Below are 57161 nucleotides of genomic sequence, written 5' to 3' on the forward strand. Positions count from 1 at the left end.
AACTGTTCGAGGCCGTGCCGCTGATGACCGGCATCGACGCGATCGAGGCCGGCGACGCGGCCGACATCGAAAAGCTCGCCAATGCGAAAGCCAAGATGGACAGCGCCGGCTTTGCCAACGTGATCCGTGATTTCTATCTGACCAACCCGATCGCCCGCGCCTCCAAGGTGATGGCCGAGTGTTCGGCGCTCGCGAAGACGCGGGCGGCAGAAGCAGCAGAATAAGGGGCAGGGGACCGAAATGGTTGAGTTCTTTACGACGACCTATCTGGGGCAATTCCTCCTGATGGCGCTGCAGAGCGTGGTCATGATGGTCGTGCTCCTGGTGATCGTCGCCTATATTCTCTATGCCGACCGCAAGATCTGGGCGGCCGTGCAGATCCGCCGCGGTCCGAACGTGGTCGGTCCCTGGGGTCTGCTGCAGAGTTTCGCCGACCTTTTGAAATTCGTGCTGAAAGAGCCGGTCATTCCGGCCGGGTCCAACAAGGTGCTGTTCCTGCTGGCGCCGCTGGTCTCCGTTCTGCTGGCCCTGGCGGCCTGGGCGGTTATCCCGGTCGCCGACGGCTGGGTGATCTCAAACATCAATATCGGCGTCCTGTTCGTCTTTGCGGTGTCGTCGCTCGAAGTCTACGGCGTCATCATCGGCGGCTGGGCCTCGAACTCGAAATACCCGTTCCTGTCGGCTCTGCGCTCCGCCGCGCAGATGGTCTCCTACGAGGTCTCCATCGGCTTTGTGATCGTGACCGTGCTGCTGTGTGCAGGCACGCTGAACCTTTCCGGCATCGTCTACGCCCAACAGACAGGGCTTGCCACCTGGCTCGGCGTGCCGTGGCTTTCGTTCCTGAACTGGTACTGGCTGCCGCTGTTCCCGATGTTCGTGGTGTTCTTTGTGTCCGCGCTGGCGGAAACCAACCGTCCGCCGTTCGATCTGGCGGAAGCGGAATCGGAACTGGTTGCCGGCTTCATGGTCGAATACGGTTCGACCCCGTACATGATGTTCATGCTCGGGGAATATGTCGCCATCTGCCTGATGTGCGCCCTGATGACGATCTTCTTCATGGGGGGATGGCTGCCGCCGTTCGACTTCGCGCCCTTCACCTGGGTACCGGGCATTGTCTGGTTCCTGCTGAAGTGTTTCCTGGGCTTCTTCATGTTCGCGATGGTGAAGGCCATGGTGCCGCGTTACCGCTATGACCAGCTGATGCGCCTGGGCTGGAAAGTGTTCCTGCCGCTGTCGCTGGGCATGGTCGTGGTTGTCGCCGCCGTCCTGATGATCATGGGCTGGGCACCGGGCGCGGCGTGAGCGTCTCGCTCGCCGGTGTGATCGGCGCCGCCGTCGGCCTCTATATGGGCTGGCTCGACTGGAAGATCCTGAAGGGCATGCTTCAGGCGGCGGAAACGAAGAACAGACAGGCTGGCGGTGACGGTGGCGCCGCGGCCAGGTACAGGGCGCTCTGGAGCGCACTGATTTTTGGAGTTCCGGTGATCGGCTTCCCGGTCATTGGCTATTTGGCCGGCAGCATGCTGGCCGGTTGAGGAAAGAGAGGCAAAAAGCGATGGGACTTAGTCAAGCCGTCAAATCGCTGTTCCTGCAGGAGTTCGTGTCCGCCTTCATTCTGGCGATGCGCTACTTCTTCAAGCCGAAGCCTACGGTCAACTATCCGTTTGAAAAAGGACCGGTGAGCCCGCGCTTCCGCGGCGAGCACGCTTTGCGCCGCTATCCGAACGGTGAAGAACGCTGCATCGCCTGCAAGCTGTGCGAGGCCATCTGCCCGGCGCAGGCGATCACCATCGAGGCCGGTCCGCGCCGCAATGACGGCACGCGCCGGACCACGCGGTACGACATCGACATGGTCAAATGCATCTATTGCGGCTTCTGCCAGGAAGCCTGTCCGGTGGACGCGATCGTCGAGGGACCGAATTTCGAATTCGCGACGGAAACCCGCGAGGAGCTTTACTACGACAAGGAAAAGCTGCTTGCGAACGGTGACCGCTGGGAACGCGAAATTGCCCGCAACATTGAAATGGACGCTCCTTACCGCTAGGAGCTAACCGCAATCTGGTTTGCCCGGCAATCCGGCCGGGCCCCGCACTTCCGGCCGCAAGGCCACACGACAGACAGGTCTTTGCAATGATCCTGAATGCTCTCTTCTTCTACCTGTTTGCCGGCGTCACATTGGCGTCTGCATTCATGGTGATCGCGTCCCGCAACCCGGTGACGTCGGTCCTGTTCCTGATCCTGGCGTTCGTGAATTCCGCGGGTCTGTTCATTCTGCTCGGGGCCGAATATCTGGCCCTGCTTCTGGTGGTCGTCTATGTCGGCGCCGTCGCGGTGCTGTTCCTGTTCGTGGTCATGATGCTGGACGTCGACTTCGTCGAGCTGCGGCAGGGCTTCCTGCAATATCTGCCGGTCGGCAGCCTGGTCGGCCTCATCTTGCTGGTCGAGCTGCTGATGGGTCTCGGGGCCTGGATCATCGCACCCGGCGTCCTGGGACACGGAGCTGAACCGACACCGGCGATTGCAGGGGTGCCGGGCGCCGAGGGGGTCACGAACATCCAGGCGATCGGCTCGATCCTCTACACCAAATACATCTATTTCTTCCAGGTCGCTGGCCTGGTTCTTCTGGTGGCCATGATCGGGGCGATTGTCCTGACCCTGCGCCACAAGCCGAATGTCAAACGTCAAAGCATTCCGGAACAGGTTGCGCGCAATCGCGAAACCGCCATTGAGGTCCGGAAAGTGGAGAGTGGCAAGGGTATCTGACGCGAAGGCGTCATTCGATAAAGTCCGGTCGCATGCACGCTCCTCCGTGCGGTGACCGGTTGGGGTAAACGAGGGGAGCACGGCGAGGCGCCCATGGAAATCGGTCTGTCGCACTATCTGTCGGTCGCGGCGATCCTGTTCACGATCGGGATCTTCGGGATCTTTCTGAACCGGAAAAACGTGATTGTCATTCTGATGTCGATCGAGCTGCTGCTGCTCTCGGTCAATATCAACTTTGTCGCCTTTTCGTCGTTCCTCGGCGACATGATGGGCCAGGTCTTCACCATGCTGGTGCTGACCGTGGCGGCGGCTGAAGCGGCCATCGGCCTCGCAATCCTGGTGGTGTTCCACCGGAACCGCGGCTCCATCGCCGTGGAAGACGTCAACGTGATGAAAGGGTAGGGACTGATGTATTCCGCAATTCTGTTCCTGCCGCTGATCGGCTTCCTGATTGCCGGCCTGTTTGGCCGCGCCATCGGTGCCAAGGCCTGTGAATATATCACCAGCGGGTTTCTCATCCTGGCGGCGCTGCTGTCCTGGATCGCCTTTTTCGGTTTCTGGCTCGGTGGATCGGAACTCCAGATCGTCGATCTGTTCCGCTGGATCGACGCCGGCGACCTGAAGGTCTCCTGGGCCATCCGCGTCGATACGCTGACCGCCGTGATGCTGATCGTGGTCACCACGGTTTCCGCGCTGGTGCATGTCTATTCCATCGGTTACATGCATCACGACCCGCACCGGCCGCGCTTCTTTGCCTATCTGTCGCTGTTCACCTTCGCCATGCTGTCGCTGGTAACGGCCGACAACCTGCTGCAGATGTTCTTCGGCTGGGAAGGCGTGGGTCTTGCGTCTTATCTTCTGATCGGTTTCTGGTATCAGAAGCCCTCCGCCAATGCGGCCGCGATCAAGGCCTTTGTCGTCAACCGTGTCGGTGACTTCGGCTTCGCGCTCGGCATCTTCGGCGTCTTCTTCCTGTTCGACAGCATCGAGTTCAACACCATCTTCAACGATGCGCCGTCCTTCATCCAGGGACATGAGGAGGTCATGACCTTCCTCGGCTACCATCTGGATCCGCATGCGGCGATGACGATTGTCTGCTTGTTGCTCTTCATGGGGGCCATGGGCAAGTCGGCGCAGTTCCTGCTGCACACCTGGCTGCCGGACGCAATGGAAGGCCCGACGCCGGTCTCCGCTCTGATCCACGCCGCAACCATGGTGACCGCGGGTGTCTTCATGGTGGCGCGTCTGTCGCCGCTGATGGAGCTGTCCCACACCGCGCTGACCGTGATCGTCTTCTTCGGCGCCACCACGGCCTTCTTCGCCGCGACCGTTGGTCTCGTGCAGAACGACATCAAGCGCGTGATCGCCTATTCGACCTGTTCCCAGCTCGGCTACATGTTCGTCGCGCTCGGGGTCGGGGCCTATTCGATTGGCATCTTCCACCTGTTCACGCACGCCTTCTTCAAGGCGCTCCTGTTCCTTTGCGCCGGCTCCGTCATTCACGCGGTTTCCGACGAGCAGGACATGCGCAAGATGGGCGGTCTTCGGAAACATATTCCGATCACCTACTGGACGATGATGATCGGCACGCTGGCTCTGACCGGTGTCGGCATTCCGTTCACCCATATCGGTTTTGCCGGCTTCATCTCCAAGGACGCCATCATCGAGGCGGCCTTCGGCGGCTCGATGGGCGAACACGCCAACCCGATGGCCCTATACGGCTTCTGGCTGACCGTGATCGCCGCCGCTCTGACCTCGTTCTATTCCTGGCGCCTGACCTTCATGACGTTCCACGGCAAGCCGCGCGCTTCGGTGGATGTCATGAAACATGTCCATGAATCGCCGCTGGTGATGACCGTGCCGCTGTTCGTGCTGTCGATCGGTGCCGTTCTCGCGGGCATGGTCTTCTACGGCTCGTTCTACGGCGAAGGCTACGACGCGTTCTGGAACACCGGGGTAACCGGCGCGATGCCGTCCATGGAAAACAGCCACGTTCTCCATGCCATGCACGAGGTGCCGGCCTGGGTGAAGGTCTCGCCGTTCGTCATGATGGTGCTCGGCTTCCTGGTGGCCTACCAGTTCTACATCCGCTCGCCGGAAATGCCGAAGCAGCTGGCGGAGCGCCATTCCGGCCTCTACCAGTTCCTGCTCAACAAATGGTATTTCGACGAGCTCTACGATTTCATCTTTGTCCGGCCTGCCCAGTGGCTCGGCCGCGCGCTCTGGAAGAAGGGCGACGGCACCGTGATTGACGGCTTCGGCCCGAACGGCGTTGCCGCGCGCGTCCAGAACGTCACGTCCTGGGTCGTCCGACTGCAGACCGGATATCTCTACCACTATGCATTTGCGATGCTGATCGGGGTGGCTCTCTTGATCACCTGGTCGATGTTCACCGGTGCGGGCACCGGCGGGGGTGCACACTAATGATTGACTGGCCAATTCTGTCACTCACAACCTTCTTGCCGCTGCTCGGGGTGCTGTTCATCCTGCTGGTTCCCGGCAATGACGAGGGCAGCAAGAAAAACATCCGCATGGTCGCCCTTGTGACCACGTCGGTGACCTTCCTGCTGTCGCTGTTCATCTGGGGCAATTTCGACTACGCCAATCCGGGCTTCCAGTTCCTGGAGGAAAAGGACTGGCTGCCGAGCGGCATCGCCGCGCATCTCGGCGTCGAGGACATCAAGTATCGCATGGGCGTTGACGGCATTTCCGTGCTGTTCGTGATCCTGACCACCTTCCTGATGCCTTTCTGTATCCTGGCCTCCTGGGAAAGCATCCAGAAGCGCGTCAAGGAATACATGATCGCCTTCCTGGTGCTGGAAACGCTGATGATCGGCGTCTTCTGCGCCCTCGACCTGGTGGTGTTCTACGTCTTCTTCGAGGCCGGCCTGATCCCGATGTTCCTGATCATCGGCGTCTGGGGCGGTGCCCGCAGGGTCTACGCTTCCTACAAGTTCTTCCTCTACACGCTGCTCGGCTCGGTGCTGATGCTGATCGCGATCATGGCGATGTACTGGACGGCCAAGACCTCCAATATTGCCGACCTTGTTGCCAGCAACGCGTTTCCGCCGGAAATGCAGACCTGGCTCTGGATCGCCTTCTTCGCCAGCTTCGCGGTGAAGATGCCGATGTGGCCGGTGCATACCTGGTTGCCGGATGCGCACGTGGAAGCGCCCACGGCGGGGTCCGTGATCCTGGCCGGCATTCTGCTGAAGCTCGGCGGCTATGGCTTCCTGCGCTTTTCGCTGCCGATGTTCCCGGTCGCGTCCGACATGTTCGCGCCGATGATCTACACGCTCTCCATTGTGGCGATCATCTACACCTCGCTGGTGGCGCTGGCGCAGGAGGACATCAAGAAACTGATCGCCTATTCGTCCGTGGCGCATATGGGCTATGTCACCATGGGCATCTTCACGATGACCGAGCAGGGCGTCCAGGGCGGCATCTTCCAGATGCTTTCGCACGGCATCGTGTCCGGCGCGCTGTTCCTGTGTGTCGGCGTGATCTACGACCGGATGCACACCCGAGAGATCGCCGCCTATGGCGGCCTGGTCAACCGGATGCCGAAATACGCGGTTGCGTTCCTGATCTTCACCATGGCCAATGTGGGCCTGCCGGGCACTTCAGGCTTCGTCGGTGAAATCCTGACGCTGATGGGCGCGTTCCAGGTCAACACCTGGGTGGCGTTCTTCGCGACCACCGGCGTGATCCTGTCGGCGGCCTATGCGCTCTACCTTTATCGCCGCGTCGTCTTCGGCGCGCTGGAGAAGGAAAGCCTGAAGTCGATGCTCGACCTGAATCTCCGGGAAAAGGCCATCCTGCTGCCAATGGTGGTGCTGACGATCTTCTTCGGCTTCTACCCGATGGCGATCCTGGATGTGACCCAGGGCGCCGTCGACAATCTCATCACCCATTACACTGCGGCGCTTGACGCAGCCGGGGTCACCCAGCACGCCGCGACGGCCGCCGCCGCGGCCGCCCACTAAGGTTTCGAGGACGAGACAGAGCCATGTCAGACATGACCCAACTGCCAGATCTCATGCCGGTTCTGCCGGAGATCATCCTGGCCCTCGGAGCGATGGTGCTGCTGATGATCGGTGCCTTTGGGGGCAAGGGCGTCAGCTACGCGGTGTTCGGCGGTGCCATGGGGCTTCTCGGCGGCACCTTCCTGGTGCTGCTGTTTGTGCCGTCCTATGGCGAGACCTTTGGCGGATCCTTCGTTCTTGACGATTTCGCCTATCTCCTGAAACTCCTGGTGCTGGCGGGCTCGTTCTTTGCCATCGCCATGTCCTGGGCCTATGCCAAGAGCCAGTCCTTCGACCATTTCGAGTATCCGATCCTGATCGTGCTGGCGACGCTCGGCATGATGCTGATGCTGTCGGCCAACGACATGATCGCGCTGTATCTTGGCCTCGAGCTGCAGAGCCTGTCTCTCTATGTGGTCGCCGCGATCAACCGGGACAGCGTGCGCTCGACGGAAGCGGGCCTGAAATACTTCGTCCTCGGCGCGCTGTCCTCCGGCATGCTGCTCTACGGCATGTCGCTGGTCTACGGCTTCTCCGGCCAGATCGCCTTTTCCGGCATTGCCGAGGCGCTCACCCACGAAGGCGCATCCATTGGTCTCGTGATCGGTCTGACCTTCATCCTGGCCGGTCTTGCTTTCAAGATCTCGGCCGTGCCGTTCCACATGTGGACGCCGGATGTCTATGAAGGCGCGCCGACCCCGGTCACCGCCTTCCTGGCCGCCGCGCCGAAAGTGGCCGCCATGGGCATGCTGGTGCGCATCGTGATCGAGGCGTTCCAGCCGGTCACCAGCGAGTGGCAGCAGATCGTCGTCTTTGTCTCGATTGCCTCCATGGCACTCGGCGCCTTTGCCGCGATCGGCCAGCGCAACCTGAAGCGGCTGATGGCCTATTCCTCGATCGGTCACATGGGTTATGCCCTGGTCGGTCTGGCGGCCGGAACGCAGACGGGTGTCGAAGGTGTGATCTTCTACATGATCGCCTATCTCGGCATGACCCTCGGCGTCTTCGCCTGCATCCTTTCCATGCGCCGCAAGGACGGCATGGTCGAGGAAATCAGCGATCTCGCGGGTCTCTCACAGACAAACCTGCCGATGGCGATCCTGCTGGGCCTCTTGATGTTCTCGCTTGCCGGCATTCCGCCGCTGGTCGGTTTCTTCGGCAAGTGGTACGTCTTTGTCGCCGCCGTCGAGGCCGGTCTTTATCCGCTCGCCGTGATCGGTGTGCTGATGTCGGTGGTCGGTGCCTATTATTACCTCCGGATCGTCAAGATCATGTTCTTCGACGAACCGGTCGAAGCCTTCGAGCGCATGCCGATGGAGCTGAAGGTCGTGCTCGGGCTGTCCAGCCTGTTCGTGATCTTCTTCTGGCTGGCGCCGGGACAGGTGGTGACTGCCGCCAGTGCGGCAGCGGCATCGCTGTTCTGACCAGCGGCATGACAGGTGGAAATCAGCAACGTCCGGCGCCCGGTGCGCCGGACTTTCGCTTTGAAGAGCATGTCAGCGTTGGCTCGACCAACACGCTGTGTTTCGAACGCGCCAACCACGGCGATGCCGGGCGGCTGTGGATCCGGGCGGACGAACAGACCGAAGGAAGGGGCAGGCGCGGCCGCGACTGGTCGTCTCCGGGTGGAAATCTTTTTACCAGCCTGCTTCTGATCGATCCCCAGCCTGCCGAGCGGATCGGCGAATTGCCCTTGGTGGCGGCTGTCGCCCTGGCCGAAGCCGTTGACAAAGCGGCCGGCACACTGCAACTGGTACAGTTGAAATGGCCAAACGACCTGCTGGTCGACGGCGCCAAGCTCTCCGGTATCCTCTTGGAGGCCGAAACGCTTGCCGACGGCAGGCGGGCGGTGGTCATCGGCTTCGGCGTGAATTGCGTATCTCATCCGGAGCTGACGCTTTATCAGGCAACGGACCTGAGAAGCCTTGGGTTTCAGGTGGGCGCGGACAGGTTGTTTGAGTGTCTTTCCGCGAGCCTTGCCGACAAACTGGCGCTGTGGGCGCAACCAGACGGTTTTGAGACCATCCGCAGGGGCTGGCTGAAACGCGCGGCCCATCTGGGCAGGCGGATCACGGTCAGGACAGCCCAGGAAGAATTGAACGGCATCTTTGCCGACTTGGATGCGCGCGGCCACCTGGTCTTGAAACAGGACGATGGCCGCACGCGCACCCTTTACGCGGGCGACGTGTTTTTACCCAGTGCATGACACTGCGGGGCGCATCGCCTGTGCGCATGCTTAAAGGAGCAATCTATGGCTTCGGCCAAAACAACTGACAAAGATATCGTCTTTCTGCCGCTCGGCGGTGTCGGCGAAATCGGCATGAATCTTGGCCTTTACGGCTATGGACCCGAAACCGACCGCACCTGGCTGATCGTCGATTGCGGCGTGAGTTTCGCAGGTCCCGACCTGCCGGGAATCGACGTGGTCGTCCCGGACATCAAGTTCCTGGAAGACGAGATCGACAACATTGCCGGCATGGTGATCACCCATGCCCATGAAGACCATTACGGCGCGATCCTGCATCTGTGGCCCTATCTGAAGGTTCCGGTCTATGCGACCGCCTTCACCGCCGGCTTGCTGGCCGCCAAGGCCGAAAGCGAACCGGGCGCCGAAGAGGTTCCCGTCACCGTCGTACGCCAGGGCGAGCGGCACAAGATCGGTCCGTTCGACGTCGAATTCGTCGCCATGGCCCATTCCATTCCCGAACCCTGTGCCCTGGCGATCCGAACGCCGGCGGGCATGGTGCTGCACACCGGTGACTGGAAGATCGATCCGACACCGGGTGTCGGCAAGCCCATCGACATGGACCGGCTGGCGGAGCTTGGCCGGGAAGGGGTGATGGCGCTGGTCTGCGACAGCACCAACGCGGTGCGCGACGGCGTCAGCCCGAGCGAAAAGGATGTGGCGGAAGAATTGAAGAAGGTGATGGCTGGCGCCAAGCACCGGATCGCCGTCACCACCTTTGCCTCGAACGTTGCCCGCATCCGGGCAATCGCGGAAGCTGCCGCCGCCAACGACCGGGACGTTGTAGTGGTCGGGCGCTCGATGCACCGGGTGATCGAGGTCGCCGGCGAACTGGAATATCTCGAGGGCTTGCCCCAGTTCCGCGACGAAGAGGCCTATGGCTACCTGCCGCGGGAAAAGACCGTGTTGCTGTGCACCGGCTCGCAAGGCGAAGCCCGTGCGGCGCTGGCTCGGATTGCTGCGGGCGACCATCGCAACATAGCCCTTTCCAAGGGCGACATGGTGATCTTCTCTTCGCGCACCATTCCGGGCAACGAGAAGGAAGTCGGCGCGGTCATGAACAACCTGGCCGACAAGGATGTCGAGATCATCACCGACCGGGACGCGCTGGTGCATGTGTCCGGCCACCCGCGCCGCGGCGAGCTGGAACAGCTCTACAAGCTGATCCAGCCGAAGGTCGTGCTGCCCGTGCATGGCGAACCGCTGCATCTGGGAGCGCATGCCGCATTCGCCAAGGCTCAGGGCGTTCCGGAAGTCGTACGCGGCAGGAACGGCGATATCATCCGCCTGACCGCCGGCAAGGCCGGCATCATCGATGAAGCCCCTTCCGGCATCATGGTGAAGGACGGCGACATCCTCGACGACCCGGAAGTGACCGGTGTCAAGGAACGGCGCAAATTGTCCTATGCCGGCGCTGCCGTCATTGCGCTGGTCGTCAACCGGGCAGGGGACCTGCTCACCGATCCCCTGATCACGTTGCTTGGCCTGCCCGACACAGACGATGACGGCGAGCCGATGGAGGACGTCGTCGCCAAGGCCGTGATCGGTGCGGTGACGAGCATCCCGAAGGCCCGGCGCAAGAACAAGGATCTTGTTGGCGAAGCCGCCCGGCGCGCCGCCCGCTCCGAGATCCTGGAGGTGTGGGGCAAAAAGACGCTCTGCAAGGTGATGGTGACCCAACTATAGTCCTTATAGGCCTCTACACAGCCAGGACCGGCTGCGGTAAAACCACGAAGGTTCATTCGGAGGCGGATCGTGAGGTCCGCCGCGAAGGATCGGCCGCCTGTTGCGGAATGCGTGCCGATCCTGCGAGACGGGCCTCTGGCCCTCCTCAGGATGACACAGAGTTTTGGTGCTTGTTGAAGACGGAATGACTTGTGGAGAGAAGTTCATGATCGGACGGCTTAATCACGTTGCCATCGCGGTGTCCGACATCGAGGCTGCGACCTCTGTCTACCGGGACACGCTCGGCGCGGACGTTTCGGCGAAGGAAGAACAGCCGGATCATGGCGTGAGCACGGTGTTCATCAACCTGCCCAACACCAAGATCGAGCTGCTTGAGCCGCTCGGCGAGAACTCGCCGATTGCCAAGTTTCTGGAAAAGAACCCGTCCGGCGGCATTCACCATGTCTGCTACGAGGTCGACGACATCATCGCCGCGCGTGACAAACTGGTTGCCGATGGCGCACGGGTTCTGGGCGATGGCGAGCCGAAGATCGGCGCCCATGGCAAGCCCGTCCTGTTCCTGCATCCGAAGGATTTTCTCGGAACGTTGACCGAACTCGAAGAGGCCTGAACCATGTCCGTCGCATTCGGAATGGCGATCTATTTCATGATCTGGTGGATCATCCTGTTTGCCATCCTGCCGTTCGGCATGCGCCGAACCCAGGAAGAGGCAGGAGAGGTGCTGCCGGGGTCGGAGCCGAGCGCTCCCGAACGGCCGCAGTTTCTGAAAGTCATCGTGATCACCACGATCGTCGCGACGATCGTCTTTGCCGGCTATGTGACTTTGCGCCAATCCGGTTACGGCCTGGACGATATCCCGTTTTTGAACCCGCCAGCCGGCGATTACGCCCATCCGAGCGACTGATCGTCGCTTCTATTGCTTTTCGAGAAAAGTCTGAGACGACTTTAGCTGCCTCTCGGCTCTGCCCCGAACGCAAAAGTCGGCAATGCTTGTTTCAAACAATTCTCGAAATGCTTTAGGTCGCTCCATCAGGGCAAAGAAAAAGGCAGAGCCGAAGCTCTGCCTTTGATAAGTTCCGCGTCTAAATTTGACCCCAAACCCATACCGGTCGATTGTTCAACCTGGCCGGGCGGCTGCGAACCGCGAAGGTGCGCCAGAGGGTCCTTCCTCCCAAGACTCAGACCGCGATGTCCTTGAGCTTCTTGGCATTTCTGCCGAGGCATCTTTTTCTTATGAGAACGGAACCTAGCGGATTGAATCAGGCTTGTCACCTATTTGTCGTGCACAGCTCATTTTTTTTGCTTGCTCATTTCCTCAGCGTCACTTTGTACTAAAGACTTAGTAATTGCGCGGGCGAAATATGAGGTGGCAAATTGTTGGAAATGTGCAGTTTTTCGGCCAATTTGACACGGCCAGCCGCAAAAGCCCGTTGCCGTTTCGCAAAGGACTTGTTTTTAAGCGCGGCATGCGCTTTGACTGCGCACAAATCAGGCGATGCCAAATCAGTGAGAACATAAATGCGTCTTTCCCGCTACTTCCTGCCCATCCTGAAAGAAACGCCCAAGGAAGCCGAGATCGTTTCCCACCGGCTGATGCTGCGCGCGGGCATGATTCGCCAGCAGTCGGCAGGGATCTATTCCTGGTTGCCGCTCGGCCTGAAGGTACTGCGCAAGATCGAACGGATCGTGGAAGAAGAGCAGGCGCGCGCCGGCGCCATCCAGCTGTTGATGCCGACCATCCAGTCTGCGGATCTGTGGCGGGAGAGTGGGCGCTACGATGCTTATGGCAAGGAAATGCTGCGCATCACCGACCGTCACGAACGCGACATGCTCTTCGGGCCGACCAACGAGGAGATGATCACCGACATCTTCCGCGGCTATGTGCGCTCCTACAAGGATCTGCCGCTCAATCTTTACCACATCCAGTGGAAGTTCCGCGACGAGGTCCGCCCGCGCTTTGGTGTGATGCGCGGACGCGAGTTCCTGATGAAGGATGCCTATTCCTTCGATCTGGATAAGGAAAGCGCGCGCCACGCCTATAACCGCATGTTCGTGGCTTACCTGCGCACCTTCGAGAGGATGGGCCTGAAAGCCATCCCGATGAAGGCCGACACCGGCCCGATCGGCGGCGACATGAGCCACGAGTTCATCATCCTGGCTGAAACCGGCGAGAGCGAAGTGTTCTGCGACAAGTCGCTTCTGGAAATGCCGACTCCGGCTGAGGACACGGATTTCTTCTCGGATCTGACACCGATCGTCACCGAGTGGACGACGCCTTATGCGGCCACAGACGAAATGCATGACGCCGATGCCTTCGCGGCGCTGCCCGAAGAGGCGCGTGTGTCGGCACGCGGCATCGAGGTCGGCCATATCTTCTATTTCGGCACCAAATATTCCGACGCCATGGGTGCCAAGGTGGCCACGGCGGAAGGCACCGAAGTGCCGGTGCATATGGGCTCCTACGGTGTCGGCGTGTCGCGCCTTCTTGGCGCCTTGATCGAAGCCAATCATGACAACAACGGAATCATCTGGCCGAAGTCGGTTGCACCGTTCCATGTGGGACTGGTCAACCTGAAGCCGGGTGACGAGCTGACGGATCAGGCCTCCGAGGATCTTTACGCCAAGCTGGAGGCAGCGAGCATCGAGGTGCTCTACGACGACACGGACACACGGGCGGGCGCGAAATTCGCGACCATGGACCTGATCGGTCTGCCGTTCCAGGTTGTCGCCGGACCGCGCGGTCTGAAAGACGGCGTTCTGGAGGTCAAGGATCGGGCAACTGGGGAAAAGGAAATGCTTTCCCCGGAAGCCACATTGAACAAGCTGACCGCGGCATTGACGGACTGACGCCGTCCGTCGATGCTTTCGGGCAGGGATTCGGCGTGTTGGCGCGCAACACGCCGCCGGGGCATTGCTGAGATGGATGGACAATGACAGCGGTTGATACGGCGGACGTTGACGACGGTCACAAACCTGCGGCCCCGACACGTCCCTTTTCCGCCTTCGAATGGATGATCGCCGGCCGGTACCTGAGGTCCCGCCGACGCGAGACCTTCATTTCGGTTATCGCCGGCTTCTCCTTCGCCGGCATCATGCTCGGCGTGGCGACGCTGATCATCGTCATGGCGGTGATGAACGGTTTCCGCACGGAGCTGCTCAGCAAGATCCTGGGCATCAACGGCCACATGCTGGTACAGCCCATTGACAGCCCGCTGACCGATTACGACATCGTTGCACCGAAACTGGAAACCGTGCCCGAGGTGGTCGCCGCGATTCCCTTTGTCGAGGGGCAAGCGCTGGTTTCGGGACCCGCCGGCAATCTCGGTGCTCTCGTGCGCGGTGTCCATGAGAGTGATCTGCGCCGAATTCCGCTGGTTGCCCAGAACATCCTTGAAGGCGGTTCGCTTGACGGCTTTTCGGAAGGCGACGGCGTGGCCATCGGCAGCCGCATGGCGCAACAGCTCGGCATCACGGTGGGAGACAACGTCACCATCATATCGCCGCGCGGCAGTGTCACGCCCATGGGAGTGACGCCGCGCCTCAAGGCCTATCCGGTCATTGCGATCTTCGAAATCGGCATGAGCGAATACGACGCCACCTTCGTGTTCATGCCGCTGGAGGAATCGCAGGCCTATTTCAATATGGACACCAAGGCGACCGGCATTGAGGTCTATGTGGTCGATCCGGACGATGTCGGGGTGATGAAACCGGCCGTTGAAGCCGCGGCCGAACGGCCGACATTCGTCACGGACTGGCGCCAGCGCAACGTAACCTTCTTTTCCGCCCTGGAGGTGGAGCGGAACGTGATGTTCATCATCCTGTTCCTGATCGTGCTGGTGGCCGCGCTCAACATTATCTCCGGCATGATCATGCTGGTGAAGGACAAGGGCAAGGACATCGCCATCTTAAGGACCATGGGCGCCTCGCGCGGCGCGGTCATGCGCATCTTCCTGATCACCGGGGCCAGCATCGGCTGTGTCGGCACCTTGGCCGGCTTTGTCCTCGGGCTGATTGTCTGCCTCAACATCGAGAGCATCCGCCAGTTCGTGTCCTGGATGACCACAACCGAACTGTTCTCGCCGGAGCTTTATTTCCTGTCGAAACTTCCGGCGGAGATCGACAGTGGCGAGACCATCACCGTTCTTGTCATGGCCCTTGTCCTGTCCCTTCTGGCAACCGTCTATCCGGCCTGGCGCGCGGCGCGGCTCGATCCGGTCGAAGCACTTAGGTATGAATAGGGAGACGGGAGATGGACATGGCCGTTGATCCGCAACGCGCGCCGGGCCTTCAACCCGCCGCCCTTGAACTGTCAGGGATTACCCGCAGCTTCGATGAGGGTGACCGCCAGCTGCGCATTCTGAAGGGGGCCAATCTCAGAATCGAGGCCGGCGAGATGGTCGCGCTTGTGGCGGCTTCCGGCACCGGCAAATCGACCCTGTTGCATATCGCGGGGCTGCTGGAGCGCCCGGACGAGGGCGATGTGTTCCTCGGGCCGGTCAATTGCTCAGACCTTTCCGATGTCGACCGCACGGCGATCCGCCGCAACGACATTGGCTTTGTCTATCAGTTCCATCACCTGCTGCCCGAATTCACCGCGCAGGAAAACATCATGATGCCGCAGATGATCCGCGGCCTGCCGAAAAAGGTTGCCGCTGAGCGGGCGGACGAGTTGCTCAGTTACATGCGGCTCGGCGAGCGCGGCAAGCATCGGCCGTCGGAGCTTTCCGGCGGCGAGCAGCAGCGTGTCGCCGTGGCGCGCGCCGTCGCCAATGCACCGCGCATCCTGCTATTGGACGAGCCGACCGGCAATCTCGACCCGAAAACCGCCGCCTATGTGTTCGACGCCTTGTCCGCCCTGGTCAGGGCCTCAGGGGTCGCGACCCTGTTTGCCACCCACAATATGGAACTCGCCGGCCGCATGGACCGGGCCATTACGCTCGCGGACGGGCAGGTAAAAGAACTTTAGCCGGGTCAGAAAACCTTGGTTTGCCCTTTTCTGAAGGATTTGCGGCTGGTTGACTAGCCGCAAATCCGAGGTCGGAAAGGCCGGGAACAAAGCAAAAACTCCAAGATTTCAGCAAATTTGATTTGCCTGCTTGCAAGGTGAACAAAAAGTGCTTGCAAAGAGAACAAAGTTGGAACATAGTCTCGTTACGCAATGAGCAACGGTTGGAGGGTGTGATGTTCCATATCGCTCGTGATTTTGCCGCTTTCGGTTCTCTGGTCTGTTTCTGCACCACGCTGGCTGTCTGGGGCGACGTGCTGTTTGCCGTCAACTGACGAAAGCATGATGGCCGGTTCGGTTGATTGGCCGCATTGGCTGCAGTGGACCGAGCACAGTGCCGGATGATGATCCCGGCCGGCTGATTGACGCGGCGCAGTGCGTTTTCCGCTCTAAGACTCAAAGAACAACGGGGACGAACCGGTCCGTGTCTCGACAGGCGTGACGGGACAGGCTTCACTTGGAAGCTTGATTCTCAGAACGAACTTGTGAGTGCCACCATGTCCGCGTCCGCCGACGACCGTTCCCAATCCGCTCATGCGGGTGTTGCTGGCCTTGAGGGGACCGCCGGACCGGGCTACGTGCATCTCCGGGTTCATTCGGCTCTGTCTCTTCTGGAAGGTGCTTTGCCGATCAAGAAGCTTCTGGATCTTGCAAAGGCCGATGACCAGCCGGCACTGGCGATTGCCGACACCAACAATCTGTTCGGCGCCCAGGAATTTTCCGGCAAGGCCTGGGGCACCGGCATTCAGCCGATCACCGCTTGCCAGTTGTCCATCTTTTTCGACGATGGTCTTGAAGGTGCTCGCAAGGGCGAGCCGGCGCTTGCCGACGTTGTCCTGATCGCGATGACGGAGACCGGCTACGGAAATCTGATGGAACTGAGTTCACGGGCCTTTCTCGACACCGAGACCGGCCTGCGCCCGCATGTCTCCGCAAACTATCTGCTGTCGAAATCCGAAGACGTGATCGTGCTTACCGGCGGGGTGGGCGGTCCGGTCGGCGCCGCGTTGCTTGCCGGGCGCAAGGATCTTGCCAAAAGCCGTCTTGTGGCATTGGCCGGGGGCTTCTCCGGACGCTGTTATGTGGAGCTGCAGCGCCACGGCATGGAGGCCGAACGCAAGACCGAAGACGCGTTTCTCGGCCTGGCCTATGATCTCGACCTGCCAATCGTGGCGACCAACGAGGCCTTTTTCCCCAAGCGCGAGGACTACGAGGCCCATGACGCGCTGATCTGCATTTCCGAGGGCCGGGTGCTGATCGAGGACGACCGGCGCCGGCTGACACCGGAACACTATTTCAAAAGCCGCGCAGAAATGTGCGCGCTCTTCGCCGATCTGCCCGAAGCGCTGGCCTCGACCGTGGAGATTGCACGGCGCTGCAGCTTCCGGCCGCTCAAGCGGGACCCGATCCTGCCGCGTTTCGCCGGTGCCGATGCCGATCCGGAGGAAGCGGAACGGGCCGAGGCGGAAGAACTGAAGCGGCAGGCCCGCGAGGGTCTACAGGCCCGGCTCGATGCTCACGGACTGGCGCCGGGGCTGGAAGAAAAGGATTACTGGGACCGGCTCGATTACGAGACCGGCATCATCGAGCGGATGAAGTTCCCGGGTTACTTCCTGATCGTTGCCGACTTTATCAAATGGGCCAAGAACCAGGACATTCCGGTCGGACCGGGCCGCGGTTCCGGTGCAGGCTCGCTGGTCGCATGGTCGCTGACAATCACCGACCTCGACCCGATGCGGTTCTCGCTGCTGTTCGAGCGCTTCCTCAATCCGGAACGTGTCTCCATGCCGGATTTCGACATCGACTTCTGCCAGAGCCGGCGTGAAGAGGTCATCCGCTACGTCCAGGAGAAATACGGCCGCCAGCAGGTGGCGCAGATCATCACCTTCGGATCGCTGCAGGCCCGTGCGGTGTTGCGCGATGTCGGCCGCGTGTTGCAGATGCCCTACGGCCAGGTCGACCGGCTGTGCAAGCTCGTGCCCGCCAACCCGGCCAATCCGGTTACGCTCGGTCAGGCGCTCGAGGACGAGCCGCGCCTACGCGAAGCGGCTCGGGAAGAGGAAATCGTCGAACGCCTGCTCGGCATGGCCCAGAAACTGGAAGGTTTGTATCGGCACGCCTCGACCCATGCCGCTGGCGTCGTCATCGGCGACCGGCCGCTGGAACAGCTGGTGCCGCTCTACCGGGACCCCCGCTCCGACATGCCGGTTGCCCAGTTCAACATGAAGATGGTCGAGGATGCCGGGCTGGTAAAGTTCGACTTTCTCGGTCTGAAAACGCTGACGGTGATCGACACGGCGGTGAAGCTGATCGAACGCCATGGCATCACTGTCGATGTCGCAGGCCTGCCGATTGACGATCTGAAAACCTATCAGCTGCTCGCCCGCGGCGAGACCTTCGGCGTGTTCCAGCTGGAAAGTCAGGGCATGCGCCGGGCGATCGCAGGCATGAAGCCGGACCGGTTTGAGGACATCATCGCCCTGGTGGCGCTCTATCGTCCCGGCCCGATGGAGAACATCCCGGTCTATAACGCCGTCAAGCACGGCGAACAGGATCCGGACTGTCTGCATCCGCTGCTCGAACCGATCCTGATGGAGACGAACGGCATCATCGTCTACCAGGAGCAGGTGATGCAGATCGCCCAGGTGCTCTCCGGCTACTCGCTCGGCGAAGCTGACCTTCTCCGGCGCGCGATGGGTAAGAAGATTGCCGCGGAAATGGAAGTCCAGCGGGCGCGCTTCGTCGACGGCGCGGTGGAACGCGGTATCAACAAGAACCAGGCCGGGACGATCTTCGACCTGGTGGCGAAATTCGCCAATTACGGCTTCAACAAATCCCACGCCGCCGCCTATGCGCTGGTCTCCTATCACACGGCCTGGCTGAAGGCGAACCACCCGGTGGAGTTCATGGCCGCGTCCATGACACTTGATATGGGCAACACCGAAAAGCTCGGCGATTTCAGGCAGGAAGCGCGACGCATGGGCATCGAGATCGTGCCGCCGTCGATCAACCGGTCGCAGGTCTATTTCGACGTCGCCGACGGCAAGATCCTCTATGCCATGGGCGCAATCAAGGGCGTTGGCGAGCAGGCCGTTGAACATATTGTCGAGGTGAGAGGAGACACGCCGTTCAAGAGCCTCGGCGATTTCGCACGGAGGATTTCCCCGAAAGCGCTCAACAAGCGCACCTTGGAAAACCTTGTCGCCGCCGGCGCTTTTGATGAACTGGAGCCCAGCCGGGCGCGTGTGTTCGAAGGTCTCGATCGCATCATGGGCCTGGCGCAGCGCACGGAGGAAAACCGGACGCTCGGCCAGGACGAACTCTTCGGCGGCAGCGACAGCGAGGAACCCTTGCAGCTCGACGAGGTCCATGGCTGGACAAACGAGGAAAAGCTGCAGCGCGAGCATTCCGCCATCGGCTTTTATCTCTCCGCCCATCCGATCGATGAATATGCGTCTGTCCTGACAAAGATGCGGGCGCAGCCCTGGAGCCAGTTTGCCGAGGCGGTCAAGCAAGGCGCTTCGCATGGACGTCTTGCCGGGACGGTGGTCTCCATGCAGGAGCGCAAGACCAAGTCGGGAACGCGCATGGGCATTGCCCGCCTGTCGGATGCCACCGGTCAGTACGAGGCGCTGCTCTTCCGGGAGAAGCTGGAACAGTTTCGGGATGTCTTGCAGGCCGGGCGTTCCGTCGTGGTCCTGGTTGGCGCCGACATGCGCGACGATGAGCCGTCGCTGCGGATCGAACAGGTTGATCCGATCGACCAGGTGGCCGCGCGGCTTCAAAAGAGCATGCGGGTCTTCGTGCGCGACGAACGCCCGATCCAGAGCCTTGCCAAGCACCTTCAGGTGCGCGGCGAAGGCGATGTTACGGTGATCGTGCTTCTGGAGAACGGGGCGCGCGAGGTCGAGGTCAAACTGCCCGGGCGGTTCCGCCTATCGCCTGAAATCGCTGGCGCGTTGAAAGCCGTTCCCGGCGTGACGGATGTCCAGATGGCTTGACGGTATGGGACCGCATTCCGACGCGAAGGTCGCGCCGGATCTTGTTCTTCCGCTGCGTTGGGTTATGCGCTAGAATTCGCCCGGTCCAGAATGACCGGCTGGAGGGCATTGCGACTTTCAAGGCGAGAGTAGATGGCCAGGAGTTTCAACGGGGCGGTGCTCGCCACCGCGCTTTCCCTCACATTCGCGGTGCTGCCGGCGGAACCCGGTCGCGCAAGTTCGCTCATGAGCGCCTGCAAGGTTGATGTCGACGCGCTGTGCAAGGGCGTTGAAGAAGGCCGGGGACGGGTCTCGGCCTGCCTATTCGCCCATGGCGGCAGGGTTTCGGGCTCCTGCAAGCCCGAACTGTCGAAGGTCACCAACAGCGGCACTTTCCGGAAGGTGGTTCCCGCCAGTCTCGGCAGTCTCAAGGGGACGGAGCGCGACGCGAAGTTCCGGCAGGTTTGCGCCGGCGACATCAAGAACCATTGCGGCGGTGTCGGTCAGGCAACCGACCGTGTCCTGGCCTGTCTCTATGCCTGGTCCAACCGCATCTCCAAAAACTGCCATGCGGAAGCAAAGGCGATCCTGACGGGGAACTGACCGGTTGGTTGCGGCTATTGGCCGGCCGGCCAGATGAGTTCCAGGCGGATGCCGCCCGGTTCGGCGAACATCATGTGCCTGCGCGGACCTTCGCCCAGAAGTTCGGGCTCGAATTCGATCGTGACGCCTGGCCAATCCCGTATCTTGGCGGCAAGTGCTTCGAGCTCGCCTTCTGAACCGACTTCCAGGGCAATGTGGTGCAGGCCGATATTGGTCTTGCGGTCGAAGTCGGTCACCGGCCGGTTAAGGTCCGCCTGCCAGAGCGTCAGGCGGGCAGTGCCGTCCGACACGGTCGTGCGCGGATAGGCGTCGTCCCGGGCCAGAAGTGTCCAGTCGAGAACATCGGTGAAAAAGGCCGTGGTCTGGTCGAGGTCCCGGACGGTGAGGCCGAGATGATTGATGCCTTTGGTGGTCACATTCTGTTCCTTGGTCTGTTGCAGATCCGAATCTATTGGTAGAAATGACATGAAATCGCGTCAAGCGGAGAGGCGACCGACTTGGCGACAATCCGGCAGTCGTCAATTCCAGGTGCAAGACCCGGTCGACAATCCGGTGTTGAGTGGAAGAAAACCGGTCCTTAGGCCTTGAAATAAAATTTCGACCCCACTATAAGGCGCGCATTCCACACGCAAGGGGCGGAACCTGAGTTTATCGGGGTCCATCCGGTGCCCGCGAGGAACATTTCCTCCGGTCCACATCCTCTTGCGGAGGTTAAACCGGAAAACTCAGGAGATAAGGGCCATGGCATTGCCCGATTTCACCATGCGCCAGCTGCTCGAAGCTGGTGTGCACTTTGGTCACCAGAAACACCGCTGGAACCCGCGCATGGGTCAGTTCATCTTTGGTGTGCGCAACGACGTTCACATCATGGATCTGTCCCAGACCGTTCCGCTTCTGCACCAGGCTCTCAAAGCGGTGTCCGACACGGTTGCCGGTGGTGGCCGCGTTCTGATCGTCGGCACCAAGCGCCAGGCTCAGGAAGCAGTTGCATCGTCCGCGCGCAACTCCGCGCAGTACTTTGTCAACGCCCGCTGGCTCGGTGGCATGCTGACCAACTGGAAGACCATCTCCCAGTCCATTCAGCGCCTGCGCAAGCTGGAAGAGACCCTTTCCTCCGACGCTGCCAACGCTCTGACCAAAAAAGAGCGTCTGTTCATGGACCGCGAGCGTGAAAAGCTCGAGCGGAACCTTGGCGGTATCAAGGACATGGGCGGTATCCCGGACCTGATCTTCGTGATCGACACCAACCGCGAAGCCATCGCCATCCAGGAAGCCCGCCGTCTGGGTATCCCGGTTGCAGCGATCCTCGATTCCAATTCCAATCCGGATGGCATCACCTATCCGGTGCCGGGCAACGACGATGCCGGCCGCGCAATCTCGCTCTACTGCGACCTGATTGCCCGCGCTGCCATCGATGGTATTTCCCGCGCCCAGGGTGCCGCCGGCATGGACATCGGCGAATCGGACGAAGCTCCGGTTGAAGAAGTTCTCGCCGCTGAAGGCGCAGAAGCACCGGCCGAAGCCGCTGAAGCTGCTCCGGCTGAAGAAGCTGCCGCCGCTCAGGCCTAATGAATATCTCTGCCGCGTCCCGCGCGGCAGATTTATGTTGAATTCGCAAGACGGACTGCACTTTGTTGCAGTCCCGTCATAAAGACGCGGATAGCAATCGGCTAAACCGTGTCTCATCTGAAACCCCCCATGCACGAGGCAATCGATGAGCATTACCGCTGCGATGGTAAAAGAGCTCCGCGAGAAATCCGGCGCTGGCATGATGGACTGCAAAACCGCCCTGAACGAATCTGGCGGTGACATGGAAGCAGCTGTCGACTGGCTGCGCACCAAGGGCCTGGCCAAGGCTGCCAAGAAGGCAGGCCGTGTTGCCGCTGAAGGTCTGGTTGGTGTGGCCGCCGAAGGCACCAAGGCTGCCGTTGTCGAGCTGAACTCCGAAACCGACTTCGTTGCCCGCAACGAAGGTTTCCAGGAATTGGTTTCCAAGGTGACCAAGATCGCCGTCGGCACCGACGGTTCGGTCGAGGCACTGGCCGCTGCCGATCTCGACGGCAAGCCGGTTTCCGAAGCCATCACCGATGCGATCGCCACCATCGGCGAAAACATGACCCTGCGCCGCTCGGCAGTGCTGAGCGTCAACGAAGGTGTCGTCTCCACCTATGTCCACGGCAAGGTTGTCGAGGGTCTGGGCAAAATCGGCGTGCTGGTCGCCCTGGAATCTTCCGGTGACGCAGCAAAGCTGGACGCACTTGGCCGCCAGATCGCCATGCATGTGGCTGCGACCAGCCCGCTGTCGCTGAACACCGAAGAACTCGACCCGGCTGTGGTCGAGCGTGAAAAGTCGGTGTTTTCCGAGCAGGCTCGCGAGTCCGGCAAGCCGGAAAACATCATTGAGAAAATGGTGGAAGGCCGTTTGCGCAAATTCTACGAGGAAGTTACCCTCGTGAAGCAGGCTTTTGTCATCAACCCGGATCAAACGGTTGAACAGGCCGTCGAGGCGCTCGCGAAAGAACTCGGCACCGATGTCAAACTCTCCGGCTTCGTCCGCTTCGCGCTCGGCGAGGGGATTGAGAAGGAAGAGCAAGATTTCGCTGCAGAGGTGGCAGCCGCCACCGGGCAGTAAGCTCCGAAGAAAAGCGCCGGCAAGTCCGGCGCTTTTTTTTAGGAAGACAATTTTAAAAAGGGTGCACCCATGACGAATTCTTTGCGTTGGAAACGGATCCTTCTGAAACTCTCCGGCGAAGCCCTGATGGGTTCCCAGGCTTTTGGAATTGACCCGGCCATTGTGCAAAGGATCGCCAAGGAAATTGCGGACGCCGTGGCGCTCGGTGCCCAGGTCGGAGTGGTTGTCGGCGGCGGCAACATCTTCCGCGGTGTCGCCGTGGCCGCCAAGGGCGGCAACCGCGTCACCGGCGACCACATGGGCATGCTGGCAACCATCATGAACAGCCTGACGCTCGCCGACGCCCTGCGCCGTCTCAAGGTCAATGCACGCGTGCTGTCAGCGGTGTCCGTGCCCTCCATCTGTGAAACCTTCTCCCAGCGTGTTGCTGACCGCTACATGGAAGACGGCGACGTGATCGTCTTCGCCGGCGGTACCGGCAACCCGTTCTTCACCACCGACAGCGGCGCGGCGCTGCGCGCGGCCGAGATGAAATGCGACGCATTCCTGAAGGGCACGCAGGTCGATGGTGTGTATTCGGAAGATCCGAAGCTCAATCCGGACGCCGAGCGCTACGAGACTCTTGGCTATGAGGAAGTCATCACCCGCAATCTGAAGGTCATGGACACCACGGCGATTGCACTGGCCCGCGACAATTCCATTCCGGTAATTGTGTTTTCGATCCATTCGCCCGGCGCGCTGGTCAGCGTGCTGCAGGAAACCGGTACCTACACAGTCGTGGGCGACTGAAAGTTTTAACTCCATTCAAGGCTCAAGCCCTTGTGTTTCGGCGCGTATATGCCATGTTGGCGCGCGCCGAGACTCTATCGGAGCGTCTTGCTTTGACTTTGGCCTTTCTGAAGCCTCCAAGTCAAAGCACGACGCTCTCAGCCAAGCACAAGAAAACAGTGAGGATAAAATGTCGGTAGAAGGTGTGGATCTGGACGATTTGAAGCGCCGCATGCAGGGCGCCTTGGCGGTGCTGAAGACCGAATTCGCGGGCCTTCGGACCGGTCGTGCCTCCGCTTCCATGATGGATCCGATCTCTGTCGATGCCTATGGCCAGTCCATGCCGATCAGCCAGGTTGCGACCGTTTCCGTTCCCGAGCCGCGTATGCTGGCCGTCCAGGTCTGGGACAAGAGCATGGTTGCCGCCGTCGAAAAGGCGATCCGCGAATCGAACCTGGGCCTGAACCCGGTCGTCGATGGCCAGCTGCTGCGTTTGCCGATCCCGGAACTGAACCAGGAACGCCGCCAGGAGCTGATCAAGGTCGCGCATAAATACGCCGAAAGCGCCAAGGTTGCGATCCGCCACGTTCGCCGGGATGGAATGGACGACGCCAAGAAGGCGGAAAAAGACGGTGAGATCTCCCAGGATGACAGCCGCGTCGCCTCCGACGAAGTGCAGAAACTGACCGACCAGATGATCGGTGAGGTCGATGCCATGCTGGAGAAAAAAGAACAGGAAATCTCTCAGGTCTGATCCTTCGGTTCTGAGCCTGTGAATTGGGAGAGACCATGAGCGTCAGCCCGGATCGTGACCTGCAAGCATCCGCGTCGGAGCGCTCCGGCGCGAAATTGCCGCGTCACGTTGCCTTCATCATGGACGGCAACGGCCGCTGGGCGACGTCACGCGGTTTGCCGAGGACGGAGGGGCACCGGCAGGGGCTGGAAGCCCTGCGCAACATGATCCGTCATGCCGGCAAGGTCGGCATCGAAGTGGTAACCATCTACAGCTTCTCCTCCGAGAACTGGAGCCGTCCCGAAACGGAAGTCTCGTTCCTGATGGGTCTGCTGCGCCGGTTTGTGCAGCGGGATCTGAGTGAGCTGCACGACGCCAATGTGCGCATTCGCATCATTGGCGGACGGAATGGTCTGGATGCCGGGATCCTGAAACTCCTTCAGGAGGCGGAGGAACTGACCAGCGGCAACACGGGCCTTGAGCTCGTGGTCGCGTTCAATTACGGCGCCCGGGACGAAATCATCCGGGCCGCGCAGGTTCTGGCACAAAAGGTGGCCGCTGGCGAAATGCGACCGGAGGAGCTGACCGAAGCCGCACTGACGGAGCAGCTTGATACCCGCGGCTTGCCCGATCCGGACCTGATCATCCGCACCAGCGGTGAAATGAGGCTGTCGAATTTTCTGCTCTGGCAGGCTGCCTATTCCGAATTCTATTTCTGTGATCTGCTCTGGCCCGATTTCGACGCTGCGGCGTTCGACAAGGCGCTCGACTGCTTCTGTGCCCGGGACCGAAGATATGGTGGCCTGAGCGCCAAGACGTACTGACGTCCGGCATCCACCATGGCACAGGCAGAACAACCACCCAAAAAAATGTCCGATCTCGGCGTCCGTTTGGCCTCTGCGCTTGTTCTGGGGCCGTCGGTGCTGGCGATCACCTATTTTGGCGGCATTGCCTTTGATGTGCTCATGCTGATCGTCGCCATGCTGTTCTTGTGGGAGTGGTTCTCCATGACGGGAACCAAAGCCGCATCAGCGCCATCTTTGGTGGGGCAGGGCGGTCTGGTTGCTCTGGGCGTATTGCACATGATCGGCCTGCCGGAAGCCGGGATCGGCGTCATGTTCCTGAGCGCTCTGGCCGTCTTTGCCGTCAGTGGTTTTTCCAAAACCGGGCGATGGGGCCTCGAAGGGGCTCTTTACAGTGGCTTGGCCCTTTACGCGCTTTTGGTGCTCAGAAGCGGAGCCGGGGGACTGATGGTGACCTTCTTCCTGCTCTTTGTCGTCTGGGCCACCGACATTTTCGCCTATTTTACAGGCCGGGCTCTCGGCGGACCGAAGCTCTGGCAGAGGGTGTCGCCGAAAAAGACCTGGTCGGGCGCGATCGGTGGGCTGATCTTCGCAACGGCGTTTGGGGCCGGCGTCGCCCATTGGGCCGGCGCGCATTCGATTTTCTATTGGGCCTTTCTGGCAGCGGGACTGTCGATCGTGTCCCAGGCGGGCGACCTTCTGGAATCGGCCATCAAGCGCCGGTTCGATGTCAAGGATTCCAGCAACCTCATTCCTGGCCACGGCGGCATCATGGACCGCATCGACGGGCTGGTCGCCGCCGCGATTTTTGCCGTGCTCCTCGGTCTGATTGCCGGTGGAACTCTGTCGGACCCGATCGCCGGGCTTGGCCTGACCTGAGATTGGAGACGTACCGATGGCGGTTGCTGCCGCACAACGAGACAGGACTGCAGCGGTCCGGATCACCGTCTTGGGCGCGACCGGATCGATCGGACAGAGCCTTGCCGACCTGATCGAACGCAATCCGGACCGGTTTGAGGTTGCTGCGCTGGTCGCCAACCGGAATGCCGGGCTTCTCGCGGATATGGCCGGCCGTCTGAATGCGGCCTTGGCCGTGTTGGCAGACGAAAGCCAGTTTCAGGATCTCCAGGATCGGTTGCAAGGAACCGGTATTTCCGTGTCAGCCGGTGAGAACGCCGTTCTGGAGGCCGTTGACCGGGACACGGATCTCGTCGTTGGGGCCATTGTCGGTTCTGCGGGCCTCATTCCGACGATGCGGGCGATCCGTCCGGGCCGTCGCATTGCGCTTGCCAACAAGGAGTGCCTCGTCTGCGCAGGCGACTTGTTCATGGGCAAGATCCGCGAAACCGGCGCGGAGCTTCTGCCCGTCGACAGCGAGCACAACGCGATCTACCAGGTGTTCGAAGCGGACAAGGCCGATCAGGTGGAAAGCGTCATTTTGACCGCGTCCGGCGGACCTTTCCGAACCTTTTCCAAGGCGGATATGAACAAGGTCACGCCGGCACAGGCTCTGAAACACCCAAACTGGGACATGGGAGCCAGGATCACGATCGACAGTGCGACCATGATGAACAAGGGTTTTGAAGTTATTGAGGCTTCACACCTTTTTCCGATCTCACATGATCAACTCGCCGTGCTTGTCCACCCCCAGTCCGTGGTGCATGGGCTGGTGCAATACAAGGATGGCTCGCTGCTGGCACAGCTCGGCAGTCCGGACATGCGCACACCGATCGCCCATTGCCTGGCCTATCCCGAAAGGATGGAGGTTCCTGTCAAGCGTCTCGACCTGGCCGAAATCGCGCAGCTGAATTTCGAAGCGCCGGATCTGGACCGGTTCCCGGCTTTGCGTCTTGCGCTGGAGGCCATGAAGGCAGGCCGCGGCGCACCGGCCGCGCTGAACGCCGCCGACGAGGTCGCGGTCGCGGCGTTCCTCTCCGGCCAGATCGGTTTCTTGGACATTCCGGCGGCGATCGAAGCCGTGCTGGAAGAACTGGAAAAAGCCGATGCGCTTGCCACGGCGGATTGTGTCGAGGCTATTCTGGAACTGGATGGAGCTGCCCGCGCAAAAACCTCGGAATGGATCAAATCCCGTTGTTTATGACGTTTACAGGTCTTCAAAAAAACACGGTCACCCTTAACTCGCCGTAATTTTCCTTTTAGTACGGTGCATCGGATCAACTCTGGCTGCCCCGGATCGGACACGCTACATGGACTTTATCACTTCCGCTTATGGCCTCGTTGCCGGCACGATCATCCCATTCCTGTTCGTGCTGACCATTGTCGTGTTCTTCCATGAGCTCGGCCATTTCGCTGTTGCGCGATGGTGCAATGTCAAGGTGGACGCTTTCTCCGTCGGTTTCGGCCGCGAGCTCTTTGGCCGCACCGACAGAAAAGGCACTCGTTGGAAGCTGTGCTGGATCCCGCTGGGCGGATACGTGAAATTTGCCGGCGACGAAAACGCCGCCAGCGTTCCCAGCCGTGAAATCATTGCGCAAATGAGCGAAGAGGAGCGGAAAACGGCCTTCATTGCCAAGCCGGTCTGGCAACGGGCTGCCGTGGTGGCGGCGGGACCGATCGCCAATTTCATCCTTGCCATCCTGATCTTCGCGGTGCTGTTCGTTTCCTTTGGCAAACAGGGTTTGCGGCCGGTCGTCGAAGAGGTCTTTTCCGGTGGCGCAGCACAGCGTGGCGGTATTGTTGCTGGTGATGTCATCAAGGAGATTGATGGCCGAAAGATCCAGACATTCAACGAGTTGCGTCAAGTTGTCCTGATGAATGCGAACACGCCGCTTGTGTTCGAGGTCGACCGGGACGGCAAGATGGTGTCGCTGACCGTGACCCCGGATGCCAAGGTCAAGGAAGTTTTCCTGGGCGAGAAGCAGATGGCGGGGGACATCGGGCTGCGTGGTTCCTCGGATCCGGAAAACATCATTCTCATCAAATACACGCCGCTTGAAGCGGTCGCTGAAGGTGGGCATGAAACCTGGCGGATCATTTCAGGAACTGTCAGCTATATTTGGGGCGTCGTTACTCAGCGCCAGTCCGCCGATCAGCTGGGCGGGCCGATCCGAGTCGCGCAGATTTCCGGTCAGGTGGCAGATCTTGGCTTCGTTCCGCTGATTTCCCTGGCTGCTGTCCTGTCGGTCAGCATCGGCCTGATCAATCTGGCGCCGGTTCCGATCCTGGACGGCGGTCACCTCGTCTACTTTGCCGCGGAAGCCCTCAGAGGCAAGCCGCTCAGCGAACGGGTTCAGGATGTCGGGTTCCGCATTGGACTGGGGCTCGTTTTGATGCTGATGGTCTTCGTGACATGGAAGGATATCATGCGGCTCGTGGGCACAGATTCATGATGGCCGTGACATTGACGCAACGTCTTCTGACTAAATCGCTTTCAGCCCGGAAGGGCGGTTGCGTTATCGGTAAAAACCTATAAAACACTCGTCGGTTCCGAGAATCTGCTGGGGTGAGTGCGGATTCCCGGGAGGGGTATTTAAAAACAAAGGCATAGCGCAATAATGCAGCGATTGCAGAAACTTACACGGGCCGTGCTGCTTGCAGCAGCCATTTTTTCGATCGGTTCGGCCGTGCCACAGGCCTTCGGGCCGGTGTCTCTGGTGTCCGAGGCTCATGCGGCTGTCGCACGGAGCATCCAGGTCAACGGCAACACCCGCGTCGAGGATGAAACCGTTATCAGCTACATGACCATCGTTCCGGGGCGCTCCTACAGCGCCTTCGATGTCGATGAGAGTCTGAAGGCCCTTTATGCGACGGGCCTGTTTGCCACCGTAGACATCACCCCGCGTGGCAGCACTGTTGTTGTTACGGTTACGGAAAATCCGATCATCAATCGGGTGTCTTTCGAGGGTAACCGCAAGATCAAGGACGACGCGCTGGAAACGGCTGTTCGCTCGCAGCCGCGGTCGATGCTGTCGCGCGCCAAGGTGCAGGCGGACGTTCAGAACATTCTCGAAGCCTATCGCCGCTCCGGACGCTATGGCGCGTCCGTCGAGCCGCAGATCATCGACCGGGGTCAGAACCGCGTCGATCTGGTTTTCGAAATCAACGAAGGCGCCAAGACCGGTGTCGAGCGGATCAGCTTTATCGGCAACAATGCCTTCAGCGACGGTCGCCTGCGCGACGTGATCCGGACCCGTGAAAGCGGCCTGCTCAGCTGGCTGCGTAGCACCGACACCTACGATCCCGACCGTCTGGCGGCGGACGAGGAGCTGCTGCGCCAGTACTACAACAAGAAGGGCTACGCCGATTTCCGGATCGTTTCGGTCAGTGCGGATCTCGATCGCGAGCAGAACATCTTCTATGTGACCTTCACGGTCGACGAGGGCGAGAAGTACGAAATCGGCGATGTCGAGATCGTTTCGACGATCCCGGATGTTGACCCCGAAGAACTTCGTCGTCTCGTCCGCACGAAGAGCGGCCGGACCTTCAACTCCCTGCGTGTCGAGCAGACGGTTGAAGACATCACGCTGCGCGTCTCCGAGGAAGGGTATGCCTTTGCCCGTGTCCGTCCGCGTGGCGCTCGCGATTACGACAACAACACCATTTCCCTGATATATTATATCGAGGAAGGTCCGCGGGCCTATGTTGAACGCATCAACATCATCGGCAACGACCGTACCCGCGAATATGTGATCCGTCGCGAGTTCGATCTTGCGGAGGGCGACGCCTTCAACCGGGCTCTGGTTGACAAGGCCGAGCGCCGCCTGCGCAATCTCGGCTTCTTCGAGAAGGTCTCCATCACCACACAGCAGGGCAGTGCCCCGGATCGCGTCATCGTCAACGTGCGCGTGGAAGAAAAGCCGACCGGTGAAATCTCCTTCGGTGTGGGCTACTCCACCGTCGATGGGGTCATCGGCGATATTTCACTGACGGAAAAGAACTTCCTGGGCCGCGGTCAGTTCGTGAAAGTCGCTGTCGGCGGCGGTACGGACACCCAGTCCTACGAGTTCCGGTTCGTTGAGCCGTTCTTCATGGGGCGCCGTGTTGCTCTGGATCTCGATGCCTACCGCAAGGTCGACGATGCCAATGACTATCGGTCCTTCGATCAGAAGAAGACCGGTGGCGGCTTCGGCTTCACCTTGCCTCTCCGCGAGGAAGAGCTGACCGTGCGTCTGTTCTACAACATCTTCCAGGAGAAGAACTCCGACCCGAACAACAACTCGACCAACATCGGCAACTGTAACACGGCTCAGCTTTCGCTCGCAGTCTGTGACTCGCTTGGCACCTACCTGACGTCTCTGGTCGGTTACGAGCTGCGTTACAACACGCTCGACCAGAACCTGGATCCGACCGACGGCATCTATGCCTCCTTCGGTCAGGAAATTGCGGGCCTTGGCGGCGACAGCTTCTATGTCAAGACCGAAGCTCAGGCCCGTGCCTACAAGGAAATCCTGGCAGACTACGGCCTCGTCGGCAGCGTCTCCGTCCGCGGTGGCAACATCATGGCACTCGGCGACGAACGCCTGCGTGTGTCCGAGCAGTTCATGCTTGGCGGCAATCTGGTCCGTGGTTTTGAGAACCAGGGTATCGGTCCGCGCGATGCGACGACCGATGATGCAATCGGTGGCCGGTTCTTCTTCGCTGCAAGTGCGGAAACGCGGTTCCCGTTCCCGGTCATTCCGAAGGAATTCGGCCTGAGCGGCGCGGTGTTCGCCGATGCGGGCTCCCTGTGGGATGCCGACAGCGGGCTGGTCAATCTGGTGGAAAGAAACGGTGGCCGAATCGACTCCAATGACTTCAACGTGCGTGCCTCGGTGGGCGCTGGGATCCGTTGGAACTCGCCGTTCGGTCCGCTGCGGGCAGACTTTGCCTATCCGCTGGTCAAGGACGATGCCGACAAAACCCAGGTCTTCCGGTTGAGTGGCGGCACCCGCTTCTAAACTGCGGTCATTTGGGATAAAAAGCGGCCGCCGGTCTGATCGGCGGCCGTTTTTGTTGGCTGGCAACAAGGATAACACGATGTCCGAGCCGATATTTTTCGATGCACCTGAGCCGGTGCAGCTGAGTGAGATTGCCGCCTGGGCAGACGCGGAGATTGTGCGCGGCGAACCAGGGCAGCTGATTTCCGGCGTCGCGCCGCTTGAAGATGCCAGTGCAGGCGCGCTGGTCTTTTTCGACAACACAGCGTATCTCAAGCAGCTTGAGACAACCACTGCAGCGGCTTGTCTGGTCGCCAAACGCCACAAGGACAAGGTGCCTGACGGCGTCGCCGTGTTGGTCTGCGCGGACCCCTATCGGTCCTGGGCCTTGGTGCTTGCGCATCTTTTCCCGCAGGCCATGCGGCCTGTTGAACCGGGTGAGGCCTTCATTTCTGACCGGGCGATTGTGGATCCGGCCGCCACGCTGGAGGATGGCGTGACCGTGGAACCGGGCGCCGTGATCGGTGCGGGGGCTGAAGTCGGGGCGGGGACGGTTATCCGCGCGAACGCGGTCATCGGGCGGGGCGTGAAGATCGGCCGGGACTGTGTGATCGGGCCCAATTGCACTGTCCAGCACTCTGTCTTGGGCAACCGGGTCTACCTGCATCCGAGCGTGTCCTGCGGGCAGGACGGTTTTGGTTACGCCATGGGACCGGCGGGGCATTTGAAAGTGCCGCAGGTCGGCCGGGTCATCATCCAGGACGATGTCGAAATCGGCGCCAACAGCACGATCGACCGGGGTGCCAACCGGGACACCATGATCGGTGAGGGCACCAAGATCGATAACCAGGTGCAGATTGGGCACAATGTCGTTGTGGGCCGTCACTGTGTGCTTGTCTCACAGGTCGGCCTGTCCGGCAGTTGCACGCTGGAAGATTTTGTCGCTATTGGCGGTCAGACCGGTGTCCGCGGACATGTGACCATTGGCATGGGCTCTCAGGTGGCCGCCGTCAGCGTTGTCAGCGACGACCTGCCGGCGGGGGGACGCTACGGCGGCACGCCTGCAAAGCCTGTGAAACAATGGTTCCGGGAGGTTGCCGCCCTGAGAAAACTTGCAGAGCGCGGCGGCGGATCGTAAACGATATTTTGAACGAACAATGACTTCGCGGCAGGAACGTGCCCAGGGGTATTTTATGGACGACGCAGAAAACAAGACACTGGCCACTGCAGACATCATGAAGATCATGAAGCTGCTGCCGCATCGCTACCCGTTTCTCCTGATCGACAAGATCATCGAAATGGACGGCGATGACAGCTGCATTGGCATCAAGAACGTCACCATCAACGAACCTCATTTCACCGGACACTTTCCGGAACGGCCGGTGTTTCCCGGCGTGTTGCTGATTGAGGCAATGGCTCAGACCGCTGGCGCGTTGTGTGTCCATGCGCGTGGGGTCGATGCCCCGCCGCAGCTGGTCTACTTCATGACGATCGACAAGGCCAAGTTCCGCAAGCCGGTCGAACCGGGTGACCAGGTTCATTTTCATGTCAGGAAGATCAAGCAGCGCGCCAATATCTGGAAGTTCGACGCGGTGGCCAAGGTCAACGATGTGAAGGTTGCGGAAGCGGAAGTCAGCGCCATGCTGATAGATGCGTGAGGATCTATGACTGAAATTCATCCAACGGCCATTGTCGAAGACGGGGCCGTGATCGGCGAGAACGTTCGCATCGGACCCTATTCGATCGTCGGGCCTGACGTGAAACTCGCCGACGGTGTCACCCTGGAAGCGCATGTCGCCGTTGCCGGTCATACCAGCATCGGAGCAGGGTCGCATATCTTCCCGTTTGCGAGCATTGGCCACAAACCGCAGGATCTGAAATTCGCCGGCGAGGTGACAGAGCTCATCATCGGTGCCAACAACCAGATCCGCGAACATGTCACCATGAACCCCGGCACTGAAGGCGGCGGCGGGGTAACCCGTGTGGGCGACAACTGCCTGTTCATGGTCGGCGCTCATGTCGGTCACGATTGCCAGGTCGGCAACCATGCCATTCTGGCCAACAATGCGACGCTGGCCGGCCATGTCGAACTGGCCGACTTTGTCATTCTCGGCGGATTGAGCGCCGTGCGCCAATGGTCGCGGATTGGCACTGGGGCAATCGTCGGCGGCATGACCGGCGTGGAATTCGATGTCATTCCCTATGGCTCCGTCATTGGTGACCGGGCACGGCTCGCTGGCCTCAATCTGATCGGACTGAAACGCAAGAACCTGCCGCGCGAACAGATCCATGCGTTGCGCGCGGCCTATCGTGCGTTGTTTGAAAATGAAGAGGGCACGCTGCGCAGCCGGGCGGAAGCGCTTGCCGCTGAGCAGAGCGACCAGCCGCTGGTCAAGACGGTTACCGATTTCATCCTGGAAAAGGACGACCGGCGCTTCTGTACGCCGCGGAGCGAAGACTGAGCCGATGTCTGGGGTGACACCGGCTGAGGCGCCGCGCATTGCCCTGATCGCGGGCAATGGCGCCTTGCCATGCCAGATCGCGGATGGGCTCGCGGCGACAGGCCGCGACTTCCGGATCGTTGCCATCAAGGGCGAGGCGGATCAGGCCACCCAGGCACGGGCACATGCCCAACTCGGCTGGGGGGAAATCGGCCGGCTCTACCGGTTTCTCAAGCGCAACGAATGCCAGGAAGTCCTGTTGATCGGCGGTGTGTCCAAACGTCCCGATTTCACGTCCATTCTGGGCGATTTTGGCACCTTGAAACGGCTGCCGACCATCATCCGGGCTTTGGCGGGCGGTGATGACAGTCTGCTGACCAAGGTGATCCGTCTGTTCGAAGACGAGGGGTATCGCGTCGTGGGGATCAAGGATGTGGCGCCACAGCTGCTGGCGTCCAGCGGTGTTCTCGGCAATGTGCAGCCGAAGCAGGCCGATTGGCGTGATGTCGAGCTCGCGCTACGTGCAACACAGAAGCTCGGTGAACTGGATATTGGCCAGGCGGCCGTCGCCGTCGGCGGCCGGGTTGTGGCCCTGGAAGGGGCCGAGGGAACGGATGCGATGCTGCAACGCTGTGCGGATCTCAAGCAACTGGGGCGTATTCGAGCCAAGGGCCGTGCCGGCGTTCTGGTCAAGACGGCAAAGCCCAATCAGGATTTGCGTGTAGACCTTCCGGCGGTTGGCCCGAGAACCATTGATCTGGCTATTGCCGCGGGCCTCGCAGGCATCGCCGTGGAAGCCCATGGGGCTCTGATTGCCGAACGCGCGGAAACCATCGCAAAGGCAAACGCCGCCAGCCTGTTCCTGATCGGCATCGACCGGAACACGGATCTGACACCGGTATGACCGCGGACCAGCCGACCATTTGCATTGTTGCCGGGGAAGAATCCGGAGACCAGCTTGGCTCCGAACTGATGCTGGCGCTGAATGAACGCTTGGGTCCAGGCGCGCGTTACTGTGGCGTTGGCGGCGAGAAGATGACCGCGCTCGGCCTGACGAGCTTCTTTGATATGTCGGATGTCTCGGTGATGGGGCTGACCGCGGTGCTGGCGAGGCTGCCTCTGATCGTGCGCCGGGTGTATCAGACAGTCGATGCGGTGATCGCGGCGGATCCCGATGTGCTTGTGATTGTCGACAGCCCCGATTTCACTCACAACGTCGCCAAACGCGTGCGCAAACGCGCTCCCCATATTCCAATCGTCGGGTATGTCTCGCCGTCGGTCTGGGCCTGGCGGCCGGGGCGGGCACGGAAGATGAGTGTCTATGTGGACGAACTTCTGGCGTTGCTGCCGTTCGAACCGGACGCGCACAAACGCCTGGGCGGCCCGCGCACCCATTATGTCGGTCATCCACTCAGCGAGCACGCCGGGGACCTGCGGCCAGCGGAAGGCGAACGGGCGCCGTTGAGCGAAAGCGAACGCGTGCTCCTGGTCCTGCCGGGCAGCCGGCGCAGCGAGATCGACCGCCTGTTGCCGGTATTCGGCGAAACACTGGGGCTGGTGAAAGAAGCACTGCCGGATGTGAAAATCGTTCTGCCGGCGGTTACCCATCTGAAGGCGCGGATTAAGGAAGGCGTGTCCCACTGGCAGGTTCAGCCCGACATCGTCACCGGGCAGGATGCCAAGAAATCCGCATTCCGGCGTGCACATGCCGCGCTTGCGGCGTCGGGAACCGTCTCGCTGGAACTGGCGCTCTCGGGCGTGCCCATGGTGGTTGCCTACAAAGTCGACTGGTTTTTCAGGCGGCTCAAGGACTTGAACCGCATCTTCAAATTCGCCAGCGTCGATTCCTTCGTCTTACCGAACATCATTCTCGGTAACAAAGCGATTCCCGAATTTCTTGATGACGAGGTCCGGCCGGAGGTGCTTGCCGGGCATCTGATCGACCTGCTGTCGGACACACCAGAGCGGGACAGGCAGGTTGCTGAATTCGCTCGTCTCGACACAGTAATGCAATTGCCAGATGGATATAGCCAGCGCGGCGCAGCTGCGGATATTGTCCTGAAAGCCATGAAACGACCTGAGTGAACGAACCGGCCGCGGATTGGCTGGCCTTGCCAAGCAGACAGAAAAGCCCCGAACGATGATCTCGTCCGGGGCTTTGTTTCAATAGCAGTCGGACTGCTGATCAGGCGTTGGCGACGTTGTCCAGGAACAGGCTGACTTCCTGTTTCAGGCTGTCGGTTTTCTGGGTGAGTTCGCTCGAGGCGCCTAGAACCAGATTGGCGTTCTGGCTGGTCTGGGCGACGGCTTGGGACAGGTCCGACATGTTGGTCTTGACCGAACCCGTGCCTTCGGCCGCCCGCTGAACGTTCACCGAAATCTCGTTGGTCGCTGCGCCCTGCTGCTCCACGGCGGCGGCAATGGTCGAGGTGTATTCGTTGACCTCGTCCATGGTCTGGGTGATTGCCTCGATCGCCGTAACCGCATCCTTTGTGGCGCCCTGGATTTCCGAGATCTGCGAGGAGATCTCTTCCGTTGCCTTGGAGGTTTGGGTGGCCAGTTCCTTCACCTCGGCCGCGACGACCGCGAAACCCTTGCCGGCTTCGCCCGCACGGGCAGCCTCGATGGTGGCGTTGAGGGCCAGGAGATTGGTCTGTTCTGCGATCGCCTGAATCAGGCTGACGACCTCGCCAATCTTGGTTGCAGCTGTGGACAGGCCCTGAACCTTTTCATTGGTGACCTGGGTGCCCTGGGTGGCGCGATCGACCACCTGGGTGGTCTGATTGACCTGGCGAGAAATCTCGGCGATCGACGCGGCCAGTTCTTCGGCGGCGCTGGCCACAGTCTGCACGTTCTGGGTGGCTTCGTCCGTCACCCCATAGGTGCTGTCTGCAAGGCTGGAGCTCTGGCTGGCGATGGCGCTGAGATCCTGCGCGGTGCCGTCCAGTGTATGCGCCGTCTCTGCGACAGACCCAAGAACCTCGGTGGCTTTTTCGCGGAAGGCGGTGATGAGTGCTTCGACGCGGGTCTGGCGTTCCGCGCGCAGCAGCTGTTCCTGCTCGGTCTCGGATTGCAGCTGGAGCCGTTCGACAGCGTTGTCGCGGAAAATCTGCATGGTACGGCTCATGTCACCGATTTCATCACCGCGCTCGATACCGTCAATATCGACGTCAGTGTTGCCGTCAGCCAGCCGCGACATGGTTTCCGTTGTCCGGCGCAGCGGCCGGGTTACCGCGAAATTGAGTGCAACCGCCATGCCGACACCGGCAAGAACGGCGGCCAGGAGCGCAAGCGTGATCACGCCGAGGGCGCTGCTGCTGGATGCTTGCGCTGCAGCGCTCTGCTCTGCGGAAATCTCAGAAATCCGTGCCTGTACAGTTTGCGACTGAGCCTTCATCTCGTCGATCTTGCCGGCCAGCTGGAGCTGGTTGGCGGCAAGTTCGGAAAAGCTTGCGCCGAAGGAGTCGATCGAGGCTTTCACTGCCGGAACCTGGTCCGCAATGGCAGGAAAGTCCTTGGCGCTTTTTTCAAGACGGGAAGCAAGGGTGTTCAGCCCCTCGATGCCCTTGGTCACGGCTGCCTGGGTTGTCTCATCGGGGCTCAGCATGAAGTAAAAGGCCGAGGCCTTGACGGCATTCGCATCCGCTTCGATCTGCATCACCGTGTCGGCGGCGCTGTCAACCACGTAGAAGCGCTGGTTGATCTCATCCGCCTGAGTGTAGACGTTGTCGATGGCGACATTCGCCTGAACGCGAATTTCCTTCACGCTGGTGACAATGGTCTCGAAACCAGCCTTGCCGGCATCTGTGAGATCGAAGATCTCAATGTAGTCCTTGGTCTGCGCCAGCTTGTCCAGGGTCTGTTCCAGTTCAGCTGTTTTCGCTGCCAGCTGAGAAAATTTTCCGGGATCGACACCTTCGAAGCTGTTGGCGGCCATTTGTTTGGCAGAAGGGACCAGGGCCGCGACCCGTTCTTTGATGTCCGCCAGCTGCTTGGCGTTGTTCGCAGCCGCATTGAACAGGTTCTGCAGAGTAAGAGATTCTTCCTGGAAACCGGCGGCTGCCTGTCCGACCTTGTTGGCCAGAACCAATGTCTTGCGGGCATTGGTCTCGTCCTGGCTGACGCCGTCGCGGGCCATCAGGGACTTGCCGAGGATCTGGGAGGCGGCCTGTTCGAGGTTTTGAACGGCGCCTTCGAGTTGGGCTTGTTTCTCTGACTGGGTCTGGGTCAGGCCGACAACTTTTTCGAAAGCCTCCTGGAAGCTCCTGACGGCCTCGGCGGCTTCCTCGACGGGCGCTTGCGCTTGCGGGTCCGACATGAGTTGCGCCTGAAGGACATTCAGTTCGCCGCTCAGGATGCCGATGTCTTCAAGGGTAGCCTGTGCGGATTTCATGTCCTGTGTCGACAGGAAGTCTTCACGCTTGCTGGCAAGGTTCTGAAGCTGCGCGATTGTGGAGGTCGACTGCTTGGCGACTTCCATGCGTTCCGACAGTGTCATTACACTGTAGGCGCCCACACCACCGACAATACCGGTAAGTGCGACCACGGCGGCAAAGCTGCCGCCGACTTTTACGCCAAATTTCAGATCAGAAGCGAAATTCAGGAATTTCATATTAACCCCTCAAGACCCCGAGCGCGTTCCACGCCAACTTATTGCGGAGTATGCTAGGCAATGATTCCTTATTATTTGTAAAAATTCTCAAGATCTAAATATATGATAGTATTTGTCACTTTTCAATAGAGTAGTATTTGATCCGAACTTCATAACTAAAATTTTAGTAGAGGAGAAACGTGTGTGGCGATGTTGAGCGTGATGCATTTCTGGTTTTGAGTCAGAATTCGTGAAACTCTTATTTCCCGATGACTGGGATCTGAAAGCCTTGTTCGTGACGGAGTCCAAAGTAGGAATATGTTTTCTTGAATATGGCTCTGTTCCGTTAGGGTAAAAGAAAAACGCCCCCGGAAACCGGGGGCGTTTTCAATAACAGGGATTCGCCGGATGGCTCAGCGGCGCTGATCGATCGGCGTGTAGTCGCGCAGTTTGGCGCCGGTGTAGAGCTGACGCGGGCGGCCGATGCGCTGGGACGGATCCTCAACCATTTCCTTCCACTGGGCGATCCAGCCCACGGTACGTGCCAGAGCGAACAGAACGGTGAACATGGTGGTCGGGAAGCCGAGCGCCCGAAGCGTGATGCCCGAATAGAAGTCGATATTCGGATAGAGCTTCTTGTCGACGAAATATTCGTCGTTGAGCGCGATCTTCTCCAGTTCCATGGCGACGTCCAGCAGCGGATCGTCCTTGATGCCGAGTTCGCCGAGCACTTCATGCGTGGTTTTCTGCATGATGCGCGCGCGCGGGTCGTAGTTTTTATAGACCCGGTGGCCGAAGCCCATCAGGCGGAACGGATCGTTCTTGTCCTTGGCGCGGGCGACGAATTCCGGGATCCGGTCGACGGAGCCGATTTCCGACAGCATGTTCAGTGCGGCTTCGTTGGCGCCGCCATGAGCGGGGCCCCAGAGACAGGCAATGCCGGCCGCGATGCAGGCAAACGGATTGGCGCCGGAAGACCCGGCAAGCCGGACAGTTGAGGTCGAGGCGTTCTGTTCGTGGTCCGCATGCAGGATGAAGATACGGTCCATGGCACGGGCCAGAACCGGGTTCACCTTGTATTCCTCGCAAGGCACCGCGAAGCACATGTGCAGGAAGTTGGCGGCATAGCCAAGGTCGTTGCGCGGGTAAACGAACGGTTGGCCGACATGGTATTTATAGGCCATGGCGGCGATGGTCGGCATCTTGGCGATCATGCGCAGAGAAGCGACCATCCGCTGATGCGGATCTGTGATGTCCGTGCTGTCATGGTAGAAGGCTGACAGGGCGCCGACTGTACCGACCATGACGGCCATCGGGTGCGCGTCCCGGCGAAAACCGGAGAAGAACCGGTTCATCTGCTCGTGGATCATCGTGTGATAGGTGACCCGACTCACGAAGTCGTCCTTCTGTGCCTTGGTCGGCAATTCGCCATAAAGCAGCAGGTAGCAGGATTCCAGGAAGTCGCCGTGATCGGCGAGCTGTTCGATCGGATACCCGCGATAAAGCAGCGTGCCCTCGTCACCGTCGATATAGGTGATCTTGGATTCGCACGATGCGGTTGAGGTGAAACCAGGGTCGTAGGTGAACATGCCCGTGTCCTTGTACAAGGACGAGATGTTCACGACAGACGGTCCGATGGATCCGTCAAGTACGTCGAAATCGTGGGCGTTGCCACCGACGTTGAGCTTGGCGTTGTTGTCGGCCATTCAGAAACCCCTCTGCGTTAACCGGATGTGCCGTGTTGGTTTTCGACCTCTTGGCAGAGGTCCCGTTTCCGGATGCCGGACGGCACTTGAGACATTTTCGCGTCTTGGGTAGCCCATTTACTGCACTGCCGCAAGCTGGCCGATCTAACGCTTTGGTCAAAGGCCGGTTTTCAGCGCGCGCCGGATAGGCCGGCGCGCGGAATTCTGCCAAAAACGCTTGGTCAGATTGCCTGGTCAGGCCGCCTGATCCTGTATGCGAGCAAGGGATTCTTCCCGTCCAAGGGCGATCAGAACATCATAAATACCGGGTGACGTGCCACGGCCGGTGAGTGCGGCGCGCAACGGCTGGGCCACCTTGCCCAGTTTAAGCTCTTTTTGCTCGGCATAGGCCTTCACGGCCGCTTCCAGCGGTTCCGCTGCCCAGTCGGCAACACCGGTAAGAACGCCATGCAAATCAGCCAAGATGGCCTTTGCGTCGCTGTCCAGAATCTTCTGGGCCTTTTCATCGGTGTCCAGCGGCCGCTGGCGCCACAGATAAGACGCACTTTCGGTGAGCTCTACCAGGGTCTTGGCACGTTCCTTCAGGCCGGGAAGCGCGGTGAGGGCGGTTTTTTCGTGTGCCGGATCGGCCATCCAGTTCAGCACGGTCTCGCTGTTCTCGGCATGGGCGAGATAGACCTTCCAATGATCGAGCAGCTCCGCATCGTCCGTTGCGCGCATGTAGTGGCCGTTGAGATTTTCCAGCTTCTTGAAATCGAACCGGGCCGCGGACTGGCCGACGGCATCCATGCCGAACCACTTGATCATGTCCTCAAGGGACATGATTTCCTCGTCGCCGTGGCTCCAGCCGAGGCGGGCAAGGTAATTGCGCATGGCCTGCGGCAGATAGCCCATGGCGCGATAGGTTTCCGCGCCAGTGGCGCCGTGGCGCTTGGACAGCTTGGCGCCGTCCGGTCCGTGAATAAGCGGAATATGCGCCATCGCCGGCACGTCCCATCCGAGCGCCTTGAAGATCAGGGTCTGCCGGGCGGCATTGGTCAGGTGGTCGACGCCGCGGATGATGTGGGTGATGCCCATGTCGTGATCATCGACCACGACGGCGAGCATGTAGGTCGGCGTACCGTCGGAGCGCATCAGCACGAAATCGTCGAGATCCTTGTTCGGGATCACCACGCGGCCCTGGACCATGTCGTCGACCACGGTCTCGCCGTCCTGCGGTGCCTTGATGCGAATGACCGGATCGACGCCTGCCAGAGCTTCGGAAGCGTCCTTCTCGCGCCAGGTTCCGTCATAGCGCGGCGGCTTGCCTTCGGCGCGGGCTTTCTCGCGCATGGCGTCGAGTTCTTCCGGCGACGAATAGCAGCGATAAGCGGTGCCGTCGGCAAGCATCTGTTCAACGACTTCCTTGTGCCGGCCGACGCGTGAAAACTGGGAAATAGGGTCTCCGTCCCAGTCGAGACCGAGCCAGGAGAGACCGTCCAGAATGGCATCGACCGCCTCCTGTGTGGACCGGGCCCGGTCCGTATCTTCGATGCGCAACAGCATCTTGCCGCCGGCGTGTTTGGAGAACAGCCAGTTGAACAGCGCGGTGCGAGCGCCGCCAATATGCAGGAAGCCGGTCGGGGACGGTGCGAAACGCGTGACGATGTCTTGTGCCATGGTGCTTTTTGAAAGTCTCTGTCAGAATGGCGGCGCGGAAAACGCCGGATTGGTGGCGCGGTCTTAGCACAGGCTTTGCAAAGGCTAAATAGCCGGTCCGGTCGTTTCTGCCGCATGTCGGTAGGAGGAACGGTGGCAATCGGCTCGCAACCTCGGCCACACGATGACAGCCGTCTGGAGACGGCAACCCTCGACGCAACGCAAACCGTAATACCGGACCATGGTAGGGTCCATGGAACCGGACGGCCAGCGTCTCTCGTTGCCGCGTTGCTGTTTCGCGCTCTCGACACCGGTGCGGAGGTTTCCACCGCGACGCGGTTCTGGGAGGAGCAGGGCCTGTTATGGTGTGCTTTCGCTTTTGCCGCGGGAATTGCCCTTTATGCCATTTTGCCGGATGAGCCCTCCCGTTTTGTCGTGGCGCTGCTGCTTGCCGGGGCGGGTTTGACGGCCTTTGCCGCCTTGCGCAGGCGTGTGCCAGGATGGCGAACAGCGTTGTTCCTGGCCTTTCTGGCCGGACTTGCGGCCGGAGCCGTGCGCACGCTCAGCGTCGATGCTCCAAGACTGGCGGAGCCGATGACGGTCTCGCTCAGCGGCCGGGTCTTGGAGCGGCAGGCGGATCCGAACCATGTCCGTCTGGTTCTTGCGGTGGAAACAGTAGATAACCGGCATGTGGCCGCACCGGACTTTCCGGAGAAGATACGTATCAGGGTTCCGAAGGACAGCGCCGGCCAGGTCGGCGAGCGCATTCGGCTCAGTGGACGGTTGTTTCCGCCTCCAGGGCCCGTCCATCCGGGGGGCTACGACTATTCCTTTCGCGCCTATTTCGACCGGATCGGCGCGACCGGCTTCAGTTTCGGTCCTGCCGAACGTCTGGGGCCGGTCGGTGGTTCTCCTGGCCTGCACGCGGCCGCTCTGGTGGCGCAGTTGCGCACAGGCCTTGCGGAAAGCATTCGCGAGAGTTTGCGGGACGGGCCGGAAGAGGCGCTGATCGTCGCGGTCCTGGTTGGGGATCGCAGCGGTATTTCAGAAACCCAGGAAGAGGTGCTGCGCGCGGCTGGGCTCGCCCATATCCTGGCCATTTCCGGCTTGCACATGGCACTTTTCGCCGGAGGCGCTTATGGCGGCGTTCTGCTTCTGCTTGCGCTGATACCGTCCCTGGCGCTGCGCTGGCCGACGCAAAAATGGGCGGCGTTGGTCGCGCTGGCAGCAGCCACGATTTATCTGCTCCTGTCAGGGGCAGGCCTTGCAACGCAGCGATCGTTTCTGATGATCGCTCTGGTCTTTCTCGGCATTCTGATCGGGCGAAGGGGTCTGACGCTGCGCAGCGTGGCCTTGGCCGGGCTGGCGCTGCTGATACTTGCGCCGGAGCGGCTGTTTCATCCCGGATTCCAAATGTCCTTTGCGGCCGTGATCTGTCTGGTAGCGGTCTATGATCTCTGGAGGCGGCGCGAGCGTGGCCTGGAAACGAGACCGGAGGGGCGGGGCCTCGCCGCAACGGCGTTGGCGTTTGTCGGTCGATGGGGGGCCGGTTTGCTTGTGACGGCGCTGGTTGCGGGGCTGGCGACCGGGATCATCGGCGCCTATCATTTCGGCCGGGTCGCGCCTTTCGGTGTCATTGGCAACATGCTTGGCATGCCGGTATTTTCCCTGCTTGTCATGCCGATGGGTGTCCTTGCGCTTGCGCTGATGCCGTTCGGGTTTGCCGCGCTGCCTTTGAGCCTGATGTCCCTCGGTGTTTCGGTTCTGTTGAAGATTGCCGAATTCACGGCAGGTCTTGACGCGGGCGCCGGCATGCTGGGCAAGCTTGAGGGCTCTGCCGCGCTGCTTCTAACCTCGGCGCTGTTTATCGGATTGCTTCTGCCGGGGCGTGCGCGCCTTATTGCGTTTTTGCCTCTAATGACGGGTGCGGTAATCGCCGGTGTGTCACGGCCACCCGACATTCAGATCCCGGCCGCCGGTCTGCGGTTGGCCGCGCGCGACGCCTCCGGATCTCTGCATTTTTCCGGGCGCGGAAATTCGTTTCTGAACGATCTTTGGTATCAGGTGGAAGGTGTGCCGAAGAGCGCGATTGGATCGCGCAAGATGACATCGCTTCAACGGCGATGCGACCGTGACGGCTGTGTCATCACTTCCTACCCCCGCGTCTCAGAACGCGGCGGTCTGACAGGGCCGCTATCTCCGCTCACCATCGCGGCACCAAAGGACCTTGAAGCCTTGGAATTCGATTGCAAATACGCCGATATTATCGTGACCGACCTAATTGTGCGGGGGAGATGCGGCGGAGCCCTGATTCTGGATCAGGAAATCCGGTCGGGACGGGGCGCGGTGTCCGTCTGGCTTACTGTTCGGCCGTCAGGTGCCGGTCCACCTGACAAGGCCGCCTTGGCTGTTCCATCGCCGCAGTCGTTACCGGCAGCACCTGGAACCAAACCGGTCATCGAACACTTGAAATACGCCATCCCGGATCCCCCGCGGCCCTGGCACAGGCCAGGGCGGGTGACGCGTCAAACGTTGCGGCGGGCCATCCGCGGCGACAGCCCCTGACCAGCTTGTCGGCCGGGATCAATACTGGCGGAACAGGGCGACCAGCCGGCCTTGCACGCGAACGCGGCCGGGGCCGAAGATGCGTGTCTCATAAGCAGGATTGGCGGCTTCCAGGGCAATAGAGGCGCCTTTCTTGCGCAGCCGCTTCAAGGTTGCCTCTTCATCGTCGACAAGAGCCACAACGATGTCGCCGCTGTCCGCGCTGTCGGTCCGGCGGATCAGCACCGTGTCGCCATCGAGAATGCCGGCTTCGATCATGGAATCGCCGCGCACTTCAAGCGCGTAGTGCTCGCCCTTGCCAAGCAGTTCCGGCGGAACGGTGATCGAGTGGCTGTGGGTCTGAATGGCTTCGATCGGCACGCCGGCGGCAATGCGACCCATGACCGGAATTTCCATCCCAACGGAAACGGGTTGCTCGACGGGTTTGGGGGCTTCGGGCTTGCCGAGCGAGCCTTCGATGACCTCTGGCGAGAAACTGCCACGCGGTCTCGGCGCGCCAAGCCCCGGTGCGATCGAATCCGGCAGGCGCACCACTTCCATGGCGCGAGCCCGATTCGGCAGGCGCCGGATGAAGCCGCGTTCCTCCAGCGCCGTGATCAGGCGGTGAATGCCGGATTTCGACCTGAGATCCAGCGCATCTTTCATTTCATCGAAAGATGGCGGAACACCGGTTTCTTTCAGTCTTTCGTGAATGAACATGAGCAGTTCGTACTGCTTGCGCGTCAACATATCGGCATCCCCTGACCGCGAATTAGGCTGGTACAAATCGAGAACATGGTACCTGTTCTCATTGTGTTCTGCAAGGGTAAATGTTCTCTTACTGTTCTTGGCGCTGCGTTGCGTCGAGAACCAGAAGTTAACGGGCGCGATCTGCGCGCCGGATCAGAAGCTCGCAAGTGACCAGTGTCGGGGCCTGACCCGGCAGGACGGAGCCCTGGTGGAGACTGCCGTTCAGGTCGATGCAGCGGACCGGTATTGCGAGACCGCGGGATCCGTCATCCCCCGCACCCGACAGCAGGAGAATTTCCGAGATTAAACCGGTCATGGCCCGGTCGCCGGCAAAGGCCGCGCCCGCAAGGCTGCCCAGTCCCATGACCTGATAGGATGGCGCTGAGAGTTGGTCGGCCAAGTCCGAGACGCTGTGGTGAAGATCGGCGAACGGAGCCAGAGTGGTGATCAGGGCATTCTCCCGGATTGCGTCGGCTGAGGCCTCGTCCGCACGAACGCGAAACAGGGTGAATTCCGTTTCCGGGTCTGGTGCGGCCTCAAAGGCTGCTCCCTTTACCCCGTGTCCGGTGATCGTTGCGGGTGCGGAGGCCGCCAGGGTCGCGGGCAGCAGATGGCCAAGATGTTCCTTGCCGCCTTCGCGCCAGTACGCGTGGATATGGGCGAACCAGGCACCATCGCGCCAGCCCAGAATGGCGACGGCTGCCGTCAAGGTGGCGCCAGCCGAGGAATGGGTCTCGCTGTACCAGGCCGCGTGGCGGTCGTCGATCGCCCGGTCGGGCATGACATAGTCGAAAGCTGCAAGCGATACGCCTGCCAGGTTCAGCACAGCTGACGCATATCCTTCCGCTTCCGCCCAATGGCCCAGCGCTTCCAGAAGCGGCCGGCCGCCGGTGACCTCGAAGGACACGGCATCTGCCTGACAGAGTACAAAAGGATGCCGGTTCGCCGCGCGCGAACCAGGGTGCTTGATATCCGCCAGAGTGGCGGGGGCGGGCCGTCTCACAACAGGCCTCGCTCACTCAGGTGTTCGCGCACCAGTTTCTTGGTGATCTTGCCATAGGCACTGGTGGGCATTTCCTCGATGAAGAGATAACGCGCCGGCATCTTGTAGCGGGCCACCTGGCCGTTCAGAAAATCCGAGAGAACTGCCGGGTCAGGCGTTTCCCCGGCAACAGCCACGCAGACGGCAAGACCGATTTCGCCCCATTGCGGATCCGGGATACCAAGGATCGCCACCTCGGAAATCTGCGGATGCGTGAGCAGAACCTCTTCCACCTCCTTTGGATAGACGTTTGAGCCGCCGGAAATATACATGTCCGAAGCCCGGCCGGTCAGATAGAGGAAGCGCTCCTCGTCCATGTGGCCGATATCCCCGGTTCGGAACCAGCCGTTGCGAAAGGATTTGGCGTTTGCGGCCTCGTCTTCCAGATAGCCCGCGCAGACAGCGGCACCGATGACACAGACCTCACCGGTCTGGTGCGGTGGCAGGTGGTTGCCGTCTTCGTCCTGAATGGAAACCTCGATGCCGGTGCGTTCCGTGCCGCAGGTACCGGCCCGTGTCCCAGGGCCGTCGTCCAGATGATGGTCCTGGGGCCGCAGTACCGTGATGTTGCCGGTCACCTCACCAAGGCCGTAATATTGCACCAGGACGGGGCCGAGCTTCTGCAGTGCGGTCTTCTGGTCCTCCCGGTACATGGGCGCGCCGGCATAGATCACGTGACGCAGGCTGGAATGGTCATGGAGGTCCACCGCGGGATCCTCGACCAGGCGTTTGACGATGGTGGGCACCGTGAAGAGGTTGCTGACCCGGTGTTTCTCGATCAGGTCAAACGCGACGGCCGGATTGAAACCGCCTCTTGGCATCAGCACATGCGCCGACCCGGCGGACAGCTGGGCGATCTGCTGCAGACCTGCGCCATGGGACAGGGGCGCGATCACCAGAGAGGCATCTTCTTCGGTGGTTCCCGGTATGAGATCGGCCATGTAGTTGACGCAGACAAAGCCGATCTGCCCGTGACTGAGCACCACTGCTTTCGGCCGCCCAGTTGAGCCGGAGGTGAAGAACAGCCAGCAGGGATCGGTATAATCGACTTCTGCATTGGCGATTGTCTTTCCCAGATGCCGCGACACCAGCACTTCGTAGCTGTCGCCGAAATCGCTCTCGCCGATGCTGATGCAGCCGGAGAGATCCGGTGATGCCGACCGGACGGCGGTGGCCTGGGCAGCAAAGCCCGCATCGCAGACAAAGACCTTCGCTTTGGCCTTTTGCGCGGCATAGGCGGTCTCCGCTGGGGCCTGACGGAAATTACAGGGCACCCAGATGGCCCCGAGTCGAAAGGCGGCCAGCATAATCTCGGTCATCTGGTTGGAGTTTTCCGCCTGCACCAGAAGGCAGTCGCCCTTGCCGAGGTCGTAACTGGATTGCAGCGCGCAGGCGAGGGCGGAGACGCGTGCATCGAGCTCCATCCAGGTCCAGGTGCTGCCTTCCCAGACAATGGCGGGCCGGGCCGGCCAGCGGGCTGCGTTTCTGGTCAGGAAATGCGCCAGATTTATCACTCGATTGGAACAGCGCGCCACCATAAGCGTTTCGTCTCCCGTCCTGGTGTTTTTAAGACGTTAGGTCGGCTCGCTCCGATTTGACAAGGCGTCGATGAAAGCAAGTCATTCCGCTTTCACGGCAAATCGTGCAGGATGCCGCGCACATGTTGAAATTCATGCTTGAGGCTGTTGATGACTGAGACGCTGATTACCGATTGGGACGATGCCTACGCCAACGCGGCGCATATTCCGGGAGCGGAAGACTTTATTGCGCGCTGGGCTGGCGATTCGGAGGCGTTCCGGAAATCCTGGATGGAGAAGGATCTCGATGTCGTCTATGGCGACGGCCCGCGGAACCGGTTCGATGTCTTTCGCCCGGAGAGGAAGTCGAAAGGGCTCGTCGTCTTTGTGCATGGTGGCTACTGGATGAAATTCGACAAGAGCTATTGGTCGCATTTCGCCGCTGGCCCTCTGGCCAAGGGCTGGACCACATGCCTGCCGTCCTATGACCTGGCGCCGGAGGTTCGCATCGCCGACATCACCCGGCAGATTGCGTCTGCGATTGCCAAGGCTGCCAGCCGTGTCGAAGGTCCCATCAGGCTGGCGGGCCATTCAGCCGGTGGACATCTCGTCACCCGCATGGTCTGTGAGGACAGCCTGTTGCCGCAGGATGTCCTGGACCGGATCGAACGGGTCGTCTCCATCAGCGGCCTCCATGACCTGCGCCCGCTCCGGAACACCCGGATGAACGATGCGTTCCAGATGAGCGAGGAAGACGCGATCGCCGAGAGTCCGGCTTTGAAGAAACCGGCCACCGAGTGTCCGGTCATTGCCTGGGTCGGCGGTGCGGAACGGCCGGAGTTTCTGCGGCAGTCCCAATTGCTTGCGGAAGCCTGGCCGAATGCACGCTATCATGAGGATCCCGAGCGGCACCATTTTGATGTCATCGACGGCCTGAAGGATCCGGAGAGCAGTCTTACGTCAAGCCTTCTGGAAAGCTAGACCGACAGTCAGGAGAGCACCATGCGCAGCGAAAGTGACAGCCTTGGCGAGATCGAGGTTCCCGAGGACAAATACTGGGGCGCGCAGACGCAGCGCTCCCTGGAGCATTTTTCCATCGGCAACGACCTGATCCCGATCGAGCTCATCCATGCCTATGGCATCCTGAAAAAGGCGGCCGCGCTGACCAACGTGGACCTGGGGCTGTTGCAGCCGGACCTGGCCGACCTGATTGTCCGGGCTGCCGAGGAAGTCGCGGACGGACAGCTGGATGCGCATTTCCCGCTGCATGTATGGATGACGGGTAGTGGCACGCAGTCCAACATGAATGTCAACGAGGTGATCTCCAATCGGGCGATCGCACTCGCTGGCGGAGTGCTCGGCAGCAAGGATCCGGTGCATCCGAACGATCACGTCAACATGTCCCAGTCGTCGAACGATACGTTTCCGACCGCCATGCATATGGCCGCAGCGATCCAGACGACCCACCGGTTGCTTCCGGGAGTAGAGACGCTGCACGAGAGCCTGAAGGCCAAGTCGGACGAGTGGGACGACATCATCAAGATCGGCCGCACCCACATGCAGGATGCGACACCGCTGACGCTCGGACAGGAGTTTTCCGGCTATGCTGAAATGCTGCGCCAGAACATTGACCGGATCACCCATGCGCTGAAGGACGTCTATTCTCTGGCGCTGGGCGGGACCGCTGTCGGCACGGGCATCAACACCCACCCGCAATTTGCCGAGAAATCCGCCGCAAAGATTGCCGAGTTGACGGCGCTTCCCTTTGTCAGCGCGCCGAACAAGTTCGCTTATCAGGGAAGTCACGATGCCCTGGTGATGCTGAGCGGCGCCCTGCGTACGCTTGCTGTGTCCCTGTTCAAAATCTCGAACGATATTCGCCTTCTGTCCTGCGGTCCGCGTTGCGGGTTCTACGAATTGAAGATCCCCGCCAACGAGCCAGGCTCCTCGATCATGCCTGGCAAGGTCAATCCGACCCAATGCGAAGCTCTGGCCATGATCGCCGCACAAGTGATGGGAAATGATGTTTCGGTGGGGATCGGTGGTTCTGGCGGTTATCTAGAGATGAATGTCTACAAGCCGCTGATGATCAATGCCATTCTTCAGTCGGTTCGGATCATGGGAGATGGCTGCAGCAACTTTGCCAAGTTCCTGGTCGATGGCATGGAGCCGAACCGGAAGAAGATCACCGAATACCTGGACCAGTCCTTGATGCTGGTGACGGCGCTTAGTCCGGTGATTGGCTATGACAAGGCCAGTCATGCGGCGCACTATGCGTTTGACAAGGACCTGACCCTGAAACAGGCCTGCCTGGAACTCGGGTTTGTCGATGAAGCCGAATTCGACAAGGTGGTCGATCCGGCGAAAATGATCCATCCATCGCTTTAGGAATGGTGCCGCTCCCGGTGTTATGCAGAGGAGAAGTCGATGAAAGCATCTCGTAATGGCAAGACAGGCCTCGATCTGATCCACGATCCCGTATTGAACAAGAACACGGCTTTCACCAGGGAAGAGCGTGAGAAATACGGTCTACTCGGTTTGCTGCCGGCTGTGGTGGAAAGCCTTGATCAGCAGGTTCAGCGCGTTTTGATGCAGCTGACCCATAAACACAGCGACATGGACCGATTCGTCTATCTGACCGGGTTGCTCGATACCAATGAGACGCTCTTCTACAAGGTCATCATGTCGGATCCGACCAGGTTCCTGCCGATTGTCTATGATCCCACCATCGGCGAAGCCTGTCTGAAGTTCGGTCACATCTACCGGCGTTCGAGGGGCATGTATTTGTCGATCGCGCACAGGGGGAGTGTCAGCAAGGTTCTCGCTGACTGGCCAGACAAGGATGTGCGCTTCATCTGCGTGACCAATGGCGGGCGGATCCTCGGACTTGGGGATATTGGCGCCAATGGCATGGGCATTCCGATCGGCAAGCTGCAGCTCTACACTGGAGCGGCAGGGGTGCCGCCGGCGCACCTGTTGCCGTTGTTTCTGGATGCGGGCACAAACAACGAGCAGCTGCTGGAGGACCCGCTCTATCTCGGCATCCGTCAGAAACGGCCGCCGACGGAAGAGCTCTATCCGTTTGTCGACGAATTCGTCGCGGCCGTACAGGAACGTTATCCCGACTGTTGCATCCACTTCGAGGACTGGACCGGCAGTGACGCGGTACATCTGCTCGCGCGCTATCGCGACAAGGTCTGTTGTTACAATGACGATATCCAGGGAACCGCCGGCATTACGCTGGCGGGGCTTATCAATGCGCTAAAGATCAAGGGCGGTTCTCTCAAGGACGAAACCATTTTCTTCGCTGGTGCCGGCTCGGCGGGTATCGGACTGGCGGATCTTCTGGTCTCGGAAATGGTTTCGGAAGGTCTTGCGGAAGAAGAGGCTCGGTCCCGGATCTGGATGTATGACGTCAATGGCCTGCTGCAGTCCGAGCGGGATGACCTTTTCGATTTTCAGCGCAAATATGCCCACAAACACGCGCCGACCCGCGACCTGACCACGGCAATCAAATCCGTCAAACCGACCACGTTGATCGGCGTCAGCACGGTCGGGGGACTGTTCACCCGGTCCGTTGTGGAAGCGATGGCCGAGATCAATGATCGTCCGGTTGTTTTCGCCCTGTCCAATCCAACCGACCATGCCGAATGCACGGCCGAACAGGCCTACCAGTGGACCAAGGGCAGGGCGATTTTTGCGGCCGGTGTTCAGTTCCCACCCGTTGACTATGCCGGTGAGACCTACCGGGCGGGGCAGGCGAACAATCTATATATCTTTCCGGCGGTGGCCATGGCGATCTATGCGACCAGGGCGAAACGCGTCACGGATGATATGTTCATCGAGGCGGCGAAAGCCGTCGCCGATCAGGTGCCGGACAAGCTGTTGTCCCAGGGCACGTTGTTTCCGCCACAGTCCGACATACTGGAGACCTCTGTCAAAACGGCGGCCCGGGTGGCAAAAACCGTTTTCGATGCCGGATTGGCGCAGGTGCCACAGCCGGCGGACCTGGAAGACTTTGTCAGGAAGCATCTCTACGACGCAAGCTATCCCGAGCTCGACTGAGGGGCGCAACCGGTTTGAGGGCAGGGCGGGTGCATCGTCGCCCCGCCTCTTCAAAGCATTCCGCGCTGGGCGAGATTGCGCATCAGATGACTGATGCCGAAGGTCCATTCCGGGCAGTCTGTCGAAAGATTGACGGTGTTGCACAAACTGCCCAGACCGGGTGCGGCGATGGTGACGACATCGCCGATTTTGTGTGTGAAGCCTTGCCCTGCCACGTCCCGGTCCATTGTCGGCGCAAAGAGAGTGCCCAGAAACAGCATCAACCCGTCCGGATACTGGTGGTGCCGGCCGATGGCCTGGGACACAAGGTCCTCCGGATCGCGGCTGATTTCGCGCATGGAAGACCGCCCTTCAAGGATAAATCCGTCTGGTCCTTCGACAGTCAGTGCGAGCTCGGCCTTGCGCACATCGTCGAGGGCGTAGCCATCGTCGAACAGCCGGATCATCGGGCCGATGGCACACGAGCCGTTATTGTCCTTGGCTTTGGAGAGCAAAAGCGCGGAGCGGCCCTCGATGTCACGCAGATTGACGTCGTTGCCCAGCGCGGCGCCGACGATGCGGCCATTTGAGGAAACGGCAAGCACCACTTCCGGTTCCGGGTTGTTCCAGGTGGAAATCGGGTGCAGTCCGACCTCGGCGCCCGGCCCCACAGAGGACAGGACCTGGGCCTTTGAAAAGATCTCGGCATCCGGCCCGATGCCAACCTCCAGATAGGGGCTCCACACATCGGCGTCGATCAGGGTCTGTTTGACTTGCGCCGCCTCCGGCGATCCGGCCCTGATGTTGCGCAGGCTGTCACCGATGACAGCGCTGACCCGCTGCCTGATGGTATCTGCCTTTTGTGCGTCACCCGCTGCGAGTTCTTCGATCACTCGCTCGACCATCGAATTGGCAAAGGTCACGCCGCAGGCCTTGATGGCCTGCAGGTCGCAAGGCGCCAGAAAATGGACCAAAGAAGGGTCGCCGACACAGGCTTCTGCGACGGTTTCCAGGGGCGCGATGGCGTGACCTTCAGCCTGGGCAACATACCCTGCGGGATCGTCCATCTCGCAAATGTCGCGTACGGTCGGCGCCGTCTTGCATGTGATGTCGATGACCTCGTCGTCGCGCAAAGTCACGACGGCCGGGCCATTTGCGTCTGGACACCAGACTCGGCCGAGATAGGTTCCGGTTGCCAATTCGTCTTGTGTCAATATGCTCATAGGACCTCGAGTACGGGCAAACGTACGGTGTCGGGAATACGAGCTTGTCTGCAAATGCGGCGCTTGTCCAACGGCTAATACCAGCCTCAATAGATTGGAACCCATCTGATGGCGCTGGTCCGGATTGGCCGGCAAGGCGCGTTGCGCAGGACGGCCTGGTTGGCCGTTCAAGCGGCGCAACGCTGACCGGCGGGCCGGAGTAGGCAACCGAAGGCCGTGTTTGGGGACTGTTCAGCTGCGCCCCAGGTTTTGAACGATAAACCATATCGCCCTGCAACCTGCTCCTTGCCGAGCAGACCCCAAACACGGTCAGATTGGTCCCTATCTATTGTGGTTGGTATTATTTGGCGATGGCCGCGAATTCCCTGGCCATCGCCTGGTTCGCCTTGAGCATGTCGTGCATGCGTTTGCGTGCAAGATCCGCCTCTCCATTATCGATGGCTTCGGCGACACCGACATGAAGTCTCTGAACGACCTTTTCTTCCGGTGCGGCAAAGCGGCCGGCAGAATAGGAGAACAGAATAACCGCGTAGACAATGTTCTGCAGTTGCGACAGCATCAGGTTGCCGCTGGCCTGAAGGATAGTGGCATGAAAGGTATAATCCGCGCCGATCATGGCCGCGTCGCCATGTTTCGGGTCGATGCCTTTTGCGGCCGCCACAATTAGGTCGCGTTGTTCGCGGCTGGCGTTTTTCGCGGCCAGCGCCGCTGCCTCCGGTTCGAAAATGATGCGCATGTCCGTCGCTTCGGCATAGATGCGGGCGGTTCTCGGGCTGTTGGGATCGTGCCAACGGATCACATCGGGATCGAGCAGGTTCCAGCTTTCAAACGGGCACACCCTGGACCCGTACCGCCTGGCCGTGCGGACAAGACCCTTGCCGCACAAGACCTTGACCGCTTCGCGGACAACCGTTCTGGAAACATTCAATTTCTCGACCAGTTCCTCCTCGCGCGGCAGGACGGCATCCGTTTCGTAGACCCCTTGAACAATGCTCTTGCCTAGCTGTTCAACTGTATCTTTGACCGCTCCTGTGGGAAGGGAAGTAAGAACCTTGTCGGGAAGGTCGAATGTCAGAATTTGTTTTGTGTCCATTCGTGAGGCTCTGGAAGTCCGTCTTATTGATCTTTGCCAGAGCGTTCTGGTTGGCCTGGCTTCCTGAACCGTTTTAGCTGTGATTTTTAAGGAAGACTAGATTTATTAGCCGCACATCTCATCTTCAACAAGAAAACGGGTTTTGATCGGCCGGAATTGTTGCCAAATGGTGACAGGAAGTTCGTTTCGGCTTGTTTTGATTTCAGTTCTTTTTCAATATTTGTCGGACAATTACTGAATTCTAACCGTCCAGTGCATAGAGTCTCTGAGCGAGCTTGCGCACGCCGGTGTTGCGAAAATGCCGGATACTTGCCGGTGGTACCAGATAGATTACGCCCGCGGCCAGGCCGTCGCGCCACCTCAGCTGGACTTCGGCAACGGTTTTGGGCACCGCATCGAAGACATAAAACTCTTCGGGCAAATCGTGGTGTTCACTCAGGAGCAGCCGGATGCCGCCGTCGGAGATGTCCCTGATGGTGCAATCGCACAGGAATTCATTGTCGAGGCTGGCAAGTTTCGCCGGTCTCAGGCGGGTGCGCCGGCGCGGATGCAGGCGCCGTTGCAGGGCCTGGGTCAGGGATTGTCGTTTAGCGGACAGGAAGGAAAACATGGCACAGTCTCAGTTGTCTGGTTGTCTTGGAGCCGCTGGAGGGGCAGGAAACGGCGGAACGGCGCGCTGCGGGCGCTGTGTTGCCGGCCTGTAGCTCGGATCTCCTAGGGTGGATGGGCGATGCGCCGCCGGTGACTGGCTGTTCCGGCACAGCCGGTAGGCGAGATCATAAAGACCGCGCCAACCCGCCGGATCGTTGCCGAGCGTGTCGAGCACCCCGAGGGCGCCGCCTGCGACAGCGCCGCGGCGCGCGCCGCTCTGCCCGCGCCAGGCTCCACCCGCAACAGCTCCTTCCATAGCCCGGTCGACCACTTTGAGATCCGTCGGGTCGCCGGAGACATGTGCATCGGCGTAATCCCTGGCATAGGCATCGCAATCGACCGGCTGGGCAAGGAGCGGCCCGGGCAGGGTGAGTGCTGATAGCAATGCGCACCACCGCAAAGATTTGAGTATCGGCACGTTCTCTCTCGATGGGCGGCAGGTTGCCGGAGGCTGAGAGCGTTTCGACGCGACAGGAAGCCATCGCCGCAAGGTCATCCGTTTTCCCTCTCAATGACAGTCCTTGGAAGGGCAGAGATCGGGCCTCTGCATGTCAATGCATGCACTCTCAAGGTTGCGCGAGGCTTGCGGCCATCCGGTAAAAAAAGCGCAGGTGGGCCAGCCTCGGACAAGCTTGGCCTTTTAGGACTTGGGGCAACCTGATCTCAAAGGAGGCCTTCAATGGAGCCTGTGTTCCTGAGCAAACTGGTGTCGAGCAGCAATGACTGGCTGTCCACGCGCCAGGCGACCATTGCGGAAAATATCGCCAACGCGAACACGCCGGGTTTCCGGGCCAGCGACCTGGAACCCTTCACCACGGTGATCAGCAAGACACAATTGGCCATGACGGCCACTCATGACAGTCACCTTGGCCAAACCATGGAAGCCGCCCGCAAATCCGATGTTGAAAAAGCCGACAGCTGGACCGTCACCCATTCGGGAAACTCGGTCAGCCTCGAGCAGGAACTTGTCAAGGCCGGTGAGGTCGCGCGCGATCATTCGTTAAACGCCAGTATCGCGAAGTCGTTCCACCGCATGTATCTCGCAGCCGTGAAATCCTAAAGGAAATCAAGATGTCCGATCCGCTTGCAGCAACCCTTCAGATTTCCGGAGCTGGATTGCGCGCGCAGTCAGAACGCCTGCGCGTGGTCTCTGAAAACCTCGCCAACGCCCGCTCCACCGGCGAAGCCGCCGGGGACGATCCCTACCAGCGCAAGACCATCACCTTCGAGAGCGAATTCAGCCGGGCCTATGAGGCTAATCTTGTGTCTGTGAAGGGCATCGGTGCAGACAAGGCGCCCTTCACAGTCGAATACGATCCGGGACATCCGGCGGCGGACGAGAACGGCTACGTGAAGATGCCGAACGTCAACACGCTGCTCGAGCTTGCCGACATGCGTGAAACCAACCGCTCTTACGAAGCCAATCTGAAGGTCATGACCCAGGCCCGCGAAATGGTCATGCGCCACATCGACCTTTTGAGGAACTGATCATGATCAACGAAATCGCAGCACTGACATCTTCCACGGACGGTGTTCTCAAATCAGCGACAACCACGCGCTTAACCTCGGGCACACAGGATCTCGGCGGCACGGCAGGGGTCAATGAAGTCAGCTTTTCCGACGCCATGGCCCAGGTCTCCCAGGGTGCGATCGACAAGGTCAAGCAGGGCGAGGCAGCGGCGATTGCCGGTGTCGATGGCCAGGCGTCCGTTCAGCAGGTGGTCGAAGCGGTCATGGCTGCCGAATCCACCCTGCAGACCGCCATTGCCATTCGCGACAAGGTCGTCAGCGCCTACCAGGAAATCAGCCGCATGTCGATCTGATCCGACCGAAGCCGGATTTGAGGACCTGCGCAATACGAGGAGTTAAGCCATGAAAGCCCTTGCAATCGCCGCGACCGGCATGAGCGCTCAGCAGCTGAATGTCGAAGTGGTCGCCAACAACATCGCCAACATGAATACGACCTCGTTCAAGCGGTCTCAGGCGGAGTTTTCCGATCTTCTCTATCAGGCCGAACGCCTGCAGGGGGTTCCGAACCGCGGCGGTGAAGACCCTGTGCCGGAAGGCGCTCAGCTGGGCCTTGGCGTGCGCACAGCAGGGATCCGCAAGCTCCATGTACAGGGCTCGCTGACCAATACCGGCAACCAGTTCGACGTCGCTCTTGATGGGCGCGGCTGGTTTGAGATCACCGGTCCGGACGACGAGACGCTCTATACCCGCGCAGGCTCCTTCAACAAGAATGCCGAGGGCCGGCTCGTCACCATCGACGGCTACGCAGTCGAGCCAGCGATCATCGTGCCGGATGAGACCATCGAGGTGGTTGTCAACGAATCCGGTCAGGTCTATGCCAAGGTCGACGGCGAAATGACGCCGCGCGAACTCGGCCAGCTGACCCTGGCCAACTTCGCCAATGACGTCGGTCTCGAACCGGTCGGCGGCAATCTTTTCCGCGAGACCGAAGCTTCGGGCGTGCCCGTTTCCGGAGTGCCGGGTGATCCGGGTTTCGGTGTCGTCCGCCAGGGATACCTTGAAAGTTCCAATGTTGACCCGGTCAAGGAAATCACCGCGCTGATCAACGCGCAGCGAGGCTATGAAATGAACTCAAAGGTCATGAAAGCCGCCGACGAAATGGCCGGCACCGTGACCAATGGCATCCGCTAGGAAAGGGCTTGAGATCATGCCGATCCGCACCCTGATTGCGCTCATCGCGTTTTGCCTTGCGGGGACCATCGCCAGGGCAGGGACGATTGAGCTCCCGGTGCCGCGTCAGACCATCTCGGCGGGCACGGAGATCTCGCATCA

General features: G+C 60.4%; 52 protein-coding genes (2 of these 52 cut by a window edge). 41 read left to right on the forward strand and 11 right to left on the reverse strand.

What is annotated here, in order from left to right; all coding sequences use genetic code 11:
- The 18 genes from nuoG to M0H32_RS03630 form a co-directional block, all read left to right on the forward strand.
- Positions 1-224 carry the 3' end of an NADH-quinone oxidoreductase subunit NuoG gene (gene nuoG, locus M0H32_RS03545; protein WP_248150762.1) on the forward strand. The gene continues 1840 nt to the left of window position 1, outside the view, so only the last 224 of its 2064 coding nucleotides appear in the window; its start codon lies off the left edge, out of view; the stop codon is at positions 222-224.
- A 16-nt stretch (positions 225-240) separates the two neighbouring features.
- Entirely contained in the window at positions 241-1302 is a 1062-nt protein-coding gene (gene nuoH, locus M0H32_RS03550) for an NADH-quinone oxidoreductase subunit NuoH (protein ID WP_248150764.1), read from the forward strand.
- A complete protein-coding gene (locus M0H32_RS03555; protein ID WP_248150766.1) occupies positions 1299-1535 on the forward strand; it encodes a hypothetical protein in 237 nt (78 codons plus the stop codon). Before nuoH ends, M0H32_RS03555 begins: the two co-directional genes overlap by 4 nt.
- A gap of 20 nt (positions 1536-1555) precedes the next feature.
- A complete protein-coding gene (gene nuoI / locus M0H32_RS03560) occupies positions 1556-2044 on the forward strand; it encodes an NADH-quinone oxidoreductase subunit NuoI (RefSeq protein WP_094070941.1) in 489 nt (162 codons plus the stop codon).
- 86 nt (positions 2045-2130) lie between these two features.
- Positions 2131-2763, forward strand: a complete 633-nt coding sequence (locus M0H32_RS03565) for an NADH-quinone oxidoreductase subunit J (protein ID WP_248150768.1) — start codon at positions 2131-2133, stop codon at positions 2761-2763.
- A 93-nt stretch (positions 2764-2856) separates the two neighbouring features.
- Positions 2857-3165 (forward strand): NADH-quinone oxidoreductase subunit NuoK, encoded by a 309-nt coding sequence (gene nuoK, locus M0H32_RS03570; RefSeq protein ID WP_094070939.1) that lies wholly within the window; start codon positions 2857-2859, stop codon positions 3163-3165.
- Between the two features lie 6 nt (positions 3166-3171).
- Positions 3172-5187: an NADH-quinone oxidoreductase subunit L gene (gene nuoL / locus M0H32_RS03575; RefSeq protein WP_248150770.1), complete on the forward strand. Its 2016-nt coding sequence runs from the start codon at positions 3172-3174 to the stop codon at positions 5185-5187.
- Positions 5187-6749, forward strand: a complete 1563-nt coding sequence (locus M0H32_RS03580; RefSeq protein ID WP_248150772.1) for an NADH-quinone oxidoreductase subunit M — start codon at positions 5187-5189, stop codon at positions 6747-6749. The genes nuoL and M0H32_RS03580 overlap by 1 nt, the downstream gene beginning before the upstream one ends.
- A 23-nt stretch (positions 6750-6772) precedes the next feature.
- A complete protein-coding gene (gene nuoN / locus M0H32_RS03585; RefSeq protein WP_248150774.1) occupies positions 6773-8212 on the forward strand; it encodes an NADH-quinone oxidoreductase subunit NuoN in 1440 nt (479 codons plus the stop codon).
- Positions 8213-8220: 8 nt separating this feature from the next.
- Entirely contained in the window at positions 8221-8994 is a 774-nt protein-coding gene (locus M0H32_RS03590; RefSeq protein WP_248150776.1) for a biotin--[acetyl-CoA-carboxylase] ligase, read from the forward strand.
- A 45-nt stretch (positions 8995-9039) separates the two neighbouring features.
- Positions 9040-10719, forward strand: coding sequence for a ribonuclease J (locus M0H32_RS03595; RefSeq protein WP_248150778.1), 1680 nt, complete (start codon positions 9040-9042; stop codon positions 10717-10719).
- Between the two features lie 205 nt (positions 10720-10924).
- Positions 10925-11329, forward strand: coding sequence for a methylmalonyl-CoA epimerase (gene mce, locus M0H32_RS03600; RefSeq protein WP_248150780.1), 405 nt, complete (start codon positions 10925-10927; stop codon positions 11327-11329).
- A gap of 3 nt (positions 11330-11332) precedes the next feature.
- Positions 11333-11623 carry a DUF1467 family protein gene (locus tag M0H32_RS03605; RefSeq protein WP_248150783.1) on the forward strand — a complete coding sequence of 97 codons (291 nt, stop codon included), beginning with the start codon at positions 11333-11335 and terminating at the stop codon, positions 11621-11623.
- Between the two features lie 614 nt (positions 11624-12237).
- Positions 12238-13566 carry a proline--tRNA ligase gene (proS, locus tag M0H32_RS03610; protein WP_248150785.1) on the forward strand — a complete coding sequence of 443 codons (1329 nt, stop codon included), beginning with the start codon at positions 12238-12240 and terminating at the stop codon, positions 13564-13566.
- An 83-nt stretch (positions 13567-13649) separates the two neighbouring features.
- The gene (locus tag M0H32_RS03615) at positions 13650-14957 is read left to right on the forward strand and encodes a lipoprotein-releasing ABC transporter permease subunit (RefSeq protein ID WP_248150787.1); all 1308 of its coding nucleotides are present in this window, start codon (positions 13650-13652) and stop codon (positions 14955-14957) included.
- A gap of 11 nt (positions 14958-14968) precedes the next feature.
- Entirely contained in the window at positions 14969-15685 is a 717-nt protein-coding gene (locus tag M0H32_RS03620; RefSeq protein ID WP_248150789.1) for an ABC transporter ATP-binding protein, read from the forward strand.
- A 536-nt stretch (positions 15686-16221) separates the two neighbouring features.
- Positions 16222-19725 (forward strand): DNA polymerase III subunit alpha, encoded by a 3504-nt coding sequence (dnaE, locus tag M0H32_RS03625; protein ID WP_248150791.1) that lies wholly within the window; start codon positions 16222-16224, stop codon positions 19723-19725.
- A gap of 132 nt (positions 19726-19857) precedes the next feature.
- A complete protein-coding gene (locus M0H32_RS03630; RefSeq protein WP_248150793.1) occupies positions 19858-20307 on the forward strand; it encodes a cysteine rich repeat-containing protein in 450 nt (149 codons plus the stop codon).
- Between the two features lie 14 nt (positions 20308-20321).
- Here the strand turns inward: M0H32_RS03630 and M0H32_RS03635 are convergent, their stop codons facing one another.
- On the reverse strand, positions 20322-20774 hold the full coding sequence (locus M0H32_RS03635) for a VOC family protein (protein ID WP_248150795.1): 453 nt from the start codon (positions 20772-20774) through the stop codon (positions 20322-20324).
- Between the two features lie 274 nt (positions 20775-21048).
- On the opposite strand from M0H32_RS03635, the gene rpsB reads away from it, so the two are divergent.
- The 14 genes from rpsB (at position 21049) to lpxB (ending at position 35645) form a co-directional block, all read left to right on the forward strand.
- Positions 21049-21876: a 30S ribosomal protein S2 gene (rpsB, locus tag M0H32_RS03640; RefSeq protein WP_248150797.1), complete on the forward strand. Its 828-nt coding sequence runs from the start codon at positions 21049-21051 to the stop codon at positions 21874-21876.
- Positions 21877-22021: 145 nt separating this feature from the next.
- Entirely contained in the window at positions 22022-22939 is a 918-nt protein-coding gene (tsf, locus tag M0H32_RS03645; RefSeq protein WP_248150799.1) for a translation elongation factor Ts, read from the forward strand.
- Between the two features lie 69 nt (positions 22940-23008).
- Positions 23009-23728 carry a UMP kinase gene (pyrH, locus tag M0H32_RS03650; RefSeq protein WP_248150801.1) on the forward strand — a complete coding sequence of 240 codons (720 nt, stop codon included), beginning with the start codon at positions 23009-23011 and terminating at the stop codon, positions 23726-23728.
- 169 nt (positions 23729-23897) lie between these two features.
- Positions 23898-24461 carry a ribosome recycling factor gene (gene frr / locus M0H32_RS03655; protein ID WP_248150805.1) on the forward strand — a complete coding sequence of 188 codons (564 nt, stop codon included), beginning with the start codon at positions 23898-23900 and terminating at the stop codon, positions 24459-24461.
- A 35-nt stretch (positions 24462-24496) separates the two neighbouring features.
- Positions 24497-25264 carry an isoprenyl transferase gene (locus M0H32_RS03660; protein ID WP_248150807.1) on the forward strand — a complete coding sequence of 256 codons (768 nt, stop codon included), beginning with the start codon at positions 24497-24499 and terminating at the stop codon, positions 25262-25264.
- A gap of 45 nt (positions 25265-25309) precedes the next feature.
- The gene (locus tag M0H32_RS03665; RefSeq protein ID WP_248150808.1) at positions 25310-26122 is read left to right on the forward strand and encodes a phosphatidate cytidylyltransferase; all 813 of its coding nucleotides are present in this window, start codon (positions 25310-25312) and stop codon (positions 26120-26122) included.
- A 16-nt stretch (positions 26123-26138) separates the two neighbouring features.
- The gene (locus tag M0H32_RS03670) at positions 26139-27344 is read left to right on the forward strand and encodes a 1-deoxy-D-xylulose-5-phosphate reductoisomerase (RefSeq protein WP_248150810.1); all 1206 of its coding nucleotides are present in this window, start codon (positions 26139-26141) and stop codon (positions 27342-27344) included.
- A 106-nt stretch (positions 27345-27450) separates the two neighbouring features.
- Positions 27451-28593, forward strand: a complete 1143-nt coding sequence (locus M0H32_RS03675; protein WP_248150812.1) for a M50 family metallopeptidase — start codon at positions 27451-27453, stop codon at positions 28591-28593.
- Between the two features lie 165 nt (positions 28594-28758).
- Positions 28759-31140: an outer membrane protein assembly factor BamA gene (gene bamA, locus M0H32_RS03680; protein ID WP_248150813.1), complete on the forward strand. Its 2382-nt coding sequence runs from the start codon at positions 28759-28761 to the stop codon at positions 31138-31140.
- Positions 31141-31219: 79 nt separating this feature from the next.
- Positions 31220-32257: a UDP-3-O-(3-hydroxymyristoyl)glucosamine N-acyltransferase gene (lpxD, locus tag M0H32_RS03685; RefSeq protein WP_248150814.1), complete on the forward strand. Its 1038-nt coding sequence runs from the start codon at positions 31220-31222 to the stop codon at positions 32255-32257.
- A 55-nt stretch (positions 32258-32312) separates the two neighbouring features.
- Positions 32313-32777, forward strand: a complete 465-nt coding sequence (gene fabZ / locus M0H32_RS03690) for a 3-hydroxyacyl-ACP dehydratase FabZ (RefSeq protein ID WP_248150816.1) — start codon at positions 32313-32315, stop codon at positions 32775-32777.
- Between the two features lie 6 nt (positions 32778-32783).
- On the forward strand, positions 32784-33581 hold the full coding sequence (gene lpxA / locus M0H32_RS03695; RefSeq protein ID WP_248150818.1) for an acyl-ACP--UDP-N-acetylglucosamine O-acyltransferase: 798 nt from the start codon (positions 32784-32786) through the stop codon (positions 33579-33581).
- A gap of 4 nt (positions 33582-33585) precedes the next feature.
- On the forward strand, positions 33586-34464 hold the full coding sequence (locus M0H32_RS03700) for an LpxI family protein (protein ID WP_248150820.1): 879 nt from the start codon (positions 33586-33588) through the stop codon (positions 34462-34464).
- Positions 34461-35645 (forward strand): lipid-A-disaccharide synthase, encoded by a 1185-nt coding sequence (lpxB, locus tag M0H32_RS03705; protein WP_248150824.1) that lies wholly within the window; start codon positions 34461-34463, stop codon positions 35643-35645. The genes M0H32_RS03700 and lpxB overlap by 4 nt, the downstream gene beginning before the upstream one ends.
- A gap of 100 nt (positions 35646-35745) precedes the next feature.
- Here lpxB and M0H32_RS03710 read toward each other — a convergent pair whose 3' ends face one another.
- The 3 genes from M0H32_RS03710 to gltX form a co-directional block, all read right to left on the reverse strand.
- Complete coding sequence (locus M0H32_RS03710) at positions 35746-38172, reverse strand: methyl-accepting chemotaxis protein (RefSeq protein ID WP_248150827.1); 2427 nt, start codon at positions 38170-38172, stop codon at positions 35746-35748.
- Between the two features lie 392 nt (positions 38173-38564).
- Positions 38565-39857, reverse strand: a complete 1293-nt coding sequence (gene gltA / locus M0H32_RS03715) for a citrate synthase (protein WP_248150830.1) — start codon at positions 39855-39857, stop codon at positions 38565-38567.
- A gap of 234 nt (positions 39858-40091) precedes the next feature.
- Positions 40092-41516 (reverse strand): glutamate--tRNA ligase, encoded by a 1425-nt coding sequence (gltX, locus tag M0H32_RS03720; protein ID WP_248150833.1) that lies wholly within the window; start codon positions 41514-41516, stop codon positions 40092-40094.
- 132 nt (positions 41517-41648) lie between these two features.
- Here gltX and M0H32_RS03725 point away from each other — a divergent pair, with 132 nt between their 5' ends.
- Entirely contained in the window at positions 41649-44060 is a 2412-nt protein-coding gene (locus M0H32_RS03725) for a ComEC/Rec2 family competence protein (RefSeq protein WP_248150836.1), read from the forward strand.
- Between the two features lie 18 nt (positions 44061-44078).
- On the opposite strand, the gene lexA is transcribed toward M0H32_RS03725, so the two are convergent.
- The 3 genes from lexA to M0H32_RS03740 all read right to left on the reverse strand — a co-directional run bounded on the left by lexA (position 44079) and on the right by M0H32_RS03740 (position 47369).
- Positions 44079-44789 (reverse strand): transcriptional repressor LexA, encoded by a 711-nt coding sequence (gene lexA, locus M0H32_RS03730; protein ID WP_248150839.1) that lies wholly within the window; start codon positions 44787-44789, stop codon positions 44079-44081.
- A 127-nt stretch (positions 44790-44916) separates the two neighbouring features.
- The gene (locus tag M0H32_RS03735; RefSeq protein WP_248150842.1) at positions 44917-45696 is read right to left on the reverse strand and encodes a PPC domain-containing DNA-binding protein; all 780 of its coding nucleotides are present in this window, start codon (positions 45694-45696) and stop codon (positions 44917-44919) included.
- A gap of 92 nt (positions 45697-45788) precedes the next feature.
- On the reverse strand, positions 45789-47369 hold the full coding sequence (locus tag M0H32_RS03740) for an acyl-CoA synthetase (RefSeq protein WP_248150844.1): 1581 nt from the start codon (positions 47367-47369) through the stop codon (positions 45789-45791).
- Positions 47370-47519: 150 nt separating this feature from the next.
- Here M0H32_RS03740 and M0H32_RS03745 point away from each other — a divergent pair, with 150 nt between their 5' ends.
- The 3 genes from M0H32_RS03745 to M0H32_RS03755 are packed head-to-tail and all read left to right on the forward strand — an operon-like array spanning position 47520 to position 51413.
- Complete coding sequence (locus tag M0H32_RS03745; RefSeq protein ID WP_248150846.1) at positions 47520-48329, forward strand: alpha/beta hydrolase; 810 nt, start codon at positions 47520-47522, stop codon at positions 48327-48329.
- Between the two features lie 21 nt (positions 48330-48350).
- On the forward strand, positions 48351-49736 hold the full coding sequence (gene fumC, locus M0H32_RS03750) for a class II fumarate hydratase (protein ID WP_248150848.1): 1386 nt from the start codon (positions 48351-48353) through the stop codon (positions 49734-49736).
- 39 nt (positions 49737-49775) lie between these two features.
- The gene (locus M0H32_RS03755) at positions 49776-51413 is read left to right on the forward strand and encodes an NAD-dependent malic enzyme (RefSeq protein ID WP_248150850.1); all 1638 of its coding nucleotides are present in this window, start codon (positions 49776-49778) and stop codon (positions 51411-51413) included.
- Positions 51414-51463: 50 nt separating this feature from the next.
- Here the strand turns inward: M0H32_RS03755 and M0H32_RS03760 are convergent, their stop codons facing one another.
- The 4 genes from M0H32_RS03760 to M0H32_RS03775 all read right to left on the reverse strand — a co-directional run bounded on the left by M0H32_RS03760 (position 51464) and on the right by M0H32_RS03775 (position 54744).
- Positions 51464-52615: a fumarylacetoacetate hydrolase family protein gene (locus M0H32_RS03760; protein ID WP_248150854.1), complete on the reverse strand. Its 1152-nt coding sequence runs from the start codon at positions 52613-52615 to the stop codon at positions 51464-51466.
- Between the two features lie 340 nt (positions 52616-52955).
- A complete protein-coding gene (locus tag M0H32_RS03765) occupies positions 52956-53708 on the reverse strand; it encodes a FadR/GntR family transcriptional regulator (RefSeq protein ID WP_248150857.1) in 753 nt (250 codons plus the stop codon).
- Between the two features lie 241 nt (positions 53709-53949).
- Positions 53950-54318 carry a PilZ domain-containing protein gene (locus M0H32_RS03770; RefSeq protein WP_248150860.1) on the reverse strand — a complete coding sequence of 123 codons (369 nt, stop codon included), beginning with the start codon at positions 54316-54318 and terminating at the stop codon, positions 53950-53952.
- Positions 54319-54327: 9 nt separating this feature from the next.
- Positions 54328-54744, reverse strand: coding sequence for a hypothetical protein (locus tag M0H32_RS03775; protein WP_248150863.1), 417 nt, complete (start codon positions 54742-54744; stop codon positions 54328-54330).
- A 294-nt stretch (positions 54745-55038) separates the two neighbouring features.
- Here M0H32_RS03775 and flgB point away from each other — a divergent pair, with 294 nt between their 5' ends.
- The 5 genes in view from flgB to flgA are tightly spaced (at most 49 nt apart) and all read left to right on the forward strand, a layout consistent with a single transcriptional unit that may run on beyond the window.
- On the forward strand, positions 55039-55419 hold the full coding sequence (gene flgB / locus M0H32_RS03780) for a flagellar basal body rod protein FlgB (RefSeq protein WP_248150866.1): 381 nt from the start codon (positions 55039-55041) through the stop codon (positions 55417-55419).
- Positions 55420-55430: 11 nt separating this feature from the next.
- Positions 55431-55847, forward strand: coding sequence for a flagellar basal body rod protein FlgC (gene flgC, locus M0H32_RS03785; RefSeq protein WP_248150869.1), 417 nt, complete (start codon positions 55431-55433; stop codon positions 55845-55847).
- A 2-nt stretch (positions 55848-55849) separates the two neighbouring features.
- Entirely contained in the window at positions 55850-56182 is a 333-nt protein-coding gene (gene fliE, locus M0H32_RS03790) for a flagellar hook-basal body complex protein FliE (protein WP_248150871.1), read from the forward strand.
- A 49-nt stretch (positions 56183-56231) separates the two neighbouring features.
- Entirely contained in the window at positions 56232-57020 is a 789-nt protein-coding gene (gene flgG, locus M0H32_RS03795) for a flagellar basal-body rod protein FlgG (RefSeq protein WP_248150873.1), read from the forward strand.
- 16 nt (positions 57021-57036) lie between these two features.
- Positions 57037-57161: the beginning of a flagellar basal body P-ring formation chaperone FlgA gene (gene flgA / locus M0H32_RS03800; protein WP_248150875.1), read on the forward strand. Its footprint extends 328 nt past the window's final position; 125 of the gene's 453 nt are visible here — the first part of the coding sequence; it begins with the start codon at positions 57037-57039; its stop codon lies beyond the right edge, outside the window.

This window comes from Roseibium sediminicola, assembly GCF_023156505.1.
GTDB lineage: Bacteria > Pseudomonadota > Alphaproteobacteria > Rhizobiales > Stappiaceae > Roseibium > Roseibium sediminicola.

Excerpts from the sequence above, each read along its gene's own strand:
- gltA (WP_248150830.1), bottom strand. The coding sequence starts at position 39,857 with ATGGCCGACAACAACGCCAAGCTCAACGTCGGTGGCAACGCCCACGAT.
- fliE (WP_248150871.1), top strand. The coding sequence starts at position 55,850 with ATGATCAACGAAATCGCAGCACTGACATCTTCCACGGACGGTGTTCTC.
- M0H32_RS03760 (WP_248150854.1), bottom strand. The coding sequence starts at position 52,615 with ATGAGCATATTGACACAAGACGAATTGGCAACCGGAACCTATCTCGGC.
- flgG (WP_248150873.1), top strand. The coding sequence starts at position 56,232 with ATGAAAGCCCTTGCAATCGCCGCGACCGGCATGAGCGCTCAGCAGCTG.
- nuoK (WP_094070939.1), top strand. The coding sequence starts at position 2,857 with ATGGAAATCGGTCTGTCGCACTATCTGTCGGTCGCGGCGATCCTGTTC.
- frr (WP_248150805.1), top strand. The coding sequence starts at position 23,898 with ATGTCGGTAGAAGGTGTGGATCTGGACGATTTGAAGCGCCGCATGCAG.
- nuoH (WP_248150764.1), top strand. The coding sequence starts at position 241 with ATGGTTGAGTTCTTTACGACGACCTATCTGGGGCAATTCCTCCTGATG.
- M0H32_RS03675 (WP_248150812.1), top strand. The coding sequence starts at position 27,451 with ATGGACTTTATCACTTCCGCTTATGGCCTCGTTGCCGGCACGATCATC.
- nuoN (WP_248150774.1), top strand. The coding sequence starts at position 6,773 with ATGTCAGACATGACCCAACTGCCAGATCTCATGCCGGTTCTGCCGGAG.
- tsf (WP_248150799.1), top strand. The coding sequence starts at position 22,022 with ATGAGCATTACCGCTGCGATGGTAAAAGAGCTCCGCGAGAAATCCGGC.
- M0H32_RS03630 (WP_248150793.1), top strand. The coding sequence starts at position 19,858 with ATGGCCAGGAGTTTCAACGGGGCGGTGCTCGCCACCGCGCTTTCCCTC.
- M0H32_RS03635 (WP_248150795.1), bottom strand. The coding sequence starts at position 20,774 with ATGTCATTTCTACCAATAGATTCGGATCTGCAACAGACCAAGGAACAG.
- dnaE (WP_248150791.1), top strand. The coding sequence starts at position 16,222 with ATGTCCGCGTCCGCCGACGACCGTTCCCAATCCGCTCATGCGGGTGTT.
- lpxD (WP_248150814.1), top strand. The coding sequence starts at position 31,220 with ATGTCCGAGCCGATATTTTTCGATGCACCTGAGCCGGTGCAGCTGAGT.
- flgC (WP_248150869.1), top strand. The coding sequence starts at position 55,431 with ATGTCCGATCCGCTTGCAGCAACCCTTCAGATTTCCGGAGCTGGATTG.
- lpxA (WP_248150818.1), top strand. The coding sequence starts at position 32,784 with ATGACTGAAATTCATCCAACGGCCATTGTCGAAGACGGGGCCGTGATC.
- nuoL (WP_248150770.1), top strand. The coding sequence starts at position 3,172 with ATGTATTCCGCAATTCTGTTCCTGCCGCTGATCGGCTTCCTGATTGCC.
- proS (WP_248150785.1), top strand. The coding sequence starts at position 12,238 with ATGCGTCTTTCCCGCTACTTCCTGCCCATCCTGAAAGAAACGCCCAAG.
- mce (WP_248150780.1), top strand. The coding sequence starts at position 10,925 with ATGATCGGACGGCTTAATCACGTTGCCATCGCGGTGTCCGACATCGAG.
- M0H32_RS03770 (WP_248150860.1), bottom strand. The coding sequence starts at position 54,318 with ATGTTTTCCTTCCTGTCCGCTAAACGACAATCCCTGACCCAGGCCCTG.
- M0H32_RS03605 (WP_248150783.1), top strand. The coding sequence starts at position 11,333 with ATGTCCGTCGCATTCGGAATGGCGATCTATTTCATGATCTGGTGGATC.
- M0H32_RS03615 (WP_248150787.1), top strand. The coding sequence starts at position 13,650 with ATGACAGCGGTTGATACGGCGGACGTTGACGACGGTCACAAACCTGCG.
- nuoI (WP_094070941.1), top strand. The coding sequence starts at position 1,556 with ATGGGACTTAGTCAAGCCGTCAAATCGCTGTTCCTGCAGGAGTTCGTG.
- rpsB (WP_248150797.1), top strand. The coding sequence starts at position 21,049 with ATGGCATTGCCCGATTTCACCATGCGCCAGCTGCTCGAAGCTGGTGTG.
- M0H32_RS03665 (WP_248150808.1), top strand. The coding sequence starts at position 25,310 with ATGTCCGATCTCGGCGTCCGTTTGGCCTCTGCGCTTGTTCTGGGGCCG.
- M0H32_RS03765 (WP_248150857.1), bottom strand. The coding sequence starts at position 53,708 with ATGGACACAAAACAAATTCTGACATTCGACCTTCCCGACAAGGTTCTT.
- M0H32_RS03745 (WP_248150846.1), top strand. The coding sequence starts at position 47,520 with ATGACTGAGACGCTGATTACCGATTGGGACGATGCCTACGCCAACGCG.
- M0H32_RS03580 (WP_248150772.1), top strand. The coding sequence starts at position 5,187 with ATGATTGACTGGCCAATTCTGTCACTCACAACCTTCTTGCCGCTGCTC.
- M0H32_RS03590 (WP_248150776.1), top strand. The coding sequence starts at position 8,221 with ATGACAGGTGGAAATCAGCAACGTCCGGCGCCCGGTGCGCCGGACTTT.
- fabZ (WP_248150816.1), top strand. The coding sequence starts at position 32,313 with ATGGACGACGCAGAAAACAAGACACTGGCCACTGCAGACATCATGAAG.
- bamA (WP_248150813.1), top strand. The coding sequence starts at position 28,759 with ATGCAGCGATTGCAGAAACTTACACGGGCCGTGCTGCTTGCAGCAGCC.
- M0H32_RS03755 (WP_248150850.1), top strand. The coding sequence starts at position 49,776 with ATGAAAGCATCTCGTAATGGCAAGACAGGCCTCGATCTGATCCACGAT.
- pyrH (WP_248150801.1), top strand. The coding sequence starts at position 23,009 with ATGACGAATTCTTTGCGTTGGAAACGGATCCTTCTGAAACTCTCCGGC.
- lexA (WP_248150839.1), bottom strand. The coding sequence starts at position 44,789 with ATGTTGACGCGCAAGCAGTACGAACTGCTCATGTTCATTCACGAAAGA.
- M0H32_RS03660 (WP_248150807.1), top strand. The coding sequence starts at position 24,497 with ATGAGCGTCAGCCCGGATCGTGACCTGCAAGCATCCGCGTCGGAGCGC.
- M0H32_RS03740 (WP_248150844.1), bottom strand. The coding sequence starts at position 47,369 with ATGGTGGCGCGCTGTTCCAATCGAGTGATAAATCTGGCGCATTTCCTG.
- M0H32_RS03620 (WP_248150789.1), top strand. The coding sequence starts at position 14,969 with ATGGACATGGCCGTTGATCCGCAACGCGCGCCGGGCCTTCAACCCGCC.
- lpxB (WP_248150824.1), top strand. The coding sequence starts at position 34,461 with ATGACCGCGGACCAGCCGACCATTTGCATTGTTGCCGGGGAAGAATCC.
- M0H32_RS03595 (WP_248150778.1), top strand. The coding sequence starts at position 9,040 with ATGGCTTCGGCCAAAACAACTGACAAAGATATCGTCTTTCTGCCGCTC.
- fumC (WP_248150848.1), top strand. The coding sequence starts at position 48,351 with ATGCGCAGCGAAAGTGACAGCCTTGGCGAGATCGAGGTTCCCGAGGAC.
- M0H32_RS03565 (WP_248150768.1), top strand. The coding sequence starts at position 2,131 with ATGATCCTGAATGCTCTCTTCTTCTACCTGTTTGCCGGCGTCACATTG.
- M0H32_RS03700 (WP_248150820.1), top strand. The coding sequence starts at position 33,586 with ATGTCTGGGGTGACACCGGCTGAGGCGCCGCGCATTGCCCTGATCGCG.
- M0H32_RS03670 (WP_248150810.1), top strand. The coding sequence starts at position 26,139 with ATGGCGGTTGCTGCCGCACAACGAGACAGGACTGCAGCGGTCCGGATC.
- M0H32_RS03710 (WP_248150827.1), bottom strand. The coding sequence starts at position 38,172 with ATGAAATTCCTGAATTTCGCTTCTGATCTGAAATTTGGCGTAAAAGTC.
- flgB (WP_248150866.1), top strand. The coding sequence starts at position 55,039 with ATGGAGCCTGTGTTCCTGAGCAAACTGGTGTCGAGCAGCAATGACTGG.
- gltX (WP_248150833.1), bottom strand. The coding sequence starts at position 41,516 with ATGGCACAAGACATCGTCACGCGTTTCGCACCGTCCCCGACCGGCTTC.